At 39.8% G+C, this 57671-nt stretch carries 60 protein-coding genes (2 of these 60 running past the window's edge); 26 read left to right on the forward strand and 34 right to left on the reverse strand.

Translation table 11 applies throughout. From position 1 onward, the window contains the following. Positions 1 to 389, reverse strand: partial view of a leucine--tRNA ligase gene (gene leuS / locus F777_RS0114395; protein ID WP_026752657.1) — the 5' end (the start) only. 2398 nt of this gene lie to the left of the window's left edge; only the first 389 of its 2787 coding nucleotides appear in the window; the start codon lies at positions 387 to 389; its stop codon lies beyond the left edge, outside the window. 175 nt (positions 390 to 564) lie between these two features. Here leuS and F777_RS0114400 point away from each other — a divergent pair, with 175 nt between their 5' ends. Together F777_RS0114400 and F777_RS0114405 are read left to right on the forward strand one after the other, a co-directional pair. After that, positions 565 to 1440: a cell division protein FtsX gene (locus F777_RS0114400; protein WP_026752658.1), complete on the forward strand. Its 876-nt coding sequence runs from the start codon at positions 565 to 567 to the stop codon at positions 1438 to 1440. Between the two features lie 60 nt (positions 1441 to 1500). Further along, on the forward strand, positions 1501 to 1743 hold the full coding sequence (locus F777_RS0114405) for a DUF3098 domain-containing protein (protein ID WP_026752659.1): 243 nt from the start codon (positions 1501 to 1503) through the stop codon (positions 1741 to 1743). 6 nt (positions 1744 to 1749) lie between these two features. Here the strand turns inward: F777_RS0114405 and F777_RS0114410 are convergent, their stop codons facing one another. Continuing rightward, complete coding sequence (locus tag F777_RS0114410; RefSeq protein ID WP_026752660.1) at positions 1750 to 2661, reverse strand: hypothetical protein; 912 nt, start codon at positions 2659 to 2661, stop codon at positions 1750 to 1752. A gap of 72 nt (positions 2662 to 2733) precedes the next feature. Continuing rightward, positions 2734 to 2937, reverse strand: a complete 204-nt coding sequence (locus F777_RS0114415; RefSeq protein ID WP_026752661.1) for a hypothetical protein — start codon at positions 2935 to 2937, stop codon at positions 2734 to 2736. Positions 2938 to 3102: 165 nt separating this feature from the next. Here F777_RS0114415 and F777_RS0114420 point away from each other — a divergent pair, with 165 nt between their 5' ends. Genes F777_RS0114420 through F777_RS0114430 form a run of 3 tightly spaced genes read left to right on the forward strand, consistent with a single transcriptional unit; the run spans position 3103 to position 6093 of the window. After that, entirely contained in the window at positions 3103 to 3900 is a 798-nt protein-coding gene (locus F777_RS0114420) for an undecaprenyl-diphosphate phosphatase (RefSeq protein ID WP_026752662.1), read from the forward strand. A 5-nt stretch (positions 3901 to 3905) separates the two neighbouring features. Then, positions 3906 to 5234, forward strand: coding sequence for an MFS transporter (locus F777_RS16930; protein ID WP_037369567.1), 1329 nt, complete (start codon positions 3906 to 3908; stop codon positions 5232 to 5234). Beyond that, on the forward strand, positions 5221 to 6093 hold the full coding sequence (locus tag F777_RS0114430) for an MBL fold metallo-hydrolase (protein WP_026752663.1): 873 nt from the start codon (positions 5221 to 5223) through the stop codon (positions 6091 to 6093). The genes F777_RS16930 and F777_RS0114430 overlap by 14 nt, the downstream gene beginning before the upstream one ends. A 28-nt stretch (positions 6094 to 6121) precedes the next feature. On the opposite strand, the gene F777_RS0114435 is transcribed toward F777_RS0114430, so the two are convergent. Then, on the reverse strand, positions 6122 to 6916 hold the full coding sequence (locus F777_RS0114435; RefSeq protein WP_235785960.1) for a DUF3108 domain-containing protein: 795 nt from the start codon (positions 6914 to 6916) through the stop codon (positions 6122 to 6124). Positions 6917 to 6918: 2 nt separating this feature from the next. Continuing rightward, positions 6919 to 7908 (reverse strand): lysylphosphatidylglycerol synthase domain-containing protein, encoded by a 990-nt coding sequence (locus F777_RS0114440; protein ID WP_026752665.1) that lies wholly within the window; start codon positions 7906 to 7908, stop codon positions 6919 to 6921. Between the two features lie 28 nt (positions 7909 to 7936). Between F777_RS0114440 and ruvC the strand changes: the two genes are divergently transcribed. After that, the gene (gene ruvC, locus F777_RS0114445; protein WP_235785961.1) at positions 7937 to 8533 is read left to right on the forward strand and encodes a crossover junction endodeoxyribonuclease RuvC; all 597 of its coding nucleotides are present in this window, start codon (positions 7937 to 7939) and stop codon (positions 8531 to 8533) included. 50 nt (positions 8534 to 8583) lie between these two features. Here ruvC and F777_RS0114450 read toward each other — a convergent pair whose 3' ends face one another. Continuing rightward, positions 8584 to 8976 carry an HIT family protein gene (locus F777_RS0114450; RefSeq protein WP_026752667.1) on the reverse strand — a complete coding sequence of 131 codons (393 nt, stop codon included), beginning with the start codon at positions 8974 to 8976 and terminating at the stop codon, positions 8584 to 8586. A gap of 9 nt (positions 8977 to 8985) precedes the next feature. Then, complete coding sequence (gene greA / locus F777_RS0114455; RefSeq protein ID WP_026752668.1) at positions 8986 to 9462, reverse strand: transcription elongation factor GreA; 477 nt, start codon at positions 9460 to 9462, stop codon at positions 8986 to 8988. 176 nt (positions 9463 to 9638) lie between these two features. On the opposite strand from greA, the gene F777_RS0114460 reads away from it, so the two are divergent. From F777_RS0114460 to F777_RS0114475, 4 genes are read left to right on the forward strand one after another with little or no spacing between them, the layout of a single operon-like run. Then, a complete protein-coding gene (locus F777_RS0114460; protein ID WP_026752669.1) occupies positions 9639 to 10481 on the forward strand; it encodes an ABC transporter ATP-binding protein in 843 nt (280 codons plus the stop codon). Continuing rightward, positions 10478 to 11305 carry a hypothetical protein gene (locus tag F777_RS0114465; protein WP_026752670.1) on the forward strand — a complete coding sequence of 276 codons (828 nt, stop codon included), beginning with the start codon at positions 10478 to 10480 and terminating at the stop codon, positions 11303 to 11305. The genes F777_RS0114460 and F777_RS0114465 overlap by 4 nt, the downstream gene beginning before the upstream one ends. Positions 11306 to 11318: 13 nt before the next feature. Further along, positions 11319 to 11696, forward strand: coding sequence for a GntR family transcriptional regulator (locus tag F777_RS0114470; protein WP_026752671.1), 378 nt, complete (start codon positions 11319 to 11321; stop codon positions 11694 to 11696). After that, complete coding sequence (locus F777_RS0114475; RefSeq protein ID WP_026752672.1) at positions 11693 to 12370, forward strand: hypothetical protein; 678 nt, start codon at positions 11693 to 11695, stop codon at positions 12368 to 12370. The genes F777_RS0114470 and F777_RS0114475 overlap by 4 nt, the downstream gene beginning before the upstream one ends. A gap of 4 nt (positions 12371 to 12374) precedes the next feature. Here F777_RS0114475 and F777_RS0114480 read toward each other — a convergent pair whose 3' ends face one another. Together F777_RS0114480 and rsmA are read right to left on the reverse strand one after the other, a co-directional pair. Then, positions 12375 to 13295, reverse strand: coding sequence for an NAD(P)-dependent oxidoreductase (locus tag F777_RS0114480; protein ID WP_026752673.1), 921 nt, complete (start codon positions 13293 to 13295; stop codon positions 12375 to 12377). Positions 13296 to 13305: 10 nt separating this feature from the next. Beyond that, on the reverse strand, positions 13306 to 14067 hold the full coding sequence (gene rsmA / locus F777_RS0114485; protein ID WP_026752674.1) for a 16S rRNA (adenine(1518)-N(6)/adenine(1519)-N(6))-dimethyltransferase RsmA: 762 nt from the start codon (positions 14065 to 14067) through the stop codon (positions 13306 to 13308). Positions 14068 to 14107: 40 nt separating this feature from the next. On the opposite strand from rsmA, the gene pdxA reads away from it, so the two are divergent. After that, complete coding sequence (gene pdxA, locus F777_RS0114490; protein ID WP_026752675.1) at positions 14108 to 15202, forward strand: 4-hydroxythreonine-4-phosphate dehydrogenase PdxA; 1095 nt, start codon at positions 14108 to 14110, stop codon at positions 15200 to 15202. A 5-nt stretch (positions 15203 to 15207) separates the two neighbouring features. Further along, positions 15208 to 16077, forward strand: coding sequence for an aldose 1-epimerase family protein (locus F777_RS0114495; RefSeq protein WP_026752676.1), 870 nt, complete (start codon positions 15208 to 15210; stop codon positions 16075 to 16077). Positions 16078 to 16089: 12 nt separating this feature from the next. On the opposite strand, the gene F777_RS0114500 is transcribed toward F777_RS0114495, so the two are convergent. From F777_RS0114500 to F777_RS0114570, 15 genes are all read right to left on the reverse strand, one after another. Continuing rightward, positions 16090 to 16782 carry a hypothetical protein gene (locus F777_RS0114500; RefSeq protein ID WP_235785962.1) on the reverse strand — a complete coding sequence of 231 codons (693 nt, stop codon included), beginning with the start codon at positions 16780 to 16782 and terminating at the stop codon, positions 16090 to 16092. A gap of 18 nt (positions 16783 to 16800) precedes the next feature. Beyond that, positions 16801 to 17676, reverse strand: coding sequence for an ABC transporter permease (locus tag F777_RS0114505; protein ID WP_026752678.1), 876 nt, complete (start codon positions 17674 to 17676; stop codon positions 16801 to 16803). Beyond that, a complete protein-coding gene (locus tag F777_RS0114510) occupies positions 17654 to 18589 on the reverse strand; it encodes an ABC transporter ATP-binding protein (RefSeq protein WP_026752679.1) in 936 nt (311 codons plus the stop codon). The genes F777_RS0114505 and F777_RS0114510 overlap by 23 nt, the downstream gene beginning before the upstream one ends. 33 nt (positions 18590 to 18622) lie before the next feature. Continuing rightward, a complete protein-coding gene (locus F777_RS0114515; RefSeq protein WP_026752680.1) occupies positions 18623 to 18907 on the reverse strand; it encodes a winged helix-turn-helix domain-containing protein in 285 nt (94 codons plus the stop codon). Continuing rightward, positions 18900 to 19583 carry a hypothetical protein gene (locus tag F777_RS0114520; protein WP_026752681.1) on the reverse strand — a complete coding sequence of 228 codons (684 nt, stop codon included), beginning with the start codon at positions 19581 to 19583 and terminating at the stop codon, positions 18900 to 18902. Before F777_RS0114520 ends, F777_RS0114515 begins: the two co-directional genes overlap by 8 nt. Then, on the reverse strand, positions 19576 to 20172 hold the full coding sequence (locus tag F777_RS0114525; RefSeq protein WP_026752682.1) for a hypothetical protein: 597 nt from the start codon (positions 20170 to 20172) through the stop codon (positions 19576 to 19578). The genes F777_RS0114520 and F777_RS0114525 overlap by 8 nt, the downstream gene beginning before the upstream one ends. Before the next feature lie 66 nt (positions 20173 to 20238). Further along, a complete protein-coding gene (locus tag F777_RS0114530) occupies positions 20239 to 20868 on the reverse strand; it encodes a TRAP transporter TatT component family protein (RefSeq protein WP_026752683.1) in 630 nt (209 codons plus the stop codon). An 18-nt stretch (positions 20869 to 20886) separates the two neighbouring features. Further along, the gene (locus tag F777_RS0114535) at positions 20887 to 21159 is read right to left on the reverse strand and encodes a 2TM domain-containing protein (RefSeq protein ID WP_026752684.1); all 273 of its coding nucleotides are present in this window, start codon (positions 21157 to 21159) and stop codon (positions 20887 to 20889) included. An 18-nt stretch (positions 21160 to 21177) separates the two neighbouring features. Then, positions 21178 to 23418 carry a TonB-dependent receptor gene (locus F777_RS0114540; protein ID WP_026752685.1) on the reverse strand — a complete coding sequence of 747 codons (2241 nt, stop codon included), beginning with the start codon at positions 23416 to 23418 and terminating at the stop codon, positions 21178 to 21180. A gap of 169 nt (positions 23419 to 23587) precedes the next feature. Beyond that, positions 23588 to 25165, reverse strand: a complete 1578-nt coding sequence (atpA, locus tag F777_RS0114545; protein WP_026752686.1) for a F0F1 ATP synthase subunit alpha — start codon at positions 25163 to 25165, stop codon at positions 23588 to 23590. A gap of 36 nt (positions 25166 to 25201) precedes the next feature. Then, on the reverse strand, positions 25202 to 25765 hold the full coding sequence (atpH, locus tag F777_RS0114550; protein ID WP_026752687.1) for an ATP synthase F1 subunit delta: 564 nt from the start codon (positions 25763 to 25765) through the stop codon (positions 25202 to 25204). A 2-nt stretch (positions 25766 to 25767) separates the two neighbouring features. Continuing rightward, positions 25768 to 26262, reverse strand: a complete 495-nt coding sequence (gene atpF, locus F777_RS0114555) for a F0F1 ATP synthase subunit B (protein WP_026752688.1) — start codon at positions 26260 to 26262, stop codon at positions 25768 to 25770. 86 nt (positions 26263 to 26348) lie between these two features. Next, positions 26349 to 26597, reverse strand: a complete 249-nt coding sequence (gene atpE, locus F777_RS0114560; RefSeq protein ID WP_026752689.1) for an ATP synthase F0 subunit C — start codon at positions 26595 to 26597, stop codon at positions 26349 to 26351. 26 nt (positions 26598 to 26623) lie between these two features. Further along, on the reverse strand, positions 26624 to 27706 hold the full coding sequence (gene atpB, locus F777_RS0114565) for a F0F1 ATP synthase subunit A (protein WP_026752690.1): 1083 nt from the start codon (positions 27704 to 27706) through the stop codon (positions 26624 to 26626). A gap of 46 nt (positions 27707 to 27752) precedes the next feature. After that, positions 27753 to 29606 carry an ABC transporter ATP-binding protein gene (locus tag F777_RS0114570; RefSeq protein WP_235785963.1) on the reverse strand — a complete coding sequence of 618 codons (1854 nt, stop codon included), beginning with the start codon at positions 29604 to 29606 and terminating at the stop codon, positions 27753 to 27755. An 18-nt stretch (positions 29607 to 29624) separates the two neighbouring features. On the opposite strand from F777_RS0114570, the gene F777_RS0114575 reads away from it, so the two are divergent. From F777_RS0114575 to F777_RS0114590, 4 genes are all read left to right on the forward strand, one after another. Beyond that, a complete protein-coding gene (locus tag F777_RS0114575) occupies positions 29625 to 31886 on the forward strand; it encodes a RelA/SpoT family protein (protein ID WP_026752692.1) in 2262 nt (753 codons plus the stop codon). Positions 31887 to 31943: 57 nt separating this feature from the next. Continuing rightward, positions 31944 to 33206, forward strand: coding sequence for an adenylosuccinate synthase (locus tag F777_RS0114580; protein ID WP_026752693.1), 1263 nt, complete (start codon positions 31944 to 31946; stop codon positions 33204 to 33206). An 86-nt stretch (positions 33207 to 33292) separates the two neighbouring features. Beyond that, positions 33293 to 33739 (forward strand): hypothetical protein, encoded by a 447-nt coding sequence (locus F777_RS18045; RefSeq protein ID WP_026752694.1) that lies wholly within the window; start codon positions 33293 to 33295, stop codon positions 33737 to 33739. Between the two features lie 14 nt (positions 33740 to 33753). Further along, on the forward strand, positions 33754 to 35028 hold the full coding sequence (locus tag F777_RS0114590) for an anthranilate synthase component I family protein (RefSeq protein ID WP_026752695.1): 1275 nt from the start codon (positions 33754 to 33756) through the stop codon (positions 35026 to 35028). Here the strand turns inward: F777_RS0114590 and yihA are convergent. The 5 genes from yihA to gpmI form a co-directional block, all read right to left on the reverse strand. After that, positions 35017 to 35643 (reverse strand): ribosome biogenesis GTP-binding protein YihA/YsxC, encoded by a 627-nt coding sequence (gene yihA / locus F777_RS0114595; protein WP_026752696.1) that lies wholly within the window; start codon positions 35641 to 35643, stop codon positions 35017 to 35019. The genes F777_RS0114590 and yihA overlap by 12 nt on opposite strands. Positions 35644 to 35754: 111 nt before the next feature. Continuing rightward, entirely contained in the window at positions 35755 to 37962 is a 2208-nt protein-coding gene (locus tag F777_RS0114600) for a TonB-dependent receptor (RefSeq protein WP_051408640.1), read from the reverse strand. Between the two features lie 65 nt (positions 37963 to 38027). Beyond that, positions 38028 to 38525, reverse strand: coding sequence for a hypothetical protein (locus F777_RS0114605; RefSeq protein ID WP_026752698.1), 498 nt, complete (start codon positions 38523 to 38525; stop codon positions 38028 to 38030). A 6-nt stretch (positions 38526 to 38531) separates the two neighbouring features. Beyond that, entirely contained in the window at positions 38532 to 39020 is a 489-nt protein-coding gene (locus tag F777_RS0114610) for a heme-binding domain-containing protein (protein ID WP_026752699.1), read from the reverse strand. A 10-nt stretch (positions 39021 to 39030) separates the two neighbouring features. Then, complete coding sequence (gene gpmI / locus F777_RS0114615; protein WP_026752700.1) at positions 39031 to 40554, reverse strand: 2,3-bisphosphoglycerate-independent phosphoglycerate mutase; 1524 nt, start codon at positions 40552 to 40554, stop codon at positions 39031 to 39033. Between the two features lie 112 nt (positions 40555 to 40666). On the opposite strand from gpmI, the gene F777_RS0114620 reads away from it, so the two are divergent. The 6 genes from F777_RS0114620 to F777_RS16945 all read left to right on the forward strand — a co-directional run bounded on the left by F777_RS0114620 (position 40667) and on the right by F777_RS16945 (position 47322). Next, positions 40667 to 41050, forward strand: a complete 384-nt coding sequence (locus F777_RS0114620) for a DUF4783 domain-containing protein (RefSeq protein ID WP_161631524.1) — start codon at positions 40667 to 40669, stop codon at positions 41048 to 41050. Between the two features lie 9 nt (positions 41051 to 41059). Further along, positions 41060 to 41923 carry a carboxylating nicotinate-nucleotide diphosphorylase gene (nadC, locus tag F777_RS0114625; RefSeq protein ID WP_026752702.1) on the forward strand — a complete coding sequence of 288 codons (864 nt, stop codon included), beginning with the start codon at positions 41060 to 41062 and terminating at the stop codon, positions 41921 to 41923. Positions 41924 to 42059: 136 nt separating this feature from the next. Further along, a complete protein-coding gene (locus tag F777_RS0114630; RefSeq protein ID WP_026752703.1) occupies positions 42060 to 43904 on the forward strand; it encodes a tetratricopeptide repeat-containing sensor histidine kinase in 1845 nt (614 codons plus the stop codon). Then, positions 43901 to 44299: a translation initiation factor gene (locus F777_RS16935; protein ID WP_051408641.1), complete on the forward strand. Its 399-nt coding sequence runs from the start codon at positions 43901 to 43903 to the stop codon at positions 44297 to 44299. The genes F777_RS0114630 and F777_RS16935 overlap by 4 nt, the downstream gene beginning before the upstream one ends. 26 nt (positions 44300 to 44325) lie before the next feature. Next, a complete protein-coding gene (locus tag F777_RS17850) occupies positions 44326 to 44823 on the forward strand; it encodes a hypothetical protein (RefSeq protein WP_201767618.1) in 498 nt (165 codons plus the stop codon). An 81-nt stretch (positions 44824 to 44904) separates the two neighbouring features. Beyond that, entirely contained in the window at positions 44905 to 47322 is a 2418-nt protein-coding gene (locus F777_RS16945) for a zinc-dependent metalloprotease (protein ID WP_201767619.1), read from the forward strand. 74 nt (positions 47323 to 47396) lie between these two features. On the opposite strand, the gene F777_RS0114650 is transcribed toward F777_RS16945, so the two are convergent. After that, complete coding sequence (locus F777_RS0114650) at positions 47397 to 49064, reverse strand: pyruvate dehydrogenase complex dihydrolipoamide acetyltransferase (RefSeq protein WP_026752704.1); 1668 nt, start codon at positions 49062 to 49064, stop codon at positions 47397 to 47399. A gap of 52 nt (positions 49065 to 49116) precedes the next feature. Further along, entirely contained in the window at positions 49117 to 50571 is a 1455-nt protein-coding gene (locus F777_RS0114655; protein ID WP_026752705.1) for an NADP-dependent isocitrate dehydrogenase, read from the reverse strand. A gap of 133 nt (positions 50572 to 50704) precedes the next feature. Here F777_RS0114655 and apaG point away from each other — a divergent pair, with 133 nt between their 5' ends. Next, the gene (gene apaG / locus F777_RS0114660; RefSeq protein ID WP_026752706.1) at positions 50705 to 51091 is read left to right on the forward strand and encodes a Co2+/Mg2+ efflux protein ApaG; all 387 of its coding nucleotides are present in this window, start codon (positions 50705 to 50707) and stop codon (positions 51089 to 51091) included. Positions 51092 to 51103: 12 nt separating this feature from the next. On the opposite strand, the gene F777_RS0114665 is transcribed toward apaG, so the two are convergent. Next, entirely contained in the window at positions 51104 to 52108 is a 1005-nt protein-coding gene (locus F777_RS0114665) for a gliding motility lipoprotein GldB (protein WP_026752707.1), read from the reverse strand. 56 nt (positions 52109 to 52164) lie between these two features. On the opposite strand from F777_RS0114665, the gene F777_RS0114670 reads away from it, so the two are divergent. Continuing rightward, positions 52165 to 53847: an NAD+ synthase gene (locus F777_RS0114670; RefSeq protein ID WP_026752708.1), complete on the forward strand. Its 1683-nt coding sequence runs from the start codon at positions 52165 to 52167 to the stop codon at positions 53845 to 53847. 16 nt (positions 53848 to 53863) lie between these two features. Here F777_RS0114670 and F777_RS0114675 read toward each other — a convergent pair whose 3' ends face one another. Together F777_RS0114675 and F777_RS0114680 are read right to left on the reverse strand one after the other, a co-directional pair. Beyond that, a complete protein-coding gene (locus tag F777_RS0114675; RefSeq protein ID WP_161631525.1) occupies positions 53864 to 54718 on the reverse strand; it encodes a universal stress protein in 855 nt (284 codons plus the stop codon). 64 nt (positions 54719 to 54782) lie between these two features. Continuing rightward, positions 54783 to 55958, reverse strand: a complete 1176-nt coding sequence (locus tag F777_RS0114680) for an acetyl-CoA C-acyltransferase (RefSeq protein WP_026752710.1) — start codon at positions 55956 to 55958, stop codon at positions 54783 to 54785. A gap of 49 nt (positions 55959 to 56007) precedes the next feature. Here F777_RS0114680 and F777_RS0114685 point away from each other — a divergent pair, with 49 nt between their 5' ends. After that, on the forward strand, positions 56008 to 57111 hold the full coding sequence (locus tag F777_RS0114685; protein ID WP_235785964.1) for a quinone-dependent dihydroorotate dehydrogenase: 1104 nt from the start codon (positions 56008 to 56010) through the stop codon (positions 57109 to 57111). Between the two features lie 8 nt (positions 57112 to 57119). Further along, positions 57120 to 57671, forward strand: partial view of a TerC family protein gene (locus F777_RS0114690; protein ID WP_026752712.1) — the 5' portion only. It continues 246 nt past the right edge of the window; 552 of the gene's 798 nt are visible here — the first part of the coding sequence; the start codon lies at positions 57120 to 57122; its stop codon lies off the right edge, out of view.

Here is a 57671-nt window from a genome sequence, read left to right on the forward strand (position 1 = left end):
TCCGGCTCACAGGTTCTTACTTCCCTGCTCCAATCGTAAGAAAATCCTATATTGTCTAATTGCTTTCTAAAATTATTGATATTCTGCACGGTACTCACGGCCGGATGTACGCCATGCTCAATGGCATATTGTTCAGCAGGCAATCCAAATGCATCATATCCCATGGGATGCAATACATTGAACCCCTTGAGTCTTTTGTAGCGACTGAAAATATCGGATGCAATATACCCCAACGGATGTCCCACATGCAATCCTGCACCGCTTGGATAAGGAAACATGTCTAATACATAATACTTGGGTTTATCGCTCTTATTGGGAACCGTATATGCCCCGGATTCTTTCCAGGATTCCTGCCATTTTTGTTCAATCGCTCTGAATTGATAGTCCATCTTGCCTGCCCTTTTTATTTATTTGCGTTTCTTTAACGCCTGCCGGAAAATATTCGCTTATTTTCAAGGCAGGTTTAAGGGTGCAAATGTAAGTCATTAGCCGTCAAAACCCTACATTTGTAACGTTTGAAAGCAGACCACCGTTGCCCGGCAGCGGTTAAAAAAGGAATACAATATGGCGCAGGCAGGAAAAGCATCACTCAAGCGGGGAAAACCCAATTATATCTATACCGTTGTGGGCGTGGCCCTTGTTTTACTGATTATGGGAATCATGGGCTGGTTCTTTTTAAATCTGAACGCAGTAGGTAATACGTTCAAGGAAGATATTCGTTTAAGTGCCTATATGCGTACCCTGAACAAAGATACCATTGCACAGATTCAGCAATACATTGCGGGCAAGCCCTACGCCAAGAATGTGGTGTATGTAGATAAAAACACTGCAAAGGAAATCTGGAACAAAGAGAACAACGAAGACTGGGCAAAGATCCTGGATGTAAATCCCTTACCGGAAAGCATCGACTTTTATGCAAAAGCAGAATACGTAAACAAAGACAGCCTTGCAGTAATCAGCGCCGATTTAATGGCTGCTTATGGCAATCAGATTACAGACTTACAATACCCGCAAAGCCTGGTAACCAGTTTAAATGAAAGAGCCTCTAAAATTGGCCTGATCTTTCTGGTTGTAGCCATTACGCTTTGCATAATTGTAATAGTAAGTATAGACAATACGATTCGTCTGGCCATGTTCAGCAATCGTTTTTTAATCAAGACCATGCAGATGGTGGGAGCCACACAGTCTTTTATAGCCAGGCCGCTCAATATCCGCGCCATTATCAATGGGCTGATTAGCTCGGGAATTGCCATTGTGTTGATGTTCTCTTTAATTGGCTGGGCGGAAGCACAGTTCCCTCAATTAACAGCCATCCGCAATACCAATCATACCTTACTCTTGTTTGGCGGGTTGATTATTCTGGGTGTGGGAATTTCTCTTTTAAGCACACACAGAAGTGTATTGAAATACCTGAAAATGAAACTGGATGATTTGTATTAAGCTAAATTGTTTAACTCAATTCAAATAAGAACAAATTTTAAAAATCTATAAAGAATTCATATGAGCGCAAACAATAACACCACCCCCCTTTTTGCAAAAGAAAACTTTTTGTTCATGCTGATTGGCGGCATTGTCATTGCCCTGGGTATGTATTTAATGAGTGGTGGAAAGAGTGATGATCCAAGTGTATTTTCTAATACCGAAGTCTATAGCAAAACCCGAATTACGATTGCACCTATTTTAATTGTAGTAGGGCTTTTGATTGAAGTGTACGCTATCTTTAAGAAACCAAAGACTGCATAATGACCTTTATTTAATTTGCTGGATTTTGCACGAAACTATTGCGTTTGTGATTTGCTTAATACCTTTTGGATCATTCACTACAAAATACCTGCTCCACTTTTTGGACATAAAATTGATAGACGTACGCTCTTCTTGGTAATTATTTGTTAATAAAATAAACGGTTCAATGGCCTGTCTATTATATTGTAAGTATGACCCGTCAATAAAATCCTTTTTGCCAAGAAAATCAATTCCAATGTGAAAAATTATATTACTCACATTAATGCGGGCTTTGCTTAAATCAATTATTGTTTTATTTGTTTTTGGAATTATTCTACAAATAATTATTGAGTCAAATATGTCTTTATCTGGCAGATTGGTTAAAGGATCATTTTCGTAGATATGAATTCGCAAATAACTTTCATAGGTTGTTTTTTGATGCCTAATTTGAATTTGATTTAATATCCCTTTTTTAGGGGTATTATCAATCATTACAGCAATTTGAGATCCATATTGATTTATACAAAAATTTTTACTAACATCCTTAAAAAAACCTGCTTCTTCTAATCGAGGCAATAATGTGTAATTACGAATATTTAGATCAGGTAAAACATTGGGGTTTATTTGTAGAAAAATCAGATTAGTCAACTTTACTTTTTGAATACTGATTACTGTATCCCTATATCCTAAACAGGTTATTTTGATGGAGTCATCATTAATGACTGGCAATACAATTTTACCAATGGAGCTTGAAAAAGAACCTATTTTTCGGTTTAGATAAACCGCACCAGCTAATTCAATTGGATTATTTAACTTATCGAATACATAGAAAACCAATGTATCATTTTGATATTCTTTTTCAAGTAAAGGAAATTTAGGACTAGACTTACAACTATTAAATATCAAGAATGAAAAAAATAAAATAAATAGTCTAATCATTTTGGTTTTAATTCTTTAGTCAATATCAAATCTAAATGCAGCCTACTAATTCATCATAATATCCCTCTTCAGTTACAACCCAAAAAAATAACTACGATAATAATGTCTTATATATGCACACTGTCCATCTGAAATAGCAACACTAAGATAAGTTTCTCTGCCAAACATTCTTGCCTCAGCTGACATTGGATTAGTTGTAATTAGCAAAAAAGCCAATGAAATCGGAATGATTTTTTTTACCATATCATTTTTATTTGAAAATATTTCAAAATCCATGTCATATTAGACTTTTTCATGAAACTGCCGTTTTACTTCACAAGCGCCCTATTTTTCAACATGAAGCGTTTATTAAATGTAAATTTTCATGCATGGCTTTGACTATGTTTTGTCATTTCCATTGCTTATTCTATATTTATCACACTAATTACTGCAAACAAAATTATGACCCACTTAGAAGCTGTCATCATAGCCATTATTGAAGGCATAACAGAGTTCCTTCCTATTTCTTCCACTGGTCATATGATTATTGCCAGTTCTTTCATGGGAATTGCCAAAGATGATTTCACCAAATTATTTGAAGTTGCTATTCAGCTGGGTGCTATTTGTTCAGTTGTTATTTTATTCAGAGGAAAGTTCTTCCCGCTGAATCGCTGGAAATTTTATTTAAAACTCATCATTGCCGTTTTACCTGCATTGATTTTAGGGGCTTTGTTCTCCGACACCATTGATGCATTTTTGGAAAGCCCGATGGTGGTTTCCATAACCATGGTACTGGGAGGTGTTGCATTGATTTTTATTGATTCCTTTTTCAAGAACCCAAAAATCTCAATTGACGAGGAAATTACCAATAAGCAATCATTCATCATTGGCTTCTGGCAATGCGTGGCCATGATACCCGGCGTAAGCAGAAGTGCAGCCAGTATTATCGGCGGTATGCAACAGGGATTAACCCGAAAATTATCTGCTGAGTTCTCCTTCTTCCTGGCTGTACCTACCATGGCCGCAGCCACAGGCTATAAATTATTGAAAGCATATACAGAAACACCTGAATTAATATTTACCAGAAACAATATGATCTTGTTGGGACTGGGAAATGTGGTAGCTTTTCTGGTTGCACTATTGGCAATCAAATTTTTCATCACGTATTTACAGAAATACGGCTTCAAACTATTTGGCTGGTACAGAGTAATTGTGGGATTGATTCTAATAATCCTTATCTTAACAGGACACCTGAAATAAATACCATGTCTGTTACTACAGCCAGCAAAAAAGTAATCAATGGTTGGGCTATGTACGATTGGGGCAACAGTGCTTACAATCTGGTTATTACTTCTACCATTTTTCCTGCTTATTATGAAGCCGTAACCGGAGACGGTAACGATCAAACCCTAAATGATACCGTAACGCTTTTTGGAAGAGAATACGTAAATACGGCATTATACAATTATGCTTTAGCCATTGCATTTATTGTAGTTGCCTTACTATCTCCAATTCTTTCTTCTATTGCAGATTACAAGGGCAACAAAAAACAGTTTCTGTTTTTCTTTTGTACGCTAGGGAGTGCGGCTTGCTCTGCCTTGTATTTTTATGACAAGACCAATCTGGCATTTGGGTTGGCCTGTTTAATTATTGCCTGCATTGGCTTCTGGAGCAGTCTGGTTTTTTACAATTCCTTTCTGCCAGAAATAGCAGCCCCTGAAGACAGAGACAAAGTGAGTGCCAAGGGATTTGCCATGGGCTATATCGGGAGTATGATTTTGCAGGTTATCTGTTTTGTATTTGTGTTGTCCCCGGATACATTCGGCATCACTGTAGGTAAAGCTTCACAGCTTTCTTTTTTACTGGTGGGTATCTGGTGGTGGGGATTTGGACAACTGGCATTAAAAAGACTTCCAAAATCAGTTCCTGCCGGCGGAACCAGATCAAACAAAGAGGTTTTAGCAGGAGGTTATAAAGAACTGAATAAGGTCTGGAAACAAATTCAAACCATGCCGGTACTGAAGCGATTTTTATTCTCTTTCTTCTTTTACAATATGGGCGTTCAGACGGTAATGTTAGTGGCCACTTTATATGGAAAGAGCGAACTGAATATCCCTACCATGAATTTAATCATCGCTATATTGATTATTCAGTTCATCGCTATACCCGGTGCCTATACCATTGCGTGGTTGTCTAAAATTACCAGCAATTTCAAAGCATTAATGGTCACCATTGCATTCTGGATTGTGCTTTGTGTAATTGGATACACCCTACCCAGAAATGGCATTTATGAATTTTATGGACTGGCCGTATTGGTTGGATTTGTAATGGGTGGCATTCAGGCACTCAGCAGAAGCACTTATGCCAAACTGATGCCGGAAACCAAGGATACTACTTCTTATTTCAGCTTTTACGATGTAACAGAAAAAATATCGATTGTAGTGGGCATGTTTAGTTTTGGCTACATCAATGAATTATCTGGCTCACAAAGAAATTCTGTATTGGTACTGGTTATATTTTTTGTAATAGGATTGTTGATTCTGTTTTCAGGCGCTAAATTGCAGTCTAAACAGAAGGCTCATGAAACTGCATAGCATCAATCATAGTTATTTCAAATTAGACGGCGGTGCCATGTATGGCGTTGTTCCCAAATCATTGTGGAATAAACTCAATCCTGCTGACGAAAACAATCTTTGCAACTGGGCATTGCGGAGTTTGGTAATTGAAGACGAAGGTCGTTTGATATTGATTGATACAGGCATGGGCTTTAAACAGGATGCCAAATTCTTTGGGCACTACGGCATGTCTGATACGAAGCAGATGGATGAGGCTTTGGCACAAATTGGATTTACCAGAAACGATATAACCGATGTTTTTCATACTCACTTGCATTTTGATCATTGCGGGGGTAGCATAGAAAAACAAGGAGACAAACTGGTTACGGCATTTCCCAATGCCACTTACTGGAGCAACCCTTTACACTGGGATTGGGCGGTGAATCCCAACGACAGAGAAAAAGCTTCTTTCTTAAAGAAGAATATTTTACCCATTCAGGAAAGCGGGCAATTAAAAATGATTGATGCACCTACCAATGAATTTACCAACGATGGTTTATTGGAATCGGTTCCCTTTACAAAAAACATCCGTGTCCGTTTTGTAAATGGTCATACCAAGAGCATGATGCTACCGCAGATTGAATACAAGGGAAGAACCATTGTATACATGGCTGATTTACTACCATCCGCTTCGCATATTCCGCTGCCTTATGTAATGGGCTATGATATGTTTCCACTGACTACACTGAAGGAGAAAAAATCCTTCTTAACTGAAGCGGTGAACAAGGACTATATTTTATTCTTTGAACACGATCCCGTCATAGAATGCTGTACCCTTCAGCAAACAGAAAAAGGAGTAAGAATGAAAGAAGTACTCAAATTAGCGGACATTAAATAAGCAGCAGTGATTGGTCAATCAGACCTTTTTATCTCGTTGAAACCAATGAACTAAAAGGATATCTAAGATTTTTATACCCCATCATGTCTACTTTTACGCTACCCACTACAATGGGGCTTTCAATGCGTAAGGGCACATGATTCGCATCATCACTAACCCATACGGTCATTTTCTCTCCACCTTCAAACAAAGTTCCTTTTACCAACAAGGGTTTAAATTTAATCGCCCGGAAAGTTCCATAACGGGTTTTGATGGTTTCCCTACCCATATATTTTATATAGAGATTGAAAATCTCATTATCGAGAAACATGGTGAAAGGAATTTTATCTTCCGGTTTGTATTTTTCAAAATTGATATTCCTGGCATAATAAATAGCACTTAAAACATCCTGAATACAGTTGGGCACTTTCACCGTTCCTTTTTCACTGGTGGCCGTATTGGCCTGCCGGTTAAAACTTACATTTTCATTTATTTTGTATCCGCCCTCATTTACGTTGCGAATGAACTTGATGGGCTGCAGATTATTGGTATCTATATAACTTTCGTACTTATCTCTAACCTTGAAAATCCAGTCATATCTTGAATTGGATGTTCCCTCACCAACCAAATGATAAACAGGTTCATTGTTCAATTTTTCCGCATTCACTGAAAACGTTGCCGTACCTGCATTCACATACAAGCCTATCACATTATAAAAAACAGTAAAAGAGATTTGTTCTCCTGACTGAAATGCATAATTGCGAATGCCACAGAATTCATCGCCCGCCGTTAAGGGTCGGGAAAGCAGTATTAATAATAAAACGACCAGTGATTTTTTCAGCACGATTATTTGTTTCTAAATATTCTTAGTCCTAATATAAACAAAGTCCCGAGAATTGCGGGCAAGATTAAGTTAATTAACCAGATACCAGCGGCTGTGGCAATAATTCCGATTGAATTGTTGTTTAACAAACCAAACAACAATAAACTTACTTTCCCCCGGAAGCCCAGTTCTGCCAAAGCCATTGTTGGAATAACAGCTAAAACAGTAAGCATAACCCCTACCATGGCAAATGCATCCAGCCAGTATAAGTTTACTCCAAACACCTGAAACATCAGAAAATACTGAAACAGAAATACCAGAAATCTTCCCAATGAAAGTGTTAACAATCTTACTAACTCATTCATCTGAACAGACTCCAGTTTCTCTAAGAAGAAACGATACCTTGCAATCCAGGAAATTCTCTCTAACAATTGAATAATTCCCGATAGTTTAAAATAGGCCAGTGTAAAAAGTAAGATACCCGCACCAATAATATAGATAAATCCATCCAGCCAAAAAACAGAAAGACCTTCCAGTTGTCGGTCTTCACTTAGAATATACCAACGCATATATAGCATTGATAAAGTACCCATTAAAAAAGTTACGATAATCTGTGCCATACTACCTGTTATGGAAAGAACAGCACCTCTGATTTTATTTCCCTCTTGTAAAAATGCAGCTCTGGCTGCTGGTTCACCTATCCGATTAATAGTATTAAAACCCATTGCTTGTCCTGCAAGCACCGCTTTAAAAGCTTGCACAAAAGAGAGGGATTCAATACTATTCACCTGTAGCTGCCATTTGCGGGCTTCAATTCCCCAGTTAAGAAACATCAAAAAAATCACAATCCCGATTTTCCAATTACCTGGTCCGTTAACGGCTACAAGGATAGTTTCCCATGATTCCTTTAAATCTGTCTGTGTCTGCAATTGTTTATATATAGCCCAGCTAAGCCATATAAATAAAGCCGGACCAACTATATAATTCAGGATATTTTTCGTTCGTTTCGTCAATCCTTCGTTTTTGTAAAGTTAAGGGTGTATGTCATTTATTATTTATCACTATTTTCACAAAGCAATGAAATACGATTCAGTCATTTTAGGAATTGATCCGGGTACACAAATTTTAGGTTACGCTTTATTGGGCGTTCAAAAAGGCAAACCATCGTTGATTCGTATGGATACGTTGAAACTTACCAAAGAAAAAGACATTTATTCCCGTCTGGAAATTATTTATAGAACCATCACCGATTTAATTAAACAATACAAGCCCGATAGTTTTGCCATTGAAGCCCCGTTTTTTGGAAAGAATGTTCAGAGCATGCTCAAGCTGGGCAGGGCTCAGGGCGTTGCCATTGCGGCTTCCATGCAAACACAAATTCCGGTTACAGAATACGCGCCTAAAAAAGTAAAGCAATCCATCACAGGCAATGGCAATGCAGACAAGGATCAGGTCTGGAAAATGCTACAGCTCACTTTAAACATTGAAAAGAAACCTGCATCATTTGATGCAACGGATGCATTAGCAGTAGCGCTTTGTCATTTTTACCAAAGCAATAGTCCACTGGCTGTTAAAGGCAAAGCTTTAAAAGGTTGGGATGATTTTCTCAGTAAAAATCCGGATAGAGTTAGAAAATAATCAGGTGTAAAATAAAATCAGAAAATTACAGAATGGAATTCCCTTTTGGACTAATGCAGGGCAGCTAGTATTTGTTGTTGAACCAGACTCAATTCCTCAGGTGTCATTTTCAATTTTCCTCTGGTGAAGTTTAAATCATCGGCACTGTTAATAGGAACAAGGTGCATATGCGCATGTGGCACTTCTAATCCCACCACACTAATACCACAACGATTGCAGGGGAATACTTTTTCTATTGCTTTGGCAATGGGTCTGGCAAAAAGCAACATTTCAGACAAATAATCATCCGATAAATCAAAGAATCGATCGGTCTCTGTTTTGGGTATTACCAACACATGGCCTTCTACCAATGGAAATATATCCAGGAAGGCAAAAAACCGATCGTTCTCTGCAATTTTGTAGGATGGAATTTCTCCTGCGATGATTTTGGAAAAAATTGTCATGTATAAAATTTATACCGTAATATCTTCAACTTTAAACTTGATGATACCATTGGGTGCCTGCACTTCAGCCACTTCCCCTTTTACTTTACCCAGCAAGCCCTTCCCAATTGGAGAAGATGCAGATATCTTTCCCAGTTTCAGATCGGCTTCTTTTTCACCTACAATCTGATAAGTCACCGTCTTCTTGGTAACTATATTGGTAATGGTTACTTTGGTCAGGATGGTTACTTTACTGGTATCAATGGTACTGGTATCTACAATTTTAGCATTGGCAATAGCACCTTCTAATTGTTTGATCTTAGCTTCTAACATGCCTTGAGCCTCTTTAGCCGCATCGTACTCTGCATTTTCCTTTAAATCACCTTTCTCTCTGGCTTCAGCAATTGCTTTGGAAGCAGCAGGACGGTCTACAGATTTCATTTTCTGCAATTCCTCGCGCATCTTATCGAAAGTCTCTTTCGTAACATACATGTTGGTTTCACTCATAGTTCCGGCTTTAGGATTGGTAAAAAAAAATACAACGCCACATTTGACTGCGACGTTGCATAAATACAAAGGTAAGAAAATAATCCTATTCTATCGAATATGGTTTTCTGATAAAAATTTGGCGAATTAAAAAAAAATTTATTTTTATTGTGTACTATTACACTAATACACTATTCATGATTCATTTTAACAATGTCAGTTTTGGGTACACTAAACAAAAACCTCTGTACGCAAATATTCAGCTGGAATTAAAGTCTGGCAGTGTTTACGGCTTATTGGGCAAAAATGGTGCGGGCAAATCCACCTTGTTAAAGTTAATGGCGGGATTGGTGCATCCACAAAAAGGTCTGTTAACTGTATGCAATGCTAATCCCATGAAAAGAGAACCTGATTTCCTGAATCAGGTATTTTTTATACCGGAGGAAATTGATACGCCGAATATCCATGTGCTTGATTTTGCTGCTGAACAAGTGCCATTTTATCCACGGTTCAATCAAACTCAGTTTTTGGATTATCTAAAGGAATTAGATGTGCCAATGACCAAGCTAAATAAAATGAGTTTTGGTCAAAAGAAAAAAGTATGGATTGCCCTTGGTATGGCATCTAATGCATCACTCATTATTTTGGATGAGCCCACAAATGGTCTGGATATCCCTTCTAAGCGAATTCTAAGAAAACTGATTGCCTCCATTGTGAATGAAGATAATTGCATCATCATCAGTACGCATCAAGTAAAAGATTTAGACAGCTTAATTGATCAGATTATTCTGGTAGATAATGGTGAAATTATTGTGAATACAGATACCAATACAATCATAGAGAAAATTATTTTTCAGCATAGCAATCAGCAAGAAATAAGCAATAGCTGGATTTATCACGAAACAAGCATAGCCGGACACCTTTTTGTTAAAAAAAGAGAAATGGAAGAAGACGTCTCTAAACTAGACCTTGAATTATTCTTTAATGCAGGCATTACAAATAAAATTGCGATTCAGGAACTTTTTAATCAGAAATCATGAACAACCACTTTAGTTTAATAAGGGCATTGCTTTTGCTTAGAAAAAACTTTAAAGAGAGCGGAAGTAGCTATTTACTTATGTTCCTGGCAGGATTGGGAATTTTATTTCTATCCTATGGATTACTAATTGTTGCCAGTTTCCACAGTATGTTTCCTACAGGTGATAGAAAAATGATTTTCGTTATTGGTCTCCTTTTAGGCGGGACATTATTTTCTTCCAGTCATTATGGTTTCTTTAAATCGGAGGCAAAAACCATTCAGTTTTTGTTATTACCGGCCACGACAGGAGAAAAATTATTAGTAGGTTTTGCATTAACACAAATCATGTATTTAATTATCTATTTGGGCATATTTACGGGAATAGATTGGCTTATGTGTTTGACTTATAATGAATTCGTAGCTATTCCTAATTGGATTATAGAACAGGAAAAGCATTATTACCAAGGAAAGCCAATCTTTCAGTCTGACACTATTCTATTTAAAGAATTAGTGATTCTATATTTTATCACTACTTCTATTGCTCACTTGGGCTCACTTAGTTTTATTCGTAATGCCTATGTAAAAACAGCCATCCTGTTTGTTATTTCATTTATTGGTATCATTTACCTGAATAATAAAATGCTGGTAATGTTAATACCTGAAGAAATTATGCCCCATGGCAAATATTTCACAGACTCCTTCCGAATAGGACCACTACAACAACCAACCGGGATTGTAACTCTACCGGAATCATGGCAGCTTCGCATCAGTTGGTTCCTGCCAATTTTTCTCTATAGTAGTTGTTGGATAATGAGTTATTATAAGTTAAAGGAAAAACAGATTTAAACAGCCCAACCCCATGAATTTCCATTCAAATAAAGCCATATACATTCAGATTGCTGATCTTATTTGTGAAAAGATTCTGCTTCAAATTTTTAAAGAGGAAGAAAGAATCCCTTCAGTGAGAGAATTGGCTATTAACCTGGAAGTTAATCCCAATACTGTAATGCGAACCTACGAATACTTACAGGATTTAGAAATTATCACCAACAAAAGGGGGGTCGGATTTTTTGTGTCGGTGAATGGTTTAAAAAAAGTGACAGACTATCTTAAGAAAGAGTTTACAGAACAGGATTTACCAACTGTTTTCAAGAATATGCAATTGTTGCAAATTACAATCGGAGAAATAGATGCACTTTATCAACAATATTTAAAATGGAATAAAAAACCTTTATGAAAAAAAGTAATCTAATCCTGGCCATAACTATCACTGTAATATGCGCCTGCTTCGGAATGATCAATTTTAAATTAAGTGCGGAATACAAAAAGAAGAATATACTACCCTCCGTAAAAAAAGTAATTCTACCTCCTTTTCATCATATTAAGGAAATAAAAAGTGCAATAAAAGAAGAGCCTGTTTATCTCCCTTTAATCAATATCTATCAACAGGAAAACTCAAGCTTGTTAACTTATTATTTTTATAGCCCCATTGGATACGAATACTTTGTAAAAAACGATACCCTTTTTTTACAAAGAGACTCAGTCTCAGATGGAGGATTACCAGTATTAAACCTCTACTGTAATAACTTGAAATCTTTATCTAGTATTGAATCCCAGATCACTTTGCACCATTTTCAAACAGACAGTTTACAATTAGTTTCGCAAAACAATTCAACGATTACCTGTGTTGGCCTAACAAATAAATATTTGAATCTTTCCGCTACAAACAAATCAGTAATCAGCCTATCGGCGGTAGATACTATTCATAAAGCCGCAATTAAAGTTTTGAATAAATCAGAGCTGAAACTATCAGATGCGTTCTTTAAGTCATATACACTCAGCATAGATTCAACAGCAACCATAAGTACTACAGGAAAATCATTAAAAGCAATAAATACCGGAGGTCTTTAGACAATCAGAGATGCAGTTTTTGTAGTACAATGTCCGCCATTTTATAGAAAGCTTCATGGCTGTATCCTGCTATATGAGGAGTTATGATAACATTCTTAAAACTTAGCAACTGGCTCAGACGCAATTTTTCGGTTTCGTCATAAGTATCCAGCTTTTCATTTTCCAGCACATCCAAACCTGCTGCCCGGATCTGTTTGTTTTCCAGAGCCATTACAACAGCAGCTGTATCCATTACTTTTCCCCTGCAGGTATTTAAAAAGTAAGGTTGTTTTTTGAGTTGATTAAAAAAGGCTGTATTAGCAAAGTGGCGGGTCTCTTCGGTTAACGGAAGGTGAAGACTGATTACTTCGGCTTCATGCATGATCTGTTCAAGAGAAGACTCTTCTATATAGCCAGATCCGAATCCTTTTTTATACTTATCATAAGCAAGCAGCTTTACCTGAAAAGGCTCAAGCAATCGTGCAAAAGCAGATCCCGTATTTCCATACCCGATTATGCCTACTGTTTTACCAGTCAACTCATCGGCGCGGTTCTCATCCCTCAACCAAAGGTCTTGCTTAACTTCATTGCAGGCGCTATTGATTCTATTCATCAGGTTAAGCAACAAACCCAATGCGTGCTCAGCAACTGCGTTGCGGTTTCCCTCCGGACTGCTTTCACATTGAATACCTTTGCTCTGTGCATAGGTAACATCAATCAATTCCATACCACTGCCCAATCTGCCAATCCATTTCAACTGAGGAGCGGCATCAATTACAGCGCGGTCAATACGCAACCTCGTGGTTACAATCAATCCAACAGCCTCTTTTATTTGCAATAGCAATTCTTCGTACGAGATGGCTGGTTCATAGCATACTTCGTATCCTTTCGCACGCAGCGTCTCTATTAAATAGGGATGTACTTTAGCAGTAACAATTACTTTCATTTGCTTGTATTTAAGCCATTCTGTAAGTCAGTGCAGCAAAATCTTCTACGGTTAACTGCTCTGCCCTTTTAGTGAAGATTTCTTCCTGTAAAACAGTAGCATCAAAAAAAGGTTTCATTGGATTTCTTAGCATTTTCCGCCTTTGTCCGAATGCAGCTTTCACCAGTGTGAATAAGGCTTTTTCGCTTCTCACCGCTACAGGATTGTCTTTTCGTTTAAGCTGAATCACCCCACTCATTACTTTTGGGGGAGGATTAAAAGACTCAGGGGGTACATCAAATAGATACTCTACCTCATAAAATGCCTGCACCAGCACACTCAGGATGCCATATACTTTGGTATTCGGTTTAGAAACAATTCTCTCAGCCACTTCTTTTTGAAACATGCCTATCATTACCGGAATCTGCTCTTTCCACTCCAATACCCTGAAGACAATCTGTGTTGAAATATTATAAGGGAAATTACCCACCATGGTAAATGGCCCCGCAAAAGGTACCGGAACATCCAGGATACTACCTTCGATAATAGCATTGGAAATTGCCGGATATTGGTGTTGTAAATACAGTACTTTTTCGTTGTCCAGTTCAACTGCCTTGAATTGTTGAATGGGCAAGTCCAGCAAATACTTGGTCAGGGCGCCTGCACCGGGCCCTACTTCCAGCACCTGTTGCAGGTTTTCCGGCTTTTCTTTCAGAACAGCCACAATCTGCTTACAGATATTTTCATTGGTAAGGAAATGCTGTCCCAGCGACTTTTTGAGCGTATATTGCATGACTGCAAAAGTAGTATTTTAGCAACCTAAATCGTGGTAAATGAGTAACGAAACACAAAAACCCATTATTGGCTTCACTTGCGGAGATATAAATGGGATTGGATTGGAACTAATCATCAAATCTTTAATGGATCAGCGTATCCTTGACTTTTGCGTTCCCGTTGTATTTGCCAATAACAAATGCCTGAATTTCTACAGAAAAAGCATACCCGATTCTAATTTCAACTGCACCAATATCAATCAGTTTTCCCGCCTGAATCCCAAACAGGTAAATATATTTACGGTTTGGGAAGAAGAAGTTACCATTACCCCCGGAGAACTGAACGAAACCGGTGGCAAATATGCATTGAAATCACTGGAAGAAGCCACCAAAGCCCTGCAGGAAGGTCATATTCACGGTTTGGTAACAGCCCCTATTCACAAAAAAAATATTCAGTCCGAACAATTTCAATACAGCGGTCATACTCCTTACTTCAAAGCTTTTTTCAACGTAAAGGATGTAGTGATGTTTATGGTCGCCGAAAACATGAGAGTGGGTTTGGTTACCGAACATGTAACTGTTGAAGAAGTTGCCAAACATATTACCAAGGAATCCATCCTTAGTAAACTGCAAATCATGCATCAGTCTTTGCAAAAGGATTTTGGAATAGACAAACCCAAGATTGCCGTTCTGGGATTGAATCCTCATGCAGGAGACGAAGGACTGATTGGGAAAGAAGAAATTGAAATCATTAAACCTGCTATTAAAGAAGCAAAAAACAAATCACTGGTTTTTGGCCCTTATTCAGCAGATGCCTTCTTTGCAAGAGGCATGTACGAAAAATTTGACGCTGTTCTTGCTATGTACCACGACCAGGGATTGATTCCTTTTAAATCATTGGCCATTGGCGAAGGGGTAAACTATACAGCTGGTCTCCCTTCCGTTAGAACCAGCCCAGATCATGGAACGGCTTTTGATATAGCTGGCAAAGGAAAGGCCGATCATACTTCTTTTCTGGCAGCCACTTTCGAATGTATTGATATCATCAATCATCGGATGGGTCATGCAGACAGAAACAGAAACCCACTCAGAAAAATCAGTGCCCGTATGCTGGCCAATGCTGTGGATGAAAGAATTGAAGAAAACGAAGGGTAAAAACCATGATACAATTAGAAAATAATAGCCTCAAAGTTTCCATTTCAGAGAAAGGTGCCGAATTACAGGAAATATTCAGCAAAGAGACTCAACTGGACTATTTGTGGAGTGGCGACTCTCAATTCTGGGGTAAAAAAAGTCCGGTATTGTTTCCCATCGTTGGAACACTAAAGAACAATAGTTTCCATCACAATGGCAATTCCTACACATTAAGCAGACATGGATTTGCCCGTGACATGAATTTCAAAATAACTGAATCAAAAGAGAACAGGGTATGCTTAACCCTTCAGGCAGATCAGGAGACACTTACTCAGTTCCCCTTTTTATTCAAACTGAATATTATTTACGAACTGAACAAGAACCAGCTCAGCTGTACTTACGAAGTAATCAATATTGATATTAAACCCATGTACTTTTCCATAGGTGCGCATCCTGCATTTAAAGTGCCCCTGGAACCCTCCTATGAATTCAGTGATTACCAATTGATTTTCAGTGAAAAAGAATCCGCAGGCAAATGGCCAATTTCTGCAGAAGGTTTGATTGAAGAAAAACCAACCCCCTTTTTTGAAAACACTAATGAAATTGCCTTAACCAAAGAATTGTTCTATGGCGATGCCCTGGTTTTCAAACACCTTCAATCCAATACCATTGAATTGAAGAACTCCCAATCCAAACATGGATTTATATTTTCCTGGAAAGACTTTCCTTACATGGGAATCTGGAGTGCCAAAGATGCCCCCTTTGTTTGCATTGAACCCTGGTGTGGTATTGCAGACTCGGTAAATGCTACAGGAGAATTGAGACAGAAAGAGGGTATGAATCTATTGGTGCCAGGTGAAATTTTCAAAAGAACCTGGGGTGTTACCCTATTTTAATACCAATTGATTTTACTGATTATTGAAAATACTATTGCTTAACCCTGTATTGATGGTATAGGAAGTATAGTTGATTTCTACTCTCCCCTTCCTGCCTTTCATCTTGTCTTTAATGGCTTTATCTGTATCGTCAAACTCCAGTGTAATGCCTTTGGGTAATTTGTAATCCTTAGCGTTGAAACTGAAAATTACCTTATCAGGCAATCCATATTCGTCATACTTCCCGTAAATTAATTCCATCTCATAAGTTCCATTCTCCCGGGTAGTAGTAACTGATTTACGGATTAGTAAATTTTGTTCATCTATATATAGAGTAGATAAAATAATATCTCCTGCATCCGCATTCGGCAATAGTTTCACAACCCTAACCGGAAGATTTTGAACCGTACTCATCCCTGCATCAATTGCCACAAATCCGGTTTGCATAACCATGCTGCCAATATTAATGCTTACGCCGCCCTTCGGTAAAACAGAAATCCCTCCATCTCTTTGCAACTTAAACTTATCAGGACTTTTAAAAAACACTTTTACTTTGCCGATGGGTGCTTTAATAAAAGCCACATCTGTTTTCATTTTACCATCAGCGGTATAGTCCTTTACTTTATCCAGTTTAGCTTTCACTTTCATCACCAATGCATTCATATCCTGTGCCTGAACCCTTGTCTCTCCCCAAAAAGCGAATAGGGTTAACAATAATAATTTCACAATTGTATTTTTCATAAACTAACTAAGAATATCTTTTTTTCTGAATAAGGCAATGGCTGTTCCTACAAATAAAAAAATATGAATGAACAGGATACCGGCCGACTGAACTATCTTCTGCGGGTTCTGAATGCTTCCGATTATGGCTTCATTGGCATCGTTTACCTTGAAATCGAAAAACTCTTTCCAGGTAATCATATGGGTAGTAAATAAATAGGGCTTTATTAAATTGAATAAGGGAATATTCATGGTACTCAGAATGGTACTCACAATAATAACACTCATCGTGGCAACTATGGGACCAATGGAATTTTCTGCAAAAAAAGATAAGAGAAAGCCCAGTGCTGCCACGGTTATCATAGCCAGTGCAGCAAAACAGAAAGCTCCTGCATATCTCCAGAACACATCAGACTCTTTTACAATTACCACATAACTGCTTTTCATCAGGAACAAATCATCGGTTCCAAAAATCAACATGCTCAATAACAAACCCATAATGGCAATCCAGATCAACAACAAAACCGTGTAAATAGAAGAAGCCAGAAATTTTGCCAGCACAATAGATGTTCTGGATTGCGGCTTGGTCATTAACAAACGAAGGGTTCCCATATTGGCTTCCCCCGAAATCATATCAGCAGCAATCAGCGCAATCAGTAAAGGAACATGCACCAGCAACAATTGCAGAATTACATAGCAGATAAAATATCCATTCAGAATTTTGCCATCCACACTGAAACTACTGGCAAAGTCGGCCATAACAAAATCTGCATACTCTTTTCCATCCACCCATAAGCCCAGCTGAATAACACCAATCAATGCAGTAATGGCTGCAAAAGACAAATAGGTTCTGGGTCTTTTAAAGACCTTGTACAATTCAATTTGTAAATGTTCCCACATATTGTTTTCCAGCGGTTACTTGTAAAAAATAATCTTCCAGATTGTTTCTGGAAGCCAAAGAATATATATCAACCCCATTCGAGGCAAGCATTCGGTTAAAAGCAGGAATCTCCGATCTTTTAATTTTAACCAGCAACTTACCCTCTCTCTCCGGAAGCAACTGATTTCTCCACTCGGAAGCAGCAAGAATCTGATGTGCGGATTCCCTGTTGGATACTTCCATTTCCAAAATGGCTTGTTCCTCATTTATCAGCGCTGATGCGGATCCCTCTACCAGCTTTTTCCCTTTGTCAATAATTAAAATACGGGTTGCAATCTGCTCTATTTCATTTAAAAGGTGGGAAGAAACAATCACTGTTTTCTTTTGTTCTCTGGAAAGGAAGAGTATTAAATTTCGTATATCGGCTATACCCTGTGGATCCAAACCATTGGTGGGTTCATCCAACACAATTATCTGCGGATTATGTACCAGCGCAATACCAATACCCAACCTTTGTTTCATTCCCTGAGAAAAGGTTTTAACAATGTCGTGCGCTCTCTCTGCCAGCCCTACCTGTTCAAGCTGATTCATTAACAAGGCCCTTGTAGTTTTGATGCCACTTAATCTGGCAAATAATTTTAAATTTTCGTATGCGCTCAGGTATTTATATACATCGGGCTTTTCAATTACTGCACCAACTTGTTGAAGAATTTCTTTACGGTGAGAATGAAGTGGCAGACCGAAAAGCTCAATATTGCCTTCTGAGGGGGTAATTAATGTTAGGAGCATACGGATAGTAGTACTTTTTCCCGCACCGTTTTGGCCCAGAAAACCATATACATCGCCCTGATCCACTGAAAAGGAAAGCTGATTTACCGCTGTAAAGGATCCGAATTGTTTCGTTAAACCTGAAACTTTTACTATCTGTTGCATTGGTTAGTATAACAACAAAATAGGCCAAGATGTTTAAACTTTCAGGTATTGTTGCAAAGCCTGCACATAGGCTTCAAAGGCTTTGACTCCTTCGGGAGTTACCTTACAGGTGGTTTGAGGATAATTGTCTTTAAACTGTTTTATTACTTCAATATAACCGGCGTCTTTTAGCTTTTGAACCTGCACACTCAGGTTACCGGCAGTCGCATTCGTTTTCTCCTTTATAAAAGTGAATTCAGCTTCTTTTACACTAATGAGCAAACTCATTACTGCCAATCTTAGCTGCGAATGCAATATGGGATCCAGTTCTTTAAACATTCACAGAAACCTGACGCAGGTATTTTTTTCTTAAAATAATGCCCGGAATAAACCAGCAAACCAAAGCTGCAATTGACCCTAACAGCATATCATAGCGGCTTTCAGTGAACAGACTCAGTATAAATAAACCATAAGTGGCAATCGCGCCAAGCTTCATAGGTGCAAATTTCTTAACCATTCCGGTAACCATCGTGGGGAAAGCGTATAATAAAATATAAATAGAATATAAAGAAGGCGTAAAAGGTCTGATTACTTCATCTGGTCTTCCATCGGAATAGTGCTTCATCAGGGTCCAACCTTCTTCTGCAATAAACTTTTCTGTCTGAACAGGAACAAAATTCTGATAAAATCCCATAGCAAAAATACTGATTCCGAAAACCAGCCAAACTACATCAACCAGATCGTCGTCATATAGCTTCGCCTTCTTTATTTTCTTTTCCTGAATAGAAATATAAACCTGAGGAATGATGGCTGCCAGCACGAGCCACCAGATATCAAATCCAAGTTTAAAATCATATTCTCGTTGCAGGAAATTAACGCCGGAAGCAATGGCAACTACTGCACCCCACAATAAAGACCCGATACCTGTATCGTGATAGCTGCCCTTTGCCTTTTTAATCATTTCAGCAATCAGCTGTAAACTCTCCTGTTCTGAGAAGGTTGACTCCTTAGCCATTGTTTGAATTTTTAAATTTTGCTCTCAAGAGATATCCTGGGATTATCCATGCGCCCAGCACGGCCGGTATCAATAATAAAATTATTTCACGGCCTTGTACAAACACAGAACATACTGACAGTGTCCAGCAAAGTAATCCGCCAATTTTTAAAGGATTAAAACGCATGATTGCACCCGTTAAAAAGGTTGGCATCCCATAAAATAAAAGTATAAACGCATACAATAACTGCCATGTCCCTAATTGTGAAATAATCAATGTAACCAACCCCATACAGATTCCAAAAACCATCCACACATAACCGATTATTTCATCTGTGTAATTTTTAACCTTTGCCTTCTTTTGTTGTGTAATAATATAATACAGCTGATAAGCCATTGCCAATAAAGTCAATAACCAGACCAGACTGGCCGACTTCCCTAATTCGGTAAAAGTCAGCAATCCATAATGCAGAACAGCACATAAAAAAACCACCCATCCCCAAAGCAGATACAATGTTCCGTTTTCAGAATACTTGTTTTGAGCTTTATTAATCATGCTCTCGATTAAAGCAAGGCTTTCAACTGCAGAAAATTTTTCTGTCTGACTCATTAGAAGTGCATTAATTGGTTAAAGATACCCAACTGTATGAATGATAAATTAGAATGGATACACAAATTATTGACAAGCCGCCAACAATTGTTCAGCCTGCTCCTTACCCCAATTCGGATGTAATGCAGACAATGGCTTGAAACCTGAAAACAGTTCCAGTGATCTTTCAAACAGTTTTTTCGCAACGGCTTTACCACCACCAAATGCTTCCGGCACATTCATTAGATATTGTCCTTCCAATAAATAAGGTCTTGGATTGGATGGATCAATCTCCTTAGCCTTGGCAATGGCTTCGGAGGCCTGAGCCCCAAAAGTTTGCCAACGAGACATTGGATCTACCAATAATTGCATCACAGCAACCTGTTGTTTTAAACAATAGATTTCTGCATTGGCAGGTTCTATGGTTTCTGCTTTGTTTATTAATTCTGAAACTTTGGAAGCAACTTTATCTTTATCAGCCGCCGGATTCATGAAAGCTGCAATGGTATAATGTCTGGCTGCATAATAATAGGGCAACCACTGTGTTTTTTCTGCTTCGGCAATACGCTCATAGTAAGCACCTAATGCCTGTAAATCATCCGCTCCTTTGGATTCTTTTAACTTGGCAAATCCATTTTGCATGGCAGATTCGTACTTTGTTTGTGCATTCAATGCCAAAACAGAAAATAGTGCAATTAGGGATAATAATTTTTTCATACTATATATTTTAACTGGTTATTGTTGATTTTTAAGTTTCTGATATTCGCTTTCTACACTGTTGATTTGATTACCATGATAGGCTTTTGCATACTGAAATGCCAGCCCGATACCCCAGCCCAGTATGGGCCAGATTGGCCAGAAATGGCCTAAGTCACGCGAAGCGTAAAACCAGATGGCAGTTAAAAATAGATTTACAATAATATAACTGACTAAGCTCCATTTAAAGCCTACTCTTTCTTTGGCAATTTGCCACAGAATTTCATCCTTGTTTTCGGTAAGATGGTTCATGTTGTTTGTATTAGTTGTTTATAAATTACTATTGATATTTTGTTGTGTTCTGTCTACACCCCAGCTAAGAAAAACGCCGAGGAAAAAACTACGGGAAGCCGGGGGATTAATTTCCGAACGAATCAATAATCCATCCGCATCTCTTACCCTGCTACTGTAATTGTATCCAAAAATTTGTCTCTCATTAAATACATTGTTAATTCCCAATACCACAACTGCATTGGCTTTTCCAATTTTAGGCAACCAGTTTAAACTGAAATTATTGGTACTGTAGGCAATGGTTTTATCAGATAAAAACTCTTTGGCTGAACGATTGGGGTTATAATAAGGTCTGCCCGTACTCCAGTTATAGCTCCAGTTTACGCCAAACATATTTTTGACCCAGAATTTTTTTAGTACTACACTACCACTATGTGTTGCAGCAAAACCAGGCTGAACAAATGCTGGATAATTATTATAATCTCTTTTAGTATCCAGATAAGAATAGCTGATCCAGTAATCAAAATTTTTAAACGTCTTGCGATCTCTCCAGAATAATTCAATTCCTTTAGCATACCCATAACCATTGTTGTTTACTACAACAGGAAATCCACTGGATGTTTTTAATAAACTCACATAGTCTTTATAAAAAGCCTGGGCCCTGAAAGTGTAACTCGAAGAAATATGCTGATAGGTTAAAATGTAATGATCAGCTCTTAAAAAGTCTACTGCAGACTGGTTAATCAAATACCGTCTTTCCGGTGTCTGATAGAAAATTCCATAGTCAGCTGATAGTTGACTATTCTTTGAAAGCTTATAAGACAAGGCAGCTCTGGGGGCTATATTCACTTTGTTAAGCAAACTACTGTGTTCTATCCGCAAGCCCGGACGAAAGGCCAGCTCATTGGTAATATATAAATCTGCTTCCGCAAAACCCGCTGTATACCTGTCTTTAACCAAAGAAGGGTACAAACCCAATACACTTTGGAATCGGGCACTGTCCTGGTTATTCCATAGTTCAGCTCCAAATCTAAGTGTATTAATAGACCCGAATCTTTTTTCGGCTACCGCCCTCAACTGGAACATCCATTGGGTAGCATAATTGGTAAATGACGCCTGATCAATTACCGGAATCTGTGTTTTAGGAACCGATTGATATTGCTGATTCTGAACCTGACTTACTATCTGATCTCTGTTATAACTAATACTACCTGCCAGATTCAGCTTCCAGCCATTTCCTAAAAACTGTCGGAAACTCAGATTAGTAAATAGGTTCTGATTGTTCAACTGAAACGCGTTCCACAATCCAAGACTATCCAGCGAAGGATTTCTTACCCCTAATGATCCTGAATTATAATAGGCATATATCTTGAACACTCCGTTTTTCTTGGTTTTAAATCGGTAATTGGCATCAGCTGTATGAAAATCGGGGACCTTGAAAAAGTCAGGAGCCTGTGGTACCAGCTTTTGGTACACGGTTAAATTCGTCCAATTGTAACTGAATCCATAACTAGATTTTTTATTGGCTGCTACCTGTTGTAATCCCAGAGAAGCAAACAATGGTGAAAGTCCCAGTTGCAATTCTGATTTTTCTGGTATATCAAGACTTTCCAAATTCAATACACTACTTAGTGCCTGACCATATAAGGCAGAATAGCCCCCACTACTAAATACGGTTCCATTGAATAAAAAAGGAGAGAATCTTCCTCTCTGTGCAATACCCGGTACGCTGCTATAAAAGAAATTATTAACCACAGTTCCATCAATGATAATTTTTGCTTCTTCGGCGGAACCCCCACGAATAAACAATCCTTCTTGCTCACCTACTTTTTGCGCACCAGGTAATGTTTGAATAGTAGCCGAAATATCCGCATTGGCTCCTGCTGTGGTAGCAATGTCCAGGGCCTTTAATACTGTACCTTTTTTCTTATCACTGGCTTCATAGGAACCAGCAGTTATAATAACTGCTTTCAGCTCGTTGATTTCTTCTTTTAAATAAAGTGCAATGGCCAATGTGTCAATTCCTAAATCCAATCCCTGCTCAAGGGTTTTATATCCAATATTGCTAACGACCAGTATAACTTTTCCCTTTTCAGTGGTCTTAAATGAAAAAGCACCAGTAGAGTCTGAAAGGGTTCCATCATAACTATCCTTTATAATTATATTGGCACCCGCCAGAATACGCCCCTTCTGATCTTTAACTGTCCCCTTTACCAGAACCTGCCCTTTTAATAAACTGGCCAGCATTAGTCCAGCTATAAATATTAGAATTGCTTTCATTGTATCGATTTGCCGAACAAACATAAACTGGTTTATTTTATAAACCAAACTATTTTATAGAATTATATTAATAATTGGTCATTTTTAATCATTTTTTAATCTGCAAGGAATATCAGGAACATAAAAAAAGGCCGCCCGAGGGGCGACCTTTTCTAATAAATCAACTTTCTTATTTATACTGCTCAGCGATTCCTTTTGCCAAGTCAGTCATTTTCTTCAATCCGTCTTCAGGTAAGTTTCCTTTCTTGAATTCAGCCAGCACATCTGGTAATTTGTTCTCCATTTCCATCAAGAAATGAGCTTCAAATTCCTTCACTTTCTTAACGGCAACTTCACGAAGTAAACCTTGTGTACCCAGGTAAATAATAGCCACCTGTTTTTCCACAGTAAATGGAGTGTACTGTGCCTGCTTTAATACTTCCACGTTTCTTGCCCCCTTGTCAATTACAGACTTGGTTGCAGCATCCAGGTCACCACCAAACTTAGAGAAGGCTTCCAACTCACGGTAAAGCGCCTGATCCAGCTTAAGGGTACCTGCTACTTTTTTCATGGATTTGATCTGCGCATTACCCCCCACACGGCTTACAGAAATACCTACGTTGATTGCCGGACGGATACCTGCGTTAAACAAGTTACCTTCCAAGAAAATCTGACCGTCGGTGATAGAGATTACGTTAGTAGGAATATAGGCAGATACGTCACCTGCTTGTGTTTCAATGATTGGCAATGCAGTTAAAGAGCCACCACCTTTCACCAAATGCTTGATAGATTCAGGAAGATCGTTCATATTCTTTGCAACGTCATCGTTGGCAATTACTTTCGCAGCTCTTTCCAACAAACGGCTATGCAAATAGAATACGTCACCAGGATAAGCTTCACGTCCCGGAGGTCTTCTCAATAACAAAGAAACTTCACGATAAGCAACTGCCTGCTTAGACAAGTCATCGAATACAATCAATGCTGGTCTACCGGTATCTCTGAAGAACTCACCAATTGCAGCGCCCGCAAATGGAGCATAGAACTGCAATGGAGCAGGATCAGAAGCAGAAGCAGATACGATCGTAGTATATGCCATTGCACCATTGTCTTCCAGGGTTTTCATAACACCGGCAACAGTAGAGGCTTTCTGACCAATCGCAACATATATACAATATACAGGCTTACCTGCATCATAGAATTCTTTCTGGTTGATGATGGTGTCAATACAGATAGCTGTTTTACCAGTCTGACGGTCACCAATTACCAACTCACGCTGACCACGACCTACAGGAATCATCGCGTCAATGGCTTTGATACCAGTTTGTAGCGGTTCTTTTACCGGCTCACGATAAATAACCCCGGGTGCTTTACGCTCCAATGGCATTTCGTATAAATCACCACTGATAGGACCTTTACCGTCAATGGGTTCACCTAAAGTATTAATAACACGACCAACTACCCCTTCACCTACTTTGATAGAAGCAATCTGACCGGTTCTTTTTACTTTGGCACCTTCTTTAATGCTTCCGCTTTCACCCATCAATACCACACCCACATTGTCCTCTTCAAGGTTAAGTGCAATTGCTTTAACACCATTCTCAAATACTACCAGCTCACCGCTTCGTACACCGTTAAGGCCGTACACGCGGGCAATACCATCACCCACCTGCAATACGGTTCCTACTTCTTCCAGCTCGGCAGAAGCATTGAAATTGCTGAGTTGCTGTCTCAGTATCGCTGATATTTCATCTGGTTTAATATCTACCATTTTGTATGATTTAAAAGTTGATCTTAATGTTTAATGTTATCTAATATTAGAAACAAACTGATTGTCCATGAACTGTTTTCTAATAGCACGTAAATCACTGGCAATGCTGGCATCTACCTGCTTATTATCGAACTCCAGTACAAAACCGCCAATCAGTTTTTCATCTACCAATGCCTCCAGTTCAACGGTTGCAAAATTATTTGCTTTTTGAACACTGGCTTCAATGGATTTTTTCAATTCATCAGAAACAGGAGCAGCAGTAATCAGCTTTACCTGATGAATACCTTTTAACTTATTGTACTGTTGTATAAATGCATTGGCAATTTCGGGAAGATCGCTTTCACGTCCTTTCTTCACCAAAAGATTACTGAACAAAGTAGTTAATTCAGACACTTTACCATTAATAACTGCAGAAACAATTTTCTCTTTCTGATCAGCTTTAATGATAGGGCTTTTCAACATGTTCAGAAAATCCCGGCTGGTTTTACAAACAGCCTGTATAAATAGCATATCAGCACGAACAGCGTCCAATTGATTTTTCTCTATGGAAAGATCAACCAGGCTTTTGGCATAACGGTCTGCTAATCTTGGGTTCGACATGCTTAGTTCAATTTAACGCCTTCAGCTAATTGTTTAATATAATTTTCCTGCTCACTCTTATTGCTCAACTCTCTGCTCAACACTTTCTCTGCTACTTCTATAACAAGTGATCCTACCTGATTTTTTACATCGGTTAAAGCAGCATTCTTTTGTTGTGTAATGGCAGTTTGTGCTTCAGCAACAATGCGATCAAACTCAGCTTTCGCTTTTTCTTTCGCATCTGCAACCATTTTATCAGCTGTTTCCTTGGCTTCCTTAATCATCACGGCTCTTTCTTCACGGGCTTTGGCCATCATTACTTCATTCTCATTTTTCAAGGCAGCCATTTCAGCTTTAACCTTATCAGCAGAAGCAATTGCATCAGCAATACCTGTTTCTCTTTCTTTTAAAGTAGACAGGATGGGCTTCCACGCTAAGCTTTTTAACAAGAAGAATACAATCAGGAAAGCCAGTAAAGTCCATACCAACAATCCTAATCCGGGGTTTAACAATTCCATATTATAGTTTTAAAACTTCAATAGTTAAGGTAAAGATTACTGCATCGCTTGCCCTGTGCGCACGATGCAGTAATAAGTTGGTGCAACTAGGCTTTTAATACAGCCAAGATACCTGCGATTACCGCGAAAAGGGCAACACCCTCAACGAAAGCGGCAGTCAGGATCATGTTTGCACGGATGTCGTTAGAAGCTTCTGGCTGACGAGCGATGCTTTCAACAGCACTCTTACCAATTTGACCGATACCAATACCGGCACCAATTGCAGCTAATCCTGCGCCAATAGCACCACCAAAGTGGCTCATGCTTACATCCAACAAAGTGTTTAGAACTGACATATTGTTTGTTTTAATGATGAAAAAAATTAATGATGCGCTTCATCGTGGTGAGCACCCTCCATTGACTGGCCAATAAATACGGCAGTTAAATTAGTGAAGATGAACGCTTGAATAAAGGCAACCAATATCTCTATAAAATAAATGAAAATGGTAAAAGCAAGGGAAACGGGTGCAAATCCCCATCCGGCAACCTTACTCATCGCACCGAAAATGAAAATCAACATTACGAAGCAGGTAATTACAATGTGTCCTGCAACCATATTGGCAAACAAACGGACAATCAATGCAAAAGGCTTGGTGAAGATTCCAAAAAATTCAACCGGTACTAAAATGGGTTTTACAAAACCAGGTACAGGAGGATTGAAAATATGTCCCCAGAAATGCTTGTTGGTACTGAAAAGAATTACCAGAAAACTGATGAATCCTAAAACAATCGTGAAGGCAATATTACCCGTAACATTCGCTGTTCCAGGAATAAGTCCTAAAAGGTTATTAATAAGAATAAAGAAAAATACCGTTAGCAAATAAGGCATGTATTTTTCATATGCATGACCCAGGTTGGGTTTCCCTACTTCGTCTCTAACAAAAGTAATTACGGGTTCAACTGCATTCTGAAAACCTGATGGGGCCACTTTGGCACCATTGCGCTTGTATTTATTGGCCACTTTTATCATTAAGAAACAAAGCAGGAACACCCCAATAAACATCTGAACCACATTGCGGGTTAAACTTAAATCGTACACTTTTACAGTAGTATCATGCTCACCTGCAGCATTCACAGGAATGATATGACCTTCTTCCGTTTTATATCCTTCGTATACATCGTGACCATGATTGAATTTGGAGTAATTGAATAGGCTCCATCCACGCTCAGGAGAATATAAAATAACGGGCAAAGGAATGCTTACATGCTTTTCGCCAATGGTAGCGAAATGATATTCATGTGCATCCATAATATGCTCCATGATAAGCTTAGAAGGATCAAAAGCAGTTTCTTCGTGTTTTTCACCGCCGGCAGGTGTTTCGCTGGCAAATGTATTTACAGAAAAAAACAGGCTGAACGCGCTGAAAGCAGCTACTAGTAAAGATTTTAAGCTTCTTGAGGCCATACCCATCTCTAAATTTGCGGCAAAGATAAGGGTAGATGGGGTATATTTATTGCAAAACGGCTTTCTTTTTCCCAAACTGCATTTCGTGCAATCTGGCATAAAATCCTCCCAACTTGAGTAGCTCGGCATGATTCCCTTTTTCCTTTAATTCTCCCTTGTCTAACACAATGATTTGGTTGGCTTTACGTATGGTACTCAAACGATGGGCAATCACGATGGAAGTTCGGCCGGCAATCAGGGTATCAATGGCTTTTTCTATGAGCAATTCACTTTCTGTATCAATGGAAGAAGTGGCTTCGTCCAGAATCAGTATGGCCGGATTGTATAATAGGGCCCTGATAAAGGAAATCAGCTGCCTTTGTCCCAGGCTTAAGGTACTCCCCCTTTCCATCACATTGTACTGGTATCCGCCTGGCAATTGCATAATAAAGTCGTGTACGCCAATCATTTTGGCGGCTTCTTCTACCTGTTGGATTGAAATCGCCGGGTTTCTGAGGGTAATATTGTCCATTATGGTACCCGAAAACAGGAAAACGTCTTGCAGTACAACACCGATGCCGCTGCGCAGACAGTCCGTATCCCAGCGGTTGATATCCACCTCGTCTATTGAAATTTCACCTTCCTGAACCTGGTAAAGTCGGTTAAGCAGGCTGATAATGGAAGTTTTTCCGCTACCGGTATGCCCCACCAGGGCTACGGTTTCCCCGGCTTTTACTTCAAAATTAATTCCATGCAATACGTTCTGCGTGCCCGTGTAGGAAAAACTTACCTCCTTAAAACGAATATCCCCGCGAATCTTTGCGGGTCGGTAAGCATCTGCCGGTGGAGGAGGCAATTCATCGGTATTGTCCAACACTTTCAAAACCCTTTCAGCGGCAATCATCCCCATTTGTAACACATTGAACTTATCGGCAATCACCCGAAGGGGTCGGAAAATCTGGTTCAGGTACAATATAAATGCTACCAGCATCCCCGCGTCGAGAGATCGATCAGCAATCCACCACACTAAAATACCCATACTCAATGCCAGTACCACTTCTACTACCGGAAAAAATACGCTATAGGCAAATATGGCGTGGATATTGGCGTCCCGGTGCTTTTTGTTGATTTCCTGAAAAGCTTTGGCCTCTTTATCCTCGGCAGCAAAAGCCTGTACCACCTGCATGCCGGTAATATGTTCCTGCACAAAGGCATTCAATGCTGCCACCGCATTGCGCACCTGGATAAAACTTTTATTAACGCTTTCTTTAAAATAATAAGTGGCAATAATCATAATGGGAAAGGGCGTAAGACAAACAAGGGTTAGCTTCCAGTCCATATAGAACATAGTGCCCAGGGTAATAATAATGGTAAGCAAGTCGGCCACGATGGGTATTAAGCCATCTGAAAAAATTTCGTTGATGCTTTCAATATCATTGATGGTTCGGGTAGTTAAAGTGCCGATGGGGGTTTGATCAAACTGTCTCAGGTTTAAACCCAAGACCTTTTTATACACCGTTATCCTTAAATCCTTTACCACATGCTGTCCCATCCAGGCTGTGATATAGGAAAACAGAAAACGGATACTGGTTTCAATCAGAATAAACCCAATCTGAAAAATAGTTACCGAAATAATAAAACGACTGACATCGCTTAAATCATGCCCAAACAAAACAAAGCGAACCCAGTCGGGTACCTGATTCACCTTCCCCGTTGCTCCGTTTACCGTGAGCTGAATGAGATAGGGCCTAATGGGAGCTGCAATCGCCATGAAAATGGCCAGCAATAAACTGAGATAAAAATATTTTTTATAGGGTTTAACGAAAAAAAAGATGCGTTGTAAAACACTAAAGTCAAATATTTTCTTTTTTTCAGCTGCACTCATGGAGCGCAAAGGTAAACAGAAAATAAAATCAGGCATTTTGTATCTTTGTAAGGTATGGATGCAGTCCCAATTCAGCCTATAGAGCCCGCTTTAGCCAAGTATACCCTGAACGAAGAGCAGGAAAAAAAAGAAATCATTCGCCATTACCGTGCGTTACTGAAAGCGCTTAGACCCAAATTAAAAAAAGGGGATAAGGAATTATTACGAACTGCTTTTGAAATGGCAGCCAATGCCCACAAGACCATGCGCAGAAAAAGTGGGGAGCCTTATATACTGCATCCGATTGCGGTGGCCATGATTTGTGTGGAAGAAATTGGACTTGGGGTTAGAAGTAGCATCTGTGCACTTTTACACGACACAGTGGAAGACACAGATATTACCCTGGAAGATATTGAAATGGAATTTGGTACCGAGATTGCCAAAATTGTGGACGGACTTACCAAGATCTCCGGTGTTATGGACACCAATACCAGTCAGCAGGCAGAGAACTTTAAAAAAATATTGCTGACCCTAACCGATGACCCAAGGGTAATCTTGATAAAGCTGTCTGACCGCCTGCACAATATGCGTACCCTGGATCATATGAAGCGGGAAAAACAACTGAAGATTGCTTCGGAAACCGTTTGGGTATACGCGCCTCTAGCCCACAGAATGGGTTTATACAATATAAAGACAGAGCTGGAAGACCTTTCCATGAAATACATGGAACTGGAAGCTTACCGGGATATTGCGAAGAAACTGGCAGAAACCAAGAGAGAGAGAACCCGTTATATCAATGAATTCATTCGTCCGATTCGGGAAAAACTAATTGCGGCCGATTTTGATTTTGAAATCTATGGAAGGCCCAAAAGCATTCACTCTATCTGGAATAAAATCAAGAAAAAAGCAGTTGCCTTTGAAGAAGTCTATGACTTGTTTGCCATCCGTGTTATATTGAACGCCCCTCCCGAAAAAGAGAAGGAACAGTGCTGGAAAGTATACTCTATGATTACCGACGAGTACAATCCCTCCCCTGAAAGATTAAGAGACTGGCTAAGCAACCCCAAGAGCAATGGATACGAAGCGTTGCACACCACCGTGATGGGGCCCCAGGGTAAATGGGTAGAAGTGCAGATCAGAACCAAACGGATGAATGAAATTGCTGAAAAGGGGCTTGCCGCACACTTTAAATACAAGGAAGGAAAAGAAGGAAACGATGAAGACCGTTTTGACAAATGGTTCGGGCAAATCCGCGAAGTCTTAAGTGCACCAGATACAGATGGAGTAGACTTTCTGCAGGATTTTAAAACCTCTTTCTTAGCGGAAGAAATTTATGTTTATACCCCCAAAGGAGAAGTGAAAATGTTGCCTACGGGTAGTACGGCTCTTGACTTTGCATTCTCTATACACTCTGCCATTGGCACCAAATGTATTGGCGCAAAAGTGCACCACAAGCTGGTTCCGATTGGACATAAATTAAGAAGCGGTGACCAGATTGAAATCATCACCAGTAACAAGCAAAAACCATCCGAAGACTGGCTGAATATGGTGGTTACCGCCAAAGCTAAGAATAAAATAAAAGACAGTTTACGGGAAGAAAAAAGAAAGATTGCAGAAGACGGGAAATACGTTTTACAAAGAAGACTGGAATCGCTGGGAGCCGCTTACAGTCAGTACAATATTGAGGAACTGACCCAGTTTTATAAAGTAAATTCTGCACTGGACCTGCATTATAAGATTGCCACCAAAGCCATCGACCTGAAAGATCTGAAAGATTTTCAGATCCTGGGAGACAAAATTGAAATTCCCAAACCTAAAATAGTGATTCCCGAAACGGTGGTAGATTCCAGCAAATCCGTTTCTAAAAAAGATTCTGAACTCATCATATTTGGTGAGAGCAGCGACAAAATCATGTACACCCTGGCCAAATGTTGCAGCCCAATTCCTGGAGACGACGTATTTGGCTTTGTTAGTACGGGTAAGGGCTTAATCATTCACCGAACCAACTGTCCCAACGCTACTCAATTGCTAGCAAATTATGGGTACAGAGTGGTAAAAACCAAATGGGCTAAGAACAAGGAAATCTCCTTCCTGACTGGTTTAAAGATTGTTGGACTAGACGATGTGGGTGTTATTAATAAAATCACCAATGTAATCAGTGGCGATTTGCGCATTAATATTTCCGGGCTTAGCATTGATTCCAAAGAAGGTTTATTTGAAGGCATCATTAAGGTATTTGTGCACGACAAAGAAGAATTGGAAGAACTGGTGAACCGCCTTAAATCTTTAAATGGTATTCAAACCGTTGATAGATTTGATACAGAGAAAGATGCCTAAAGTTTTACTGTTTACTCTTCTTCTTATCCCTTATTTTTGCCCCTTAGAAAATAAACTATGGTTGACGTAATATTAGGCTTACAATGGGGTGATGAAGGAAAGGGTAAAATAGTAGACTATTTTGCACCGAATTATGATATCGTAGCCCGTTTTCAGGGTGGTCCGAATGCAGGACATACGCTTTATGTAGAAGGGAAAAAAATGGTATTGCACCAGATCCCATCCGGTATTTTTCACCAGAACAAAATCAATATCATTGGTGGCGGTGTTGTACTGGATCCGGTAACGCTGAAAAGAGAGTGCGATGCAGTGGCTGCCCATGGAATTGATGTTCGCAAAAATCTGTTCATCTCTGAACGTACTAATATTATTGTTCCAACCCATAGAGCATTGGATAAAGCTTCTGAATTATCCAAAGGAGAGAGCAAAATAGGTTCTACTCTGAAAGGAATTGGACCTGCTTACATGGATAAGACCGGAAGAAATGCTTTGCGTGTGGGTGATTTACTCGACAAGAATTTTACCAGTCAATACATCAAGCTTCGTCTGAAGCACCAGAAATTACTGGACAATTTTCATTTTATTGAAGACATTTCCAGTTGGGAAGATGAATTCTTTGAAGCATTGGAGTTTTTGAAAACATTAAATGTGATCAACTGCGAATATTTCATTAACAATGAAATTACCAAAGGCAAGAAAGTACTGGCCGAAGGTGCGCAGGGAAGTATGTTAGATATTGACTTCGGAACCTTCCCCTTTGTTACTTCCTCCAATACCATTTCGGCCGGTGTTTGCACGGGTCTAGGGGTATCACCTAAGAAAATCAATGATGTAATGGGTGTATCCAAAGCCTATTGTACCCGTGTGGGTAGTGGTCCGTTCCCAACCGAACTGGAAGATGCTACAGGAGAAGAGCTAAGAAAAATAGGCAGCGAATTTGGCGCAACTACCGGCAGACCCAGACGTTGTGGCTGGATCGATTTGGTTGCCTTAAAATATACCTGCATGATTAATGGCGTAAACAAAATCATCATGACCAAGGCAGATGTTTTGGATAGCTTTAATCAACTGGAGGTTTGCACCGCCTATGATGTAAACGGCACCATTTCTGAAGAAGTTCCTTACCAGATTTCAAGAGCGAAAATTAGTCCTGTTCTGAAATCTTTCAAGGGATGGAACACCGATACTTCCCAAATTAAGACAGCGGATGCTTTACCGGCAGAAATGAATACTTATATAGATTTCATCAACAATTATGTGGGTGCACCTGTTAAGTTTGTTTCCAATGGACCAGGAAGGGAACAGATTGTACCCCTGTAGTTTTGGCATTTGATTTGATATTGAAAAATTTATTTGGTTAATATAATTTTGCGTACAAATTTTACGCTCTAAATCTTATTAGAAATATGGCAGCGAAGTCTGATAAGGATAAGAAATCCTCCACCCCGAAAGTGCCGGCTAAAGCAGCGGCAAGCAAACCATCTCCTAAAGCAAAAAAGAAGGAAGATGATGACGATGATGATGATTTTGAAGATGATGAACTGGAGGTAAAATCTACCGCCAAGAAAACAAGCAGTAAATCATCTGCAAAGAAAAAGTCTGATGACGACGACGACATCGACGATGAAGAAGAAGATGTTGAAGACGATTGGGAAGCTTCTGAAGAAGACGACAGTTGGGATCCTGACTTCGATGAATTTGATTTACCCAAGAGCAAGGGCAAAAAAGCTACCGGGGGTAAAAAGAAAGACGAAGAAGAAGATGATTTTAAAGTAGACGAAGACTTTAAGGAATTCGACCTTTTCAACGATAAGAGTGGCGGCTTTGATGACGACGAAGACGATGATTTCTAAATAATATATACTTCTTGAAAAGAAATAGAAAGGCATTTTCAATTAATGAAATGCCCAACTGCAAAGAGCAAATACTACAATGGATTCAACCATTTGGTGTTTGCTCTTTTTTAGATAATCACCAATACCAGTTACCGCATCATTCTGTTGATTGCCTGGCTGCGGCTGGCGCATTGGAGGCAATTAACGGCAACAACACAGCATCAGCTATTGACGCCTTTTATAAAAAAGAACAGGACTGGCTATTCGGTCATTTTTCTTACGAATACAACACACCCGAAAACCTAAGAACGCAGCAGAGGCATCCGGCAGGTTTCAGTGATGCTTTTTTTTTCAGGCCCGATCATATTCTGCAGCTAAGCAACAAGGAACTTATCATTGAGTCATACTCAAAAGATCCGGAACTTATATTTTGTGAAATCAGCAACATAGAAATAAAAGAAGGGAAGCAGCATTCCATTCATTGCACTCCAAGAACCAGCAGAGAAGATTATCTGCAAACCATTCAAGATTTATTGAAACATATTCAGAATGGAGACTGTTATGAAATTAATTTCTGCCAGGAATTTTATGCTGAAAACATTGAATTGGATCCTGCAGCTGTATATCGTCAGCTGACCCGACTATCGCCCAATCCTTTTGCCTGTTACTACAAGGAAAACAACGCCCATTTGCTTTGTGCCAGTCCGGAAAGATGGTTAAAAAAAGAAGGCGGCCAATTATGGTCTCAACCCATTAAGGGGACTCTCAAAAGAGACCTGAACAATTTGGATGCTGACAAACAATTAAGGGATCAGCTGTCCAACAGCTTAAAAGACAAAAGTGAAAATGTGATGGTAGTGGATCTTGTAAGAAACGATTTAAGCCAGGTTTGCATAGCAGGTTCTGTTAAAGTTTCAGAACTATTCGGCATTTACAGTTTTCCTCAGGTGCATCAAATGATTTCAACCATTACAGGAGAACTCTTGCCGGGCAAAGGGATGAAAGAAATAATTCATTCAGGCTTTCCGATGGGCAGTATGACAGGAGCTCCAAAGAAAAGGGTAATGGAACTGATTAGACAATATGAACCCATAGAAAGGGGAATCTTCTCCGGAGCGGTAGGTTATATTAAACCCAATCAGGACTTTGACTTCAATGTGGTTATCAGAAGCATTTTATACAACGATGCCAACAAATACCTGAGCTATCTGGTGGGCAGTGGCATTACTATTTACAGTGACCCGGAACAGGAATACCAGGAATGTTTATTAAAAGCCAAAGCCATTGAAGGCGTTTTAGGCAACTGACTCATTCTTTAGGTCAATAAAAGCAAGCAATTCATCTCTCCCCTGATTTTTCTCTGCGCTGGTTACAAAGTGTTGGGGAAGAAACTGCCAGCTGCTTTTTAACACCGTAAAAAAAGCTTCAATATTTCTGGAAACCACCGCTGGCTTCTCTTTATCGGTTTTGGTGAAAACAAGACTAAAGGGAATCTGCCATTTATCCAGCTGACTAATGAACTCCAGATCAATTTTTTGCGGTTCGTGTCTGCTATCGATTAATACAAATACATTAATAAGGTTTTCTCTTTTGCGCAGATAATTCTCAATCATCTGTTCCCAGCGCCTTCTTGTGCTCTGTGCAATTTTGGCAAACCCATAACCAGGCAAATCTACCAGATACCATTTACTGAATCCTTTGGAGCCCTTCTGCGAACTTTCAATCTCAAAATGATTGATCAACTGGGTTTTACCAGGAGCTGAAGAAGTCTTTGCCAACTTGTTATTCTTACAAAGCATATTAATTAAAGAAGACTTACCCACATTGCTTCGCCCAATGAATGCATATTCAGGTCTGTCGGGTTTGGGGCAAGCTTTATAGTCTGCATTTGAAATCAGGTAAGTTGCTTTTTTAATTTCCATACTGCAAATTAAACAAAAGCCCCCACCAACTAACTTTTGGCAGGGGCTATTCTTTTTAAAACAATTACATGACTCAAAAATGCTTTATTGCAAAGTCAGTAATATGACCCATTAAAAACCCGCTTTTAGGCTAAGAGAAAGGTTTCTGCCCGGAGCAGAAATACCACTGGCGAAATAGCGATAATTTTTATCGAAGATATTTTCCAGTGAAATCTGAAACTGCAAAGCAGATTTTATCTGCAACGCTGTTCTCAAATTCACGGTATGCCAGGAAGGCATTCCATCGGGTGTGGCATATTGCAGGTTATCTTCTCCGTTGGGATTATAATCGGCCAGTCTTTTCCAGCCGTTGAACAAAACGAACAACTCTGCATTCCATTTCTCACCGGATTTTTTTAACGCGAATCTTCCGTGTGTTGGAGGAACATGATCCAGTGGAATACGTCCATTTACTGCGTCGGTAAATTGTCCCCTTGTAATATTAACCACCCCTTCTACATTTAGCTTCGGCATAATTTGCAAGGATGCATTTACACTAAAACCATAGATATGGGCTTTGGCTTTGTTTTGCAATGCATACACGGCACTTTTAACCCCACTGTAAAAAATACTATCCTGGTTATTAAATAAAAACTTGTCTAAAACCAGTGCATTGGTGAAAGAAGTGTAAAATACCGCAGCACCAAAACTGAGGCGCTCCCCGTATTGCTGAACATTCGCTTCAATATTATAAGTGTATTCAGGTTTAATCTGCAAATTGGGCACAACCACCAGGCCGGTTCTGGAATCAAACACTTTAGCCAGATCGTCTATATTCGGAGAACGGAAGCCGGTACTGAACACCAGCGCAGCTCGCAGATTATTCGGACTGGCATAAACGACACCAATATTTCCGGTGATTGCTTTATTTACCTGCCTGACTTTCGTGAAAGGAAAGCGGGTTAACCCTGTATCAACAAATTGCGCGTTCAACTGAACCAAATTGAATCTCAGCCCTTGATTCAGGGTAAAATGCTGATTAATCTTATAGGTATGCTGAGCAAAAACCGCATGCGTACTCATACTGGTTGGACCATCCGAATAACGGGTAGTTATTCTGGATTTATTCCCGGAAACAATATTGACTCTTTCAGCAGTAGAACGCAGAAAATTAGAATAGGACTCTGCACCCACATGCAGTTCATGATTGCCTGCATAATGTTTGGCATCAAAGTTTACGCCAAATACCTGAATTCTCTCCCAGCGAAAATCCTTGTTGTTGTTTTGAAATCTTCGGGTAATTCTGCTTTCCTCAATATCCTGAAAACTGGTAGTCAGTTTCAGGTCCTGGAAAAATCCATTCTGTTCTTTGGCACTTAACTGATAAGCAGCCATATTTCTGATTTGCGGTCCATAATACCATTCAGCAAATACAGGCGTATTTCCTGTTTTTTCGGAAAGACGGTCATACCTGGGGATATCACTGCTATTAGAAAACTGAAGATTAAATACATGCTGTATTTTGTCGCTGGCCTGATACAAAAATTTCTGCGTAACATCCACCTGCTTATACCCTGAAGCAATTTGCTTATTCGGATTAGGATTGGGAACAGAGACATCTGTATTGCCAGAACGAATAACATAAAAGTCCTTTTTACCAAAATTGGGATAAGCTGCAGAACGTTGGTTTCCCTGAATTAAATCGCCAAAGCTTCCGTAGGTTACTGAGGTAAAAGAGGCCCATTTTTTCCCTCCAATATTGAATTGAATATTCCCCCTGTTCTCCTGAACGGCTGAACCATAACGCAGAGTGGCCGAACCGGTCACTTCTGTTTTATTGGTTGACGACAGGACCGGATTCCGGGTAGTCAGGCTGATTACGCCGCCCAAAGCATCGCTGCCAAATAAGGTAGAAGAAGGTCCGTATAAAATTTCAATACGGTCCAGTACCATATTATCCACGGTGATAATATTCTGCAAATGACCCGCACGGTAAATGGCATTGTTCATTCTAACGCCATCCACCACAGTTAAAATTCTGCTGGCTTCAAAGCCCCTGATAACGGGACTTCCCCCTCCTTGCTGACTTTTTTGAACAAATAGCTTACCCGACTGAATAATGGCATCCGCTGTGTTATTCTGAAAATTTAATTGTGGTTTGTTGTTAATGATATCAATGGTTTGTGCCACCCGTTTTAGCTTTTCAGCAAAACGGCTGGAATACACCATTACATCATCTAACAAGGTTATTTTGTTTTGAACACTATCCTTTGTGTTTTGTGCATCTGATATAGATACAGCAAACAGCATAGGAATAATGGTCAATACTCTCTTGATCATTGATTCTATATTTAATAATAAAAAATAGCCTGAGCTAGGTTGCAATAAAAAAACGTTACATAGAATCAACCCCTTGGTGGAGGCACAATAATATCAAGATAAATATGTTTGGTCCATTGAGATGCAGTAAAAAAAATCCGGACATGAGAAATCCAATGAATAGGCAATTGTAAACCCTGTTGCACTACACCCATAGATTGAATAACAATGAGCTTAACTAGAAAATCTTTGAACTTTCCCTTATGGTGTATTAACTGATTGGTTTTTTCGTGAATAGCCTGTTCCCTGTGATCCGTTAATCCATCTACCTGATAACGCCCATCAGCCAACTGAGTAAAAGCTACAACGTCGAACATAACCCCGCGAATCTTCATTTCCCTTCCCTCTTCTACCCAGGTAAATTCATGGCGTTCTAAAACAAATCTTTCCAGTTTGTCTGATGCAAGTGCCTTCTCCATTTCAAGTTTTACCCTTTGCTTCTGCAATTGTAAAAAAGCAAATAACAATAAAGGCAAAACCTGAATGGCAAGTAAAATTCCAACAACCAGTTTGCGGGGAGTCAATCTCTGTTATTTCTTCTTTTTCATAATAAGGCTATCCGCAGGATACCTTGCTTTCATGGTATCTCTAACTGCCAATGACCAGTTCATCAGCATATCTTTCTCCTCCTTTGTTAAAATGGCGTTTCTGTGAACTACCGTGTACGATTCCAAAGGCATTTCACCTCCTTTAACTTCATCGAATACTTCTTCCAGTTTGTGAAACTGTTTGGCCAGTCTGTAGCTGGCAAACTCATTAAAATTCAAATGCTTCTTGCCGTCTTTTACATGATCATCCAACCACCAGGCCAGGGGCTGGATTTCAGCATACCAGGGATACACGGTTTGGTTACTGTGACAATCGTTACAGGCTTTCACCAATATCTGATCTACTTCTGCTGGTACCGCATAAAGCGTACTGATATCATTGTCTTTCGTTCCGGAAAGATTTTTTTCAGGTCTGAATGCCTGAAGAATCAGTAATACAACCAATAGCGCAATCAATACTTTTTTAAACATGTTTATAAGTTTAGTGGGTTAAGATAGTCCCTGTCATGTCTGAAGGAACCGGAATATTCATGAAGGAAAGAATGGTTGGAGCAATATCACCTAATTTTCCGGGTTTCACTTCTCCTCTCCAGGTCTTATCTATCACAAACAGTGGAACAGGGTTCAATGTATGGGCTGTATTGGGCGATCCGTCTTCATTTATCAGGTAATCTGCATTTCCGTGATCGGCAGTTAAAAAGATGGTATAGCCGTGTTCCAGCGCCAGCGTTACAATCTTGCCAACACAGCGGTCTACTGTTTCAACCGCTTTTACAACTGCGTCAAATACCCCTGTATGACCCACCATATCTGCATTGGCAAAATTCAGACAAATAAAATCGGCTGATTCTGCAGCAATTTCAGGCAGCAATTTTTCTGTGAGTTCCGCTGCACTCATTTCAGGTTGTAAATCATAAGTGGCCACTTTGGGTGATGCAGCCATAATACGGGACTCCCCTTCAAAAGGCAGTTCCCTTCCCCCACTAAAGAAAAAAGTTACATGAGGATACTTTTCGGTTTCAGCAATTCTGATTTGCTTTTTACCATGGGCTGCCAACACTTCCCCAAGCGTATTGGCAAGGTTATCGTTTTCGAATACAACATGAACATTTTTAAACGTCTGGTCGTATTGTGTCATGGTGGTATAATGCAATTGCAGGGGCTGCATCTGATGCTCCGGAAAAGCCTGCTGCGTAAGCACTTCGGTAATTTCCCTGCAACGGTCTGTTCTGAAATTAAATGCAATTACCACATCACCTTCTGCAATGGTAGCAGTAGGCTGACCATTCGTATCCGTAATAACAGTAGGTAATATAAATTCATCGGTAACACCCGCCTCATAGCTATTTGCAATGGCTTCCGCTGCTGAGCCAGCATTATTCCCCCTGGCATGAACCAGACAGTGATAGGCCAGTGCTACTCTTTCCCAACGTTTGTCTCTGTCCATGGCATAATAGCGACCGGATACAGTGGCAATGGTACCCGTTGAAGTTTTCAGATGGTTTTCCAGGGATTGAACATATCCCAATCCGCTTTTTGGATCGGTATCCCTGCCATCTGTAAATGCATGGATATATACATTCTCTAAACCCTGTTCATAAAAGATACTACAAAGGGCTTTTAAATGATTGGTATGTGAATGCACTCCTCCGTCACTTACCAAACCAAGCAGGTGCAATTTTTTACCCGGTTTTCTGGCTTCTTCTATGGCGGCCCGTAAAGCAGGATTATTAGCGAGAGATCCATCTCTAACTGCCACATTAATTCGCTGTAACTCCTGATACACAATTCTGCCTGCGCCCAGATTCAGGTGACCAACTTCACTGTTGCCCATCTGTCCTTCGGGCAAACCCACATCTTCACCACAGGTAGTTAATGTTGTATTGGGATATTGATGATATAATGAACTCACAAAAGGCACATGGGCATGCTGGATTGCGTCGGCCGCTTTTACCTGACCCAGCCCCCATCCATCCATAATAATTAATATAACTTTCTTACTCATGTGTTAAAGTTAACTTTTTTTATCATTCGGCTTTTGGCTGTACATTTATCAGAGAGAAAAAAAAGGCCGATTTTGGCATGATTATAGCAGATTTTAAGGTAAAATGGATTTTATGAAGCACTGGATAATGACGATTTGTTTTTTAATGGGGGGATTGATCACTGCTCAGGCACAATCAGACACCGATATGGTTGTACGTGCATTAAAGACAGGCAATCCAGAAATGATCACCACATATCTGGATGATTTTGTAGACCTTAAGTTATTAGATAAGGATGAAGTTAAAAACATGAGCAAAAATCAGGCTGCCATGGCTTTAAAATCATTCTATGCAGAACAGAGCGTAAAAGGATTCGAGAAAGTATCCGAAGGAGGAAAAGGTACACTGATTTATATATTGGGCAAATTAACCACTTCAGGAAAAAGCTTCAATATCACGGTTCAATTAAAACAAAAAGCGGGTAATTTTTATATTATTACCATGCGTATCAGTTAAGCGACTTACATGAATTCATTTGATATTGCCTTAGCCAATTTAGTGGAACAAGCCATTAAAGAAGATGTTGGGAATGGGGATCATTCCACATTAAGCTGTATCCCCGAAGATTTAAAAGGGAAAGCAGTACTGAAAATTAAAGAGGCAGGTATTCTGGCGGGTGTTTCTGTAGCTGAAAAGATTTTCAGGCAGCTGGAGCCAGGTTCAATCCTTACTGTGTTTAAGCAGGATGGTGAACAGATGGTGGCTGGAGAAATTGCTTTTGAAATTGAAGCATCTGTTCATACCATTTTAAAAGGAGAAAGACTGGTATTGAATTGCATGCAAAGAATGAGCGGAATTGCTACGCTAACCAGACAGTACACCCACATTTTGGATGGCTATCATACCCGATTACTCGACACCAGAAAAACAACCCCGAATTTCCGATTGCTGGAAAAAGAGGCAGTGAGAATTGGGGGAGGAATCAATCACCGTTTTGGCCTATACGATATGATAATGCTGAAAGACAATCATATTGATTTTTGTGGTGGAATTATAAAAGCTATTGAAAAAGCATATGCCTATTCACAATCGCTGGAGCAGCCACTTAAAATTGAAGTGGAAACCCGCAGTTTGGAAGATGTTATCGTAATATGCAATCAGGCTCTGGACAAAGTAGACCGCATCATGCTAGATAATTTTAACCCGGAACAAATAAAGGGTGCTCTTGACCTTATACGAGGTAGAGTTGAAACAGAAGCCAGCGGAGGTATTCATCTTAAAAATATTGTTGACTTCGCAAAAACAGGGGTAGACTTTGTAAGCGTAGGAGGGCTGATTCATCAGGCAAGAAGTCTAGACCTTAGTTTAAAAGCCAGCTTCGCGAAATAAATAGGGGGATTCAAGAAATAAATATTTATCGGCTTTCTAAATTTTGTAATTTACCGGCATCAGAAAATCCAGCATGAAGCCAGCTCTCAGGAAGATATTACATCTTTTTTGTTTTGTCCTTTCTTCTTTTACGATTATGATAAGTCATGCGCAATCCTATTCAAAGGACAGCATTGACGCAATAATCAATAAAGAGACTGGCATAAGTGAAAAGGCGGCTTTATTGAATTACTACGCAGACTTGCTTGCCGACAAGAATACTGTACTGGCAACCAATTATGCCAATCAGGCATTGTTAATAAGCACACAACAAAAATTACATAAGGAAAAAGGGAAGGCCCTGAATAATCTTGCATGGATTAAATATCGAAAGGGAGATTTTACTTCGGCATTTGAACACAGTACTCAAGCCCTGAAATGGAATGAAGAAATGGGAAACTTGCCAGAGCTGGCTGCCTCCTATCGTTGTATGGCTTCTGTGTTCAATAGTCAGACCAATTTTAAAAAAGCAATTGAACTATTTAAAAAAGACCTGGAATTACATACCCGTCTCTCAGACAAAAAAAGCGTTGGAAGAGCCCTGAACAATATTGCCTTTTGTTTCTTCAAAGAGAAATTAATAGACAGTGCTCTTCACTATAATCAAATAGCATTGAATTTTAATCAGCAACTCAATGACGATTATCTCCTTGCTTTCTCCTATAGAAATATGGGGGACCTTTTTGAATTCAATGGAAAGAACGATAGCGCAAGATTGTATTATTCCAAAACCATTGAGAAGGCAGAAAAGGTTAATAGCATTCAATTACAACTAACAGCGAAATATAGAATTGGCAGAAATTTAAGTAGTGAGAAAAAATACAGAGAAGCAATCAAATACCTGGAAAAAGCACTGGCATTGGGTATTCAAATGGGAGCTAAGTCAGAAACATCGCTGATTTATAATTTACTATCTCTTGCCTACGAGGGAAATGGACAATATAAAGATGCTTTTCTGGCTCAAAAAAAATACAGTGCCCTGAACGACTCGTTATACCAGGAAAAAAGCAGATCCAAACTGGCTGAAATGCAGGCAAAGTTCGAGGCCGAAAAAAAACAATCAGAAATTAATCAACTGAAGAAAGAAAAGCAGCAGCAGGAAAAAGAAGGCCGGCAAAAGACTTTTCTGAATATTTCATTGATTGTTACTTCACTCATTTTTATCATAATGCTGGTAGTAATTTGGAGGAGAAATAAATTTAAAACAGTCACCAATTTATTACTGAAACAACAGAAAGAAGAACTGGAAGAAACCTTATTATTAAAAGATAAAGTCTTCTCCATTGTTTCACACGACTTAAGGTCTCCCATAGCCTCCCTGAACGCCGTATTACCTATGCTAGACCCGGATACACTAGATAAAGAAAGTTACCACGAATTAAAAGACAAGCTTTCGCAACAGGTACAAAATCTGCATTATGTGCTAGACAATCTGTTGATCTGGTCAAGATCCAGAATGAAAGGCATTTCAGGCAATGAAAGCACACGCTTTGTGCTAAAAAATCAGGCAGATATTTCCGTTAAACTCCTGAAAGCCTTAGCTCAGCAAAAAGAGATCAACATTATTAATCAGATTGACGGCAACCTGTTTTACTCGGCGGATTCTCAGCATTTCGACATTATCATTAGAAATTTAATACTGAATGCCATCAAATTCACGCCGGAAAAAGGCATGATACAACTAAACAGCGAAGTGACAGACAGCCATATCCATATATCCGTTTCAGACAATGGTGTGGGCATGACACAGGAACAGGTAAATCGTCTTTTTCAATTAAAAACCCATTTTACCACCCCTGGAACACAAAAAGAAAAAGGGACCGGACTTGGACTTTTAATTTGTGCGGAATATGCCGCTGCCAATAACTGGAATATCCAGGTAAAAAGCGAACCAGGCAAAGGCAGTCAATTTTCCATTATTTTACCCAAAAAAGCAGCATGAGCAAGAAAAATACCGCAGACAGAGCTGGCTTCGTTTACAGCACCGATCCTAATTTTCAATTCAACAGAGAGGAAGAAAATCCTCTGGAAACCTTGCCCCCCGCCGATCAGCGACTATGGATTCAGCTAGACAAAAAACAAAGAGGGGGCAAAATAGTTACCCTGATAACCGGTTTTACAGGTACCGAAGAAGACCTGGAAAAACTGTCTAAGCAACTGAAAAATTTTTGTGGAACGGGTGGGAGTGCAAAAGACGGAGAAGCCATTATCCAGGGAGATCAGCGCGACAAGGTCCTGGCTTGGTTACAGAAAAACGGATATTCAAAAACCAAAAAAAATAGACCCCTAATGAATTATTTTTTGTTAGGAAAAAATTCTAACTTACTGTCATTCTAAAACTTTTCATTCAAACTAATACCATCATGGCAAAAGCAAGTAAAAAGAAAGCTGCTAAAAAAGCAGCTCCTAAAAAAGCAGCCAAAAAAGTAGCCCCCAAAAAAGCAGCTAAGAAAGCCGCTCCTAAAAAGGCTGCAAAAAAGGCTGCTCCCAAAAAAACAGTTAAGAAAGTAGCTAAGAAAGTAGCACCTAAAAAAGCTGCAAAGAAAGCTGCTCCCAAAAAAGCTGCAAAAAAAGTAGCACCTAAAAAAGCCGCAAAGAAAGTTGCGCCTAAAAAAGCCGCCAAAAAAGCAGCCCCTAAAAAAGCTGTTAAGAAAGCTGCTCCCAAAAAAGCAGTAAAAAAAGCAGCACCTAAAAAAGCCGCTCCTGCTAAAAAACCAACCGCCAAGAAGCCAGTTAAAAAAGTAAGCACACCTGCTCCTGTAGCAGCTGCAACACCTGCTGCACCAGCACCTGCACCAGTAGCTACTGAAGCGCCAACCCTGTTTACTCCTGAAACACCAGGAACAGAAAACAACGGTTAATTTTTAGCTGAAATATATACACGACCCTGTTTTTATTCAATAAGAGCAGGGTCTTTTATTTTACTCTGTCTAAACACTAAAATGAAAAAAAATGAAAAGATGGTTAACCATGCTAACCTGTTTGTTGGCAATCACTCTTCAGGCTCAGGTAATTTCCCCGATTACAGAAAAACAAAGTCCATGAAAAAAATGGATGGCTTTTTTCCATTCTGGTACGATGCAGCAAACGGCAAAATCTGGTTACTGGTAAATAAAATCAATTCCGAATTTTTATACGTTAATAGTTTACCAGCAGGTTTGGGATCCAATGATATTGGACTCGACAGAGGACAATTAGGAGACTCCCGCATTGTTTACTTTCATAAAGTAGGAAAAAAACTATTGCTGATACAGCCCAACTACAGTTACAGAGCTAGTTCTACCGATGTTCAGGAACAAAAAGCAGTTGCTGAATCATTTGCCTCTTCAACGCTGGCTTCCTTTTCCATTGAAGCTGAAGAGAATGGGACATACCTGGTAGACATGAGTGCATTCCTGTTAAGAGATGCACATGGTGTTGCAGATAAAATAAGAAGTATGCGTCAGGGGAGCTATACTTTTAACGAAGCCCGTTCTGCAGTGTTTATTAATAACACCAGAAATTTCCCGCTAAACTCTGAATTTGAGGCCATGATTAGTTTTGTTGGTGGATCAGATGCCGGAAGACTGGTTAGATCAGTCAGCCCATCTACTGAAGCCATCACCGTTAGGATGCATCATTCTTTCGTTCAGCTTCCAGACAATCAGTATAAGCCCAGAAAATATGATATTAGAAGCGGCTACTTTGGAAAAACCTATTTCGACTATAGTAGTGATTTTACGGAACCCATTCAGCAAATGGTAATATCCAGACATCGTTTATTTAAAAAAGATCCCAATGCAAGTGTTAGTGAACCCGTTAACCCGATTGTATATTATCTGGACAATGGCACACCCGAACCTATTCGATCTGCTTTATTAGATGGAGCAAAATGGTGGAATCAGGCATTTGAAGCAGCTGGATACAAAAACGCTTTCATTGTTAAAATACTTCCAGATTCTGCAGACCCCATGGATATCCGATACAATATGATTAATTGGGTACATCGTTCTACCAGAGGATGGAGCTATGGTGCATCTGTTACGGATCCACGCACAGGTGAAATTATTAAAGGTCAGGTAACACTTGGCTCATTAAGAGTTAGACAGGATTATTTAATCTTTACCGGATTACTTTCACCTTATGAAACAGGAAAAAAAGTTCCGGAAACCATGCGTCAGGCTGCATTGCAAAGACTAAGACAATTGTCGGCCCATGAAATTGGACATACATTGGGGTTACAACACAACTATGCTTCCAGCGTTAATAACAGAGCTTCGGTAATGGACTATCCGCATCCTGCTGTTGTAATAAATAACAAAGGAGAAATTGATTTTAGCAATGTATACACCAACGAAATTGGAGAATGGGATAAAAGGGCAATCCAATACGGGTACACCCATTTTGCAGAAGGTGTTGATGAAAAAAATGCACTCAATGCTTTGCTAGAGGAAAATCAGCGTAAAGGATTATTGTTCATTGCAGATGCAGATGCCAGAGCAGCGGGTGGATTTCATCCCGATGCGCATTTATGGGATAATAACACAGACCCAATAACAGAACTGGAAAATGTGTTGGCAGTGAGAAAAAAAGCATTGGAAAAATTCAGTGAGAACGCGATACGCCACAACGAGCCCATGAGCTTACTGGAAGATGTATTAGTACCGGTTTACAATTATCACCGCTATCAGTCAGAAGCGGTAAGCAAATTAATAGGCGGAATCAATTACAGTTATAATGTAAGAGGAGACAAACAAGTACAGCCTACCGTTATTCCAGCAGCTACTCAGTCAAAAGCATTGCAAGCAGTTCTGAAAAGCTTATCTCCGGAAGTGCTAACCATACCTAATAAGATTGTGCAAATAATTCCTCCCCGCCCTCCAATGTATTACGGTGTAGGTGAAACATTTCCTAAGAGGACAGGCATGAGCTTTGATCCATTGGCAGCAGCTGAAGCACTTGCCCATTTTCAATTGTCTTTCCTCTTTAATGCGGAACGAGCCAATCGGTTGGTGCAATTAAAAGCCATGAATGGTACTCCGGGTTGGGATGACGTACTGGATGCAACTATCAATGCAATCTGGAAAGCCGCACCCGAAAAGGGTTTGGCCAGAGAAGTGCAAAAGCAAACCCAACAAATGGTACTGACCTGGTTGCTAGCCCTTAGCAAAAACGAGCAGGCCAACTATGCAGTACAGTCTATTTGTTTCAACAGGCTGGAAGCATTAAAAAAATATGCAGCTAGTCAAATGAACAACCCTGCCGACAAAGCACATTTCAGTTATGCCATAGAAAGAATTAACAATCCCAAGGATATTGCATTGCCGCAGCACAAGGAAATTCCTCCGGGAGCTCCAATAGGATGCGAGTGGGGTCTTTAAAACATAAAGAGGCTGTCTTTATCGGACAGCCTCTTTCATTTATTTCAAAAGCTATAAGCCTTAGATGCTATTGATTATACCAACATTCTAACTGGCTCTTCCAGCAACTGCTTCAAGGTCTGTAAGAATGCGGCACCTGTTGCTCCGTCTACTACTCTGTGGTCACAGCTTAATGTAAGCTTCATGATATTACCAGGAACAACCTGACCGTTCTTCACAACAGGCTCCTGAGAAATACCGCCCACTGCTAGTATGCAGGCATCAGGAGGATTAATGATAGCTGTAAACTGATCAATGCCAAACATACCCAGATTAGAAATAGTAAACGTGCTGCCCTCCCAGTCTGATGGCTGTAATTTTTTGTCCTTGGCTCTCTGAGCAAAGTCTTTTACTTCCGCACCAATCTGCGATAAAGACTTACTGTCTGCAAAACGTACAACAGGTACAAGCAAACCTTCATCTACTGCTACGGCCACTCCAATATTAATATGATCATTATAGCGGATGAAATCACCCATCCAGCTGCTATTGATTTTTGGATGCTTTTTTAAAGCCATGGCAGTAGCTTTTACTACCAGGTCATTAAAGCTCACTTTTACAGAAGCCACTTCATTGATTTTGGTTCTAGCCGCAATAGCTGCATCCATATCAATTTGCATGGTTAAATAGAAATGAGGCGCAGTAAACAAACTTTCACTCAACCGCTTAGCAATTACTTTGCGCATCTGAGAAACAGGAACATCCGTAAAGCTCACTTGACCAACAACTGCATTGTTGATTGCAGGCGCTGCAGATTTTGCAGCAGGTGCAGATGCAGCAACAGCAGTAGCAGGCGTATACTGATCAATATCTATTTTAGTAATTCTGCCATTGTCGCCTGAACCTTTTACATACTTAAGATCAATTCCTTTCTCAGCTGCGATTCTTCTGGCTAATGGAGAAGCAAATATTCTACCTGTATTCACCACTTCTGGTTCGGAAACCGAAGCGGAAGTAGCGGCAGATGTGGCCGCGGCTGTACTTGTGGCAGCCGGTGCCGGTGCAGCAACTGGCGCTGAAACGGAAGCAGCAGAACCTGATCCTGCTTTTACAGCCGCTACAATACCAGCAACATCCAATCCCTCCTTACCTATTATACAGAGCAAATCGTTCACTAAAATCTTTTCGCCTGGCTGAGCACCCTGGTATAATAAAACACCATCCTTGTAGCTCTCCAATTCCATGGTGGCTTTATCGGTTTCAATTTCAGCTAAAACTTCGCCTTTCTTAACCACTTCACCCACCGCTTTTTGCCAGGAAGCAATTACTCCTTCCGTCATAGTATCACTTAAGCGAGGCATTAAAACCACTTCTTCCATTGCAGAAACATCAATTGCTGAAGTTGTGCTGGCAGTTGGCTCGGGGATGGAAGCTGTAGCAGGAGCAGCCGTCTCAACGGTGGCAGCAGGTGCCGGAGCAGCAGAGTTTCCACCGTGAATCTTTAATAAATCACTGATATCTTCCCCTGGCTTGCCAAAAATGGCCAGCAAATCGTTTACCTGTAGCTTTCCGCCATTGGGAGTTCCTATATGCAATAAGACCCCGTCCTGATAGCTTTCCAGCTCCATGGTTGCCTTATCTGTCTCAATTTCTGCAAGAAGATCCCCTTTCTTAACTGTGTCTCCTACGTTTTTATGCCATGCGGCAATCACCCCTTCTGTCATGGTATCACTCAATCGGGGCATTAATATCACTTCAGCCATTGTTCGTATCTGCTTTAAATGAGCCGTGAAATTACGTTAAAAATCAACTCAATTACTGCCCCTGTGCCAGACTGTAGGCTTTTTTATCGCCCCACATATTTAAAATTTCTGTTGAGCATACTTTAAAATCAGCCGTAAGGCGCTTATATAATTCAATGATATCAATCTGGGTCAGTGGTTGGTCTCCCACACTCTCAAAACGACAACGGTACTGATTTACCAAATTGGTGAAAACAGAACCTTTAGGCCATACCTGGGTACCGCGGTTACTGATGGTTACCAGCTTAAACAGATCCAGGGTATGTTGCAAGCACTTATCTGCCACAACAGAAGGCTGCTCATTGCTTTCAATAAACATATCTACTCCAACAATAAATTCATTCATTTCTTCCTTGGATTCCAACATGGGGTTGTGCTCCAGTTTAAATACGGTTGGGGTAATTGCTGAATCCTGCAACAACTGTTTGGGATTATGTGCAGGTTGCTTACCAAAATTGGCAATAATGGCATTGGCAAATTCAGTTGTATTTAACGCAGCGGTATGCTTGTCGCCAAAATCTCCGGTATGCTGTCCAGATTCTAGCGTGTACAATAATGCATTCTCAATCATGGCAGCAGATTGCATCAATCCCAGGTGACGCAGCATGCCAAATCCACTTAACAACAAAGCAGTTGGGTTGGCAATATTCTTACCAGCTATATCCGGAGCAGTACCATGAACCGCTTCAAAAATAGAAATATGATCTCCAATATTGGCAGAAGGAGCAAAACCTAATCCACCCACCAAACCGGCACAAAGATCACTTACAATATCTCCCTGAAGGTTGGTCAGCACCACCACATCAAATAAATCGGGGCGGCTAACCAGCTTCATACACAAATCATCTACAATAACATCATCCGCTTTTAATTCCGGATATTCCTTGGCAATTTCATAAAACACTTCAAGGAACAAGCCATCGGTTAATTTCATGATATTGGCTTTGTGTCCACAGGTAATTCTTCTGCAGCCTTTCTTTTTAGCCATTTCAAAAGCATAGCGGATAACCTGAGCACTTCCCGGACGGGTGATAAATCTTCTGCTCAATGCTACGTCATTGGTAAGCATATGCTCAATACCCCCATAAGTGTCTTCAATATTCTCTCTAACAATGGTAATATCAATGGGCACACCGGCCTTACTAAATACGGTATCAACGCCATGCAGGGTCTGGAAAGTTCTTTTATTGGCGTAGGTATTCCATGTTTTTCGGGCAGTTACATTTACGCTCTTTACTCCCTTACCCTTTGGGGTTTCCATAGGACCTTTAAATAAAATCCCCAATGACTCAATGGTTTGCTGTGCTTCCGGTGTCATCCCGTTGCTGTATCCTTTGTCGAATACCCATTTTCCCATTTCTACTACTTCGTATTCAAGAGGAACTTTAGCAGCATTAAATATGGACAAAACGGCGTCCATAATTTCAGGACCAATTCCATCTCCTTTAGCTACGGCAATTTTAGTCATAATCGTTGATTTTTGTGGTGCAAAAGTACAGCCGAATCAATGATTTTAAGCATTTATTCACAGGTTAATTTCTTAAAATTGACCATATAGAATGTTAATTTACCTACATTTACAATGACCAATAACAATATCTATGGTTTCTAAAATTTCAGCGGGAATTGAAATCACAGTAGAAGTTTTCTATCAGGCCGATTACAGCAATCCACTGAAAGGAGAATTCATGTTTGCTTACCGAATAACCATAGAGAATCACAATAAATTTTCGGTTCAATTACTCAGAAGACACTGGTTTATTTTCGACAGTAACGCAGAACACAGAGAAGTGGAAGGAGAAGGGGTTGTGGGAGTACAACCCATACTGGCTCCGGGAGAGCAATACACATATGTTAGTGGCTGTAATTTAAAAACTGAAATTGGAAAAATGCAGGGAACTTATACCCTGATTAACCAATATTCACAAGAGACTTTTAAGGTATCCATCCCTGCTTTTGATTTAATAGCCCCTTCTAAAATGAACTAATCTGCAATAAGACTACCCAGGTTTGTATCTGGATTCCTCAAATAGTTGAACAGGATCTTTTTTCATGAGTGAATCCATGCTCATCCCTTTGTTTTTTGCCGCCCATTTTTTTACTATTTGCCAGCCCACGAACTGACCGATATTACCTGGAGAATCTTTTCCAAAGGCATTGGTAAAAGGTCCATCGGTTATATATTCCCGAATGAGCTGAGGGTCGGTTTTGTAAAGCATATCATTCTGTACAAAGAAAGCCCAGATATTTTTTTCGTTGGCATAACAAGCTTCCAGCTGCTTTTGCTGGTAGCCAATAATTAATGAGTCTGGGGTTGATGGCAGCAAATGGTCGGTCAGGTATATTTTTTTTCCTGATTCCACCATTTGCGCAATCAATGGCTTTCCATAATGCTGACCGGGATACATATCCATAACAATGGCATTCATGGCATTAACCGGAATATAGGCAGGCTCAAATCTTCTTGAAACATAGGCAGGGTATAGCATTTGGCCCTGTTCGCTGGTGTAAAGAGGATGATCCTTACCCATATACAGCTGTAAACCTATGGCAATAGCATCTTCTGTTAGGATAGTAGCAAAACTATTAATAGGCCCCACAAACGTGATGAGTTTTTTAGGCAAAGCGTATTCAGGAAAATAGTATTTCACCAGTTGCAGCCCATTTTTAACCGTATTAAATTCTTCTGATTGTTTCTTAAAAATGGCTGTGCTCGATTGGTAAAGAGGTTGATAGGCTTTGTAAAAACTCTTCAGATCAGCAGTTTCTCTTTGCGGCATCAATTCCAGAATATTCGACAGAAAATCAGTGGCAAATCCCGGATATTGTTGATTCAGGGTATTAACAGAAGCTTCTAGTTGTGTGGTATCAATTGCAAAAAAAGCCTTTTCAAAATGTTGAACTTCCATTTCCACTTTTATATTAGACAGATCCGGAGTGGTTTCCTGGTTATTACAGGAAACTAAGCCCAAGGCTAATACAGATAACAGGAAAACTCTTTTCATATGCGAATTAACGGAAAGGATTGCGATCCTATTGTTAAATTGATGAAATTTGCAGCATGAAAATATTCATAGCCCAACAAAATTATCATATTGGCAATTTTGCACAGAACACAGAAAAAATAATTAAGGCAATTAATGCAGCCAAAGCTGCAGGAGGCGACTTGATTTTATTCAGCGAGATGACCGTTTGCGGATACCCTGCAAGGGATTTTGTTGAGTTTGAAGATTTCATTGAAAAATGCACGGAAGCAATCAACACCATCAGGGAACACGCAGACACCATTGGGGTGTTGATTGGAAGTCCTGTAAAGAATAATCATAAGAGAGGAAAGGACTTGTTTAATGCCGCCTACTTTTTATACGAGAAAGACGTAAAAGCCATTGTGCACAAGACCCTGTTACCTACTTACGATGTCTTCGACGAATACCGGTATTTTGAGCCTGCTTACGAATGGAATATCATTCACTTCAAAGGAAAAAAACTGGCAGTAACCATTTGCGAAGACATTTGGAATTTAGGAGACAACCCTTTGTATAGAATTTGTCCGATGGATGAGTTAATGAAGTTTAATCCGGACATGATGTTGAACCTGAGTGCCTCCCCATTTGATTACACACACGACGAAGACAGAAAGGCTGTGATTAAAGCGAATGTGCAGAAATACAAGATTCCCCTTTTTTATTGCAACGCAGTTGGCAGTCAAACAGAAATAGTTTTTGACGGCGCTTCGCTGGTTTTTGACAAAGAAGCCAATCTAATGAAAGCCTTCCCAATGTTTGAAGAGGCATTGGATTATGTTGAGTTAAATGACAATGGAAGCATTAACGGACCTATACTGGAACCAGCTAGCAGAATTCCAGAAAAAGAATTAAATCCCGCTAAACTGGAGCCTGAATTAAATATTGAGCAGGTCTACAATGCACTGGTATCGGGCATCAGAGATTATTTTAACAAAATGGGGTTTACCAAAGCCATACTGGGTTCATCCGGTGGGATTGATTCTGCCGTTACGCTTGCAATTGCCTGTGATGCGCTGGGTGCCGAAAATGTAAGAGCTATTTTAATGCCTTCTCCTTACTCTACCGATCATTCAGTAAACGATGCAATTGAACTCAGTAAAAATCTGAATAATCCTTATGATATAATCCGAATAGATTCGGTTTACCAATCCTTTTTGCAAACACTGGAACCCTTGTTTACCGGATTGCCTTTTTCGCTGGCAGAAGAGAATATACAAAGCAGAAGCAGAGGAAATCTATTGATGGCCATCGCGAATAAATTTGGATACGTGCTGTTAAACACTTCCAATAAAAGTGAACTGGCTACCGGATATGGAACCCTTTATGGAGACATGGCCGGAGGATTGGGGGTATTAGGTGACTGTTATAAACTTCAAGTATATGCATTGGCCAGGTATATCAATCGGAACAAAGAAATCATTCCGTTGAATATTATAGATAAAGCCCCTAGTGCAGAACTAAGGCCCAATCAAAAAGACAGCGACAGTTTGCCCGATTATCAAGTGTTAGATAAACTATTGTATCAATACATTGAAAAACGCCAAAGTCCGGATAATATAAAAACACAGGGATTTGATGCCGCATTGGTTGACCGTACTATTAAAATGGTCAACAACAATGAATACAAGCGCAACCAGTTCTGTCCGATTATTCGCATTTCGCCCAAAGCATTTGGAGTTGGACGAAGAATGCCGATTGTTGGAAAATACCTGAGTTAATAAAAGTACACTGGCATTAGTCTTGTCTGCTTAAAACCAGTACCGGCACATGGCTGTGAAATGCCAGTTTCTTGGTATGACTGGAAGAGAAAATTCTTTCAAAGAAATTATGTTCTTTGGGTACAGTAATTACCAGGTCAATTCCCTTTTCATCAACAAATTGGTTTACACCATCCAGGAAATTCTTTGCATGAGAAAAGTGATAAGTAGGGTTTAATGTATCCATTACGGTATGTACGGCAAAACTTTCACCCATTACAGTACCAGGAAAGGTTTCCTCAAATTCACTGGGTTCACCTTCAATATTAAAAACGTCTAAACTGGAACCTGTTAATTGCTGGAATGCGGCAATCTGGTTAACAGGAATGTATTTTTCTGCGTCATTAAAATCACAGGCAAACATGAGTTTTTTAACCGGTTTAAAAACAGTATTAGCAGGCACAATGATTAATGGCAAAGAAGTATTTTCTGCAATATGAACTGTATTGCTGCCAATCAGGGTTTCTTCTAATGCACCGCCACCGGTAATCCCCATAACCACTAGCTCTATAGGATCTTTCTCTTGCAAATCTTCCAGTGCTGAAAGAATGGAACCATAAACTGCCAGTGTATCAAAAATAATTTTAGTGTCGGAATATTTAACCAGTAAATCAGCCCTGAACTGCAAGAGTCTGTTCTCTGCCGTTTCCCTAAAACCATCTACTTCCGGTATCTGAATACCCGGCATCATAGGATCAATGGCAACGGGAATTTCATAGGCATGCAAAAGGATAATGCGTTCTGCATTTACCTGTTGTGCAAAATGCACGGCATAGTCGGCAGCATTTCTGGCGGTAGCAGAAAAATCGGTAGGTAAAACAATGGTTTTCATGATTCGGTGATTTAGCATGAAGTTCCTACTAAATTCCAACACAAAAAATGAAAAAAATCATGAATTACAGGTTTTCTATAATTCCGGCAATCCCTTGTCCGCCACCTACACAAGCGGTAACCAAACCATATTTTTTATTCAATCGCTTCATGTCGTTTAGCAATTGTACAGTCAGTTTACATCCTGTGCAACCCAATGGATGGCCCAATGCAATAGCACCTCCGTTTATATTCACTCTGGATGGATCCAATCCTAGCTCTCTAATTACAGCCAAAGATTGGGAAGCAAATGCCTCATTCAATTCAATTAAATCAATATCAGCTAAGTTCATACCGGCCTGCTTCAATACTTTGGGTATGGCAGCAACCGGACCAATGCCCATGATTCTGGGATGCACCCCTGCAGAAGCACAATTCACTAATCGCCCAATAGGCTGTAGTCCGAGAGAATTCATCATTCTCTCACTCATCACAAGGGCAAAAGCCGCGCCATCACTGGTTTGAGAAGAATTACCAGCAGTAACCGATCCATTAACGGCAAATGCAGGCTTCAATTTAGCAAGACCTTCTACCGTAGTGTCGGCTCTTAATCCCTCATCCGTATCCACAACATAGGAACGCGTTGCTTTTTTGCCCTTTTCATTCAAATAGGTTTCTTCCACTGTAATAGGAAGTATGCCCGATTTAAAATAGCCGTTCTCAATGGCATTTTTCGCTTTCATATGAGACTGATATGCAAACTCATCCTGGTCTTCTCTAGACACGTTAAATTCTTTCGCAACAGCTTCAGCCGTTAAGCCCATACTTAAATAATAATCAGGCTCATCTTTTGCAATGGCATAAGAAGGAACAGTCTTCCAACCGGCAGTGGGAACCATACTCATGCTCTCTGTACCACCGGCAATAATACATTCAGCCATACCGGTTCTGATTTTAGCGGTTGCAGTTGCAATGCTCTCTAAACCACTTGCACAATAACGGTTAATGGTGATACCCGCCGCATCAATACCCAATGCTTTGGCTGCTATTATTCTACCAAACTGCAAACCCTGTTCCGCTTCCGGAACAGCGTTTCCCACAATCACATCATCCACCAGCTTTGTATCCAGCTGAGGTACGGAAGCAACCAATCCCTTGATAACTTCTACAGCCAGATCATCAGGTCTGAAGAATCGGAACCCACCTTTCTTACTTTTCGTTACTGCGGTTCGGTAACCTGCTACAATGTAAGCTTCTTGCATAAACTGAATTTATAGTATCAAATGTAAGAAAAAGGTTTAAAAGTTGTTTATGCAACTAAATTTTAAATGGGCCTTTGGGACTATTTTCGCAAAAACTTATCAATTGTATACCTTAATCAGAAATCTCTTATTCAAGGCACCGCCTGAAAAAGTCCACTATTTTTCGATGAATAGCCTTAAAATAGCCACTTCTCTCGGACTGGGCGATACCTTAATCAGAAATTCCTTCCAATACAAAGGAGAAGACCTGGGGAAAACCGTTATGGGGATTCATTTTAAAAATCCCGTAGGACTGGGTGCCGGATTCGATAAAAATGCAGCTTTTCTGCATGAACTGGAGGCATTGGGATTTGGTTTTGTGGAAATTGGAACAGTAACCCCAAAAGCTCAGGCAGGTAACGACCTTCCTCGTTTGTTTAGATTACCCGTAGATCAGGCTTTAATCAACAGGATGGGTTTTAACAATGAAGGGGTAGAAGCCATCAAAAAAAGACTAATCAATTGGAATAGCAGAGGAAAAAACAGCGACCTGATAGTGGGCGGTAATATTGGAAAAAATAAAGTGACTCCAAACGAAGAGGCCTGGAAAGATTATACCATCTGCTTTAATGAGTTGCACCATGAAGTAGATTATTTTGTGGTGAATGTAAGCTCTCCCAATACACCTGGCTTAAGAGAACTACAGGAAAAAGATGCACTTAGAAAAATATTCGGAGAACTCCAATCTATTAACGCAGGTAAAAATAAACAAAAACCCATTTTATTAAAGATAGCCCCGGATTTAACGCTGCCTCAACTGGATGATATAGTAGAATTATCCATGGAGATGAAATTGAGTGGCCTTGTTGCCACGAATACCACATTGGACAGATCAAATCTAAGCGCGGAGTCTGCTGCATTAAGCAATGAAATTGGCATGGGAGGTCTCAGCGGCAAACCGGTCAGGGAAAAATCTACAAAAATTGTGAGCTATATTGCTACACAAACCAACAGCACTATACCCATTATAGCCAGCGGTGGAATATTTACCGGAAAAGATGCTTTGGAAAAATTAAAAGCAGGGGCATCTTTGGTTCAGGTATGGACTGGATTTGTTTATGAAGGACCGTCCATTGTAAAAAACATATGCACTTACTTAGCTAAAAATAAATAACCACTTTTATGGAGCACTTATTCACTACGGAAAGCCTAATCAGCTTTTTAATTCTTACCATTCTTGAAGTGGTACTTGGCATAGACAATGTAATTTTTGTCAGCATTATTATGAACCGCATGCCTAAGGCCTTTCATAAGAAAGCCAGGCTGATCTGGATGGTAACAGGCATCATTACCAGAACAATTTTATTGTTTGGATTAAGCTGGCTACTATCTCAGAAGGGAAAGCCGGTATTTAGTGTAGCAGGTAAAGATTTTGATTTGGCAAGTCTGGTTATGCTGGCCGGAGGATTGTTCCTGATTTACAAAACGGTAAAAGAAATTCACCACAAGCTGGAAGGAGAAGAAGACGCACTGGCAGGCAGAAAATCAAAAGAATTAGACATTGCCAGTGGTATTTCACAAATCATCATGATAGATATGGTCTTCAGTTTCGATAGCATTATAACCGCAGGAGGAACAGCCAAGCATCTGGAAGTAATGATTGCAGCAGTAGTTATTGCCATGATTATTATGTTTTTATTCAGCCCCAATATTTCTGCTTTTATTCACAAGCAT

Origin of the sequence: Sediminibacterium sp. C3 (assembly GCF_000508085.1) — a bacterium.
GTDB lineage: Bacteria > Bacteroidota > Bacteroidia > Chitinophagales > Chitinophagaceae > Sediminibacterium.

Excerpts from the sequence above, each read along its gene's own strand:
- F777_RS0114400 (WP_026752658.1), top strand. The coding sequence starts at position 565 with ATGGCGCAGGCAGGAAAAGCATCACTCAAGCGGGGAAAACCCAATTAT.
- F777_RS0114405 (WP_026752659.1), top strand. The coding sequence starts at position 1,501 with ATGAGCGCAAACAATAACACCACCCCCCTTTTTGCAAAAGAAAACTTT.
- F777_RS0114410 (WP_026752660.1), bottom strand. The coding sequence starts at position 2,661 with ATGATTAGACTATTTATTTTATTTTTTTCATTCTTGATATTTAATAGT.
- F777_RS0114415 (WP_026752661.1), bottom strand. The coding sequence starts at position 2,937 with ATGGATTTTGAAATATTTTCAAATAAAAATGATATGGTAAAAAAAATC.
- F777_RS0114420 (WP_026752662.1), top strand. The coding sequence starts at position 3,103 with ATGACCCACTTAGAAGCTGTCATCATAGCCATTATTGAAGGCATAACA.
- F777_RS16930 (WP_037369567.1), top strand. The coding sequence starts at position 3,906 with ATGTCTGTTACTACAGCCAGCAAAAAAGTAATCAATGGTTGGGCTATG.
- F777_RS0114430 (WP_026752663.1), top strand. The coding sequence starts at position 5,221 with ATGAAACTGCATAGCATCAATCATAGTTATTTCAAATTAGACGGCGGT.
- ruvC (WP_235785961.1), top strand. The coding sequence starts at position 7,937 with ATGTCATTTATTATTTATCACTATTTTCACAAAGCAATGAAATACGAT.
- F777_RS0114450 (WP_026752667.1), bottom strand. The coding sequence starts at position 8,976 with ATGACAATTTTTTCCAAAATCATCGCAGGAGAAATTCCATCCTACAAA.
- greA (WP_026752668.1), bottom strand. The coding sequence starts at position 9,462 with ATGAGTGAAACCAACATGTATGTTACGAAAGAGACTTTCGATAAGATG.
- F777_RS0114460 (WP_026752669.1), top strand. The coding sequence starts at position 9,639 with ATGATTCATTTTAACAATGTCAGTTTTGGGTACACTAAACAAAAACCT.
- F777_RS0114465 (WP_026752670.1), top strand. The coding sequence starts at position 10,478 with ATGAACAACCACTTTAGTTTAATAAGGGCATTGCTTTTGCTTAGAAAA.
- F777_RS0114470 (WP_026752671.1), top strand. The coding sequence starts at position 11,319 with ATGAATTTCCATTCAAATAAAGCCATATACATTCAGATTGCTGATCTT.
- F777_RS0114475 (WP_026752672.1), top strand. The coding sequence starts at position 11,693 with ATGAAAAAAAGTAATCTAATCCTGGCCATAACTATCACTGTAATATGC.
- F777_RS0114480 (WP_026752673.1), bottom strand. The coding sequence starts at position 13,295 with ATGAAAGTAATTGTTACTGCTAAAGTACATCCCTATTTAATAGAGACG.
- rsmA (WP_026752674.1), bottom strand. The coding sequence starts at position 14,067 with ATGCAATATACGCTCAAAAAGTCGCTGGGACAGCATTTCCTTACCAAT.
- pdxA (WP_026752675.1), top strand. The coding sequence starts at position 14,108 with ATGAGTAACGAAACACAAAAACCCATTATTGGCTTCACTTGCGGAGAT.
- F777_RS0114495 (WP_026752676.1), top strand. The coding sequence starts at position 15,208 with ATGATACAATTAGAAAATAATAGCCTCAAAGTTTCCATTTCAGAGAAA.
- F777_RS0114505 (WP_026752678.1), bottom strand. The coding sequence starts at position 17,676 with ATGTGGGAACATTTACAAATTGAATTGTACAAGGTCTTTAAAAGACCC.
- F777_RS0114510 (WP_026752679.1), bottom strand. The coding sequence starts at position 18,589 with ATGCAACAGATAGTAAAAGTTTCAGGTTTAACGAAACAATTCGGATCC.
- F777_RS0114515 (WP_026752680.1), bottom strand. The coding sequence starts at position 18,907 with ATGTTTAAAGAACTGGATCCCATATTGCATTCGCAGCTAAGATTGGCA.
- F777_RS0114520 (WP_026752681.1), bottom strand. The coding sequence starts at position 19,583 with ATGGCTAAGGAGTCAACCTTCTCAGAACAGGAGAGTTTACAGCTGATT.
- F777_RS0114525 (WP_026752682.1), bottom strand. The coding sequence starts at position 20,172 with ATGAGTCAGACAGAAAAATTTTCTGCAGTTGAAAGCCTTGCTTTAATC.
- F777_RS0114530 (WP_026752683.1), bottom strand. The coding sequence starts at position 20,868 with ATGAAAAAATTATTATCCCTAATTGCACTATTTTCTGTTTTGGCATTG.
- F777_RS0114535 (WP_026752684.1), bottom strand. The coding sequence starts at position 21,159 with ATGAACCATCTTACCGAAAACAAGGATGAAATTCTGTGGCAAATTGCC.
- F777_RS0114540 (WP_026752685.1), bottom strand. The coding sequence starts at position 23,418 with ATGAAAGCAATTCTAATATTTATAGCTGGACTAATGCTGGCCAGTTTA.
- atpA (WP_026752686.1), bottom strand. The coding sequence starts at position 25,165 with ATGGTAGATATTAAACCAGATGAAATATCAGCGATACTGAGACAGCAA.
- atpH (WP_026752687.1), bottom strand. The coding sequence starts at position 25,765 with ATGTCGAACCCAAGATTAGCAGACCGTTATGCCAAAAGCCTGGTTGAT.
- atpF (WP_026752688.1), bottom strand. The coding sequence starts at position 26,262 with ATGGAATTGTTAAACCCCGGATTAGGATTGTTGGTATGGACTTTACTG.
- atpE (WP_026752689.1), bottom strand. The coding sequence starts at position 26,597 with ATGTCAGTTCTAAACACTTTGTTGGATGTAAGCATGAGCCACTTTGGT.
- atpB (WP_026752690.1), bottom strand. The coding sequence starts at position 27,706 with ATGGCCTCAAGAAGCTTAAAATCTTTACTAGTAGCTGCTTTCAGCGCG.
- F777_RS0114570 (WP_235785963.1), bottom strand. The coding sequence starts at position 29,606 with ATGCCTGATTTTATTTTCTGTTTACCTTTGCGCTCCATGAGTGCAGCT.
- F777_RS0114575 (WP_026752692.1), top strand. The coding sequence starts at position 29,625 with ATGGATGCAGTCCCAATTCAGCCTATAGAGCCCGCTTTAGCCAAGTAT.
- F777_RS0114580 (WP_026752693.1), top strand. The coding sequence starts at position 31,944 with ATGGTTGACGTAATATTAGGCTTACAATGGGGTGATGAAGGAAAGGGT.
- F777_RS18045 (WP_026752694.1), top strand. The coding sequence starts at position 33,293 with ATGGCAGCGAAGTCTGATAAGGATAAGAAATCCTCCACCCCGAAAGTG.
- yihA (WP_026752696.1), bottom strand. The coding sequence starts at position 35,643 with ATGGAAATTAAAAAAGCAACTTACCTGATTTCAAATGCAGACTATAAA.
- F777_RS0114600 (WP_051408640.1), bottom strand. The coding sequence starts at position 37,962 with ATGATCAAGAGAGTATTGACCATTATTCCTATGCTGTTTGCTGTATCT.
- F777_RS0114610 (WP_026752699.1), bottom strand. The coding sequence starts at position 39,020 with ATGTTTAAAAAAGTATTGATTGCGCTATTGGTTGTATTACTGATTCTT.
- gpmI (WP_026752700.1), bottom strand. The coding sequence starts at position 40,554 with ATGAGTAAGAAAGTTATATTAATTATTATGGATGGATGGGGGCTGGGT.
- F777_RS0114620 (WP_161631524.1), top strand. The coding sequence starts at position 40,667 with ATGAAGCACTGGATAATGACGATTTGTTTTTTAATGGGGGGATTGATC.
- nadC (WP_026752702.1), top strand. The coding sequence starts at position 41,060 with ATGAATTCATTTGATATTGCCTTAGCCAATTTAGTGGAACAAGCCATT.
- F777_RS0114630 (WP_026752703.1), top strand. The coding sequence starts at position 42,060 with ATGATAAGTCATGCGCAATCCTATTCAAAGGACAGCATTGACGCAATA.
- F777_RS16935 (WP_051408641.1), top strand. The coding sequence starts at position 43,901 with ATGAGCAAGAAAAATACCGCAGACAGAGCTGGCTTCGTTTACAGCACC.
- F777_RS17850 (WP_201767618.1), top strand. The coding sequence starts at position 44,326 with ATGGCAAAAGCAAGTAAAAAGAAAGCTGCTAAAAAAGCAGCTCCTAAA.
- F777_RS16945 (WP_201767619.1), top strand. The coding sequence starts at position 44,905 with ATGAAAAAAAATGAAAAGATGGTTAACCATGCTAACCTGTTTGTTGGC.
- F777_RS0114650 (WP_026752704.1), bottom strand. The coding sequence starts at position 49,064 with ATGGCTGAAGTGATATTAATGCCCCGATTGAGTGATACCATGACAGAA.
- F777_RS0114655 (WP_026752705.1), bottom strand. The coding sequence starts at position 50,571 with ATGACTAAAATTGCCGTAGCTAAAGGAGATGGAATTGGTCCTGAAATT.
- apaG (WP_026752706.1), top strand. The coding sequence starts at position 50,705 with ATGGTTTCTAAAATTTCAGCGGGAATTGAAATCACAGTAGAAGTTTTC.
- F777_RS0114665 (WP_026752707.1), bottom strand. The coding sequence starts at position 52,108 with ATGAAAAGAGTTTTCCTGTTATCTGTATTAGCCTTGGGCTTAGTTTCC.
- F777_RS0114670 (WP_026752708.1), top strand. The coding sequence starts at position 52,165 with ATGAAAATATTCATAGCCCAACAAAATTATCATATTGGCAATTTTGCA.
- F777_RS0114675 (WP_161631525.1), bottom strand. The coding sequence starts at position 54,718 with ATGAAAACCATTGTTTTACCTACCGATTTTTCTGCTACCGCCAGAAAT.
- F777_RS0114680 (WP_026752710.1), bottom strand. The coding sequence starts at position 55,958 with ATGCAAGAAGCTTACATTGTAGCAGGTTACCGAACCGCAGTAACGAAA.
- F777_RS0114685 (WP_235785964.1), top strand. The coding sequence starts at position 56,008 with ATGCAACTAAATTTTAAATGGGCCTTTGGGACTATTTTCGCAAAAACT.